54 protein-coding genes, 3 tRNA genes and 1 pseudogene (1 of these 58 running past the window's edge) are annotated in these 57,230 nt (G+C 41.3%); 29 read left to right on the plus strand and 29 right to left on the minus strand.

Features of this window, described 5'->3' with window-relative positions; genetic code table 11:
- Positions 1-164: 164 nt before the first annotated feature.
- The gene (locus V7K55_RS18065; protein ID WP_334833713.1) at positions 165-977 is read right to left on the minus strand and encodes an SDR family oxidoreductase; all 813 of its coding nucleotides are present in this window, start codon (positions 975-977) and stop codon (positions 165-167) included.
- A gap of 585 nt (positions 978-1,562) precedes the next feature.
- Here V7K55_RS18065 and V7K55_RS18070 point away from each other — a divergent pair.
- The 8 genes from V7K55_RS18070 to V7K55_RS18105 all read left to right on the plus strand — a co-directional run bounded on the left by V7K55_RS18070 (position 1,563) and on the right by V7K55_RS18105 (position 8,749).
- Positions 1,563-2,057: a DUF2231 domain-containing protein gene (locus V7K55_RS18070; protein WP_334833716.1), complete on the plus strand. Its 495-nt coding sequence runs from the start codon at positions 1,563-1,565 to the stop codon at positions 2,055-2,057.
- A complete protein-coding gene (locus V7K55_RS18075; protein WP_334833719.1) occupies positions 2,054-2,647 on the plus strand; it encodes a DUF2231 domain-containing protein in 594 nt (197 codons plus the stop codon). The genes V7K55_RS18070 and V7K55_RS18075 overlap by 4 nt, the downstream gene beginning before the upstream one ends.
- A 148-nt stretch (positions 2,648-2,795) precedes the next feature.
- Positions 2,796-3,716, plus strand: a complete 921-nt coding sequence (locus tag V7K55_RS18080) for a cytochrome c oxidase subunit II (protein ID WP_334833721.1) — start codon at positions 2,796-2,798, stop codon at positions 3,714-3,716.
- The gene (locus tag V7K55_RS18085; RefSeq protein ID WP_334833723.1) at positions 3,706-5,373 is read left to right on the plus strand and encodes a cytochrome c oxidase subunit I; all 1,668 of its coding nucleotides are present in this window, start codon (positions 3,706-3,708) and stop codon (positions 5,371-5,373) included. The genes V7K55_RS18080 and V7K55_RS18085 overlap by 11 nt, the downstream gene beginning before the upstream one ends.
- Before the next feature lie 13 nt (positions 5,374-5,386).
- A complete protein-coding gene (locus V7K55_RS18090) occupies positions 5,387-6,046 on the plus strand; it encodes a cytochrome c oxidase subunit 3 (protein WP_334833725.1) in 660 nt (219 codons plus the stop codon).
- Positions 6,047-6,084: 38 nt separating this feature from the next.
- Positions 6,085-6,330, plus strand: coding sequence for a hypothetical protein (locus V7K55_RS18095; protein ID WP_334833728.1), 246 nt, complete (start codon positions 6,085-6,087; stop codon positions 6,328-6,330).
- A gap of 53 nt (positions 6,331-6,383) precedes the next feature.
- Entirely contained in the window at positions 6,384-7,751 is a 1,368-nt protein-coding gene (locus V7K55_RS18100; RefSeq protein ID WP_334833730.1) for an NAD(P)/FAD-dependent oxidoreductase, read from the plus strand.
- Positions 7,752-7,783: 32 nt separating this feature from the next.
- Entirely contained in the window at positions 7,784-8,749 is a 966-nt protein-coding gene (locus V7K55_RS18105) for a VOC family protein (RefSeq protein ID WP_334833733.1), read from the plus strand.
- Between the two features lie 177 nt (positions 8,750-8,926).
- Here the strand turns inward: V7K55_RS18105 and V7K55_RS18110 are convergent, their stop codons facing one another.
- From V7K55_RS18110 to V7K55_RS18120, 3 genes are all read right to left on the minus strand, one after another.
- Positions 8,927-10,225, minus strand: coding sequence for a chloride channel protein (locus V7K55_RS18110; RefSeq protein WP_334833735.1), 1,299 nt, complete (start codon positions 10,223-10,225; stop codon positions 8,927-8,929).
- 178 nt (positions 10,226-10,403) lie between these two features.
- Positions 10,404-10,946, minus strand: a complete 543-nt coding sequence (locus V7K55_RS18115; protein WP_334833737.1) for a DoxX family protein — start codon at positions 10,944-10,946, stop codon at positions 10,404-10,406.
- Entirely contained in the window at positions 10,943-11,893 is a 951-nt protein-coding gene (locus V7K55_RS18120) for an SMP-30/gluconolactonase/LRE family protein (protein ID WP_334833739.1), read from the minus strand. Before V7K55_RS18120 ends, V7K55_RS18115 begins: the two co-directional genes overlap by 4 nt.
- 519 nt (positions 11,894-12,412) lie before the next feature.
- On the opposite strand from V7K55_RS18120, the gene V7K55_RS18125 reads away from it, so the two are divergent.
- The 4 genes from V7K55_RS18125 (at position 12,413) to V7K55_RS18140 (ending at position 17,154) form a co-directional block, all read left to right on the plus strand.
- Positions 12,413-13,210 (plus strand): SDR family NAD(P)-dependent oxidoreductase, encoded by a 798-nt coding sequence (locus V7K55_RS18125; protein ID WP_334833741.1) that lies wholly within the window; start codon positions 12,413-12,415, stop codon positions 13,208-13,210.
- Positions 13,211-13,444: 234 nt separating this feature from the next.
- Positions 13,445-15,028: an FAD-dependent oxidoreductase gene (locus V7K55_RS18130; protein WP_334833743.1), complete on the plus strand. Its 1,584-nt coding sequence runs from the start codon at positions 13,445-13,447 to the stop codon at positions 15,026-15,028.
- 188 nt (positions 15,029-15,216) lie between these two features.
- On the plus strand, positions 15,217-16,788 hold the full coding sequence (locus tag V7K55_RS18135) for a GMC family oxidoreductase (protein ID WP_334833745.1): 1,572 nt from the start codon (positions 15,217-15,219) through the stop codon (positions 16,786-16,788).
- Positions 16,789-16,812: 24 nt separating this feature from the next.
- The gene (locus V7K55_RS18140; protein ID WP_334833747.1) at positions 16,813-17,154 is read left to right on the plus strand and encodes a hypothetical protein; all 342 of its coding nucleotides are present in this window, start codon (positions 16,813-16,815) and stop codon (positions 17,152-17,154) included.
- Between the two features lie 109 nt (positions 17,155-17,263).
- On the opposite strand, the gene V7K55_RS18145 is transcribed toward V7K55_RS18140, so the two are convergent.
- A complete protein-coding gene (locus tag V7K55_RS18145; protein WP_334833749.1) occupies positions 17,264-18,553 on the minus strand; it encodes a hypothetical protein in 1,290 nt (429 codons plus the stop codon).
- A 206-nt stretch (positions 18,554-18,759) separates the two neighbouring features.
- Between V7K55_RS18145 and V7K55_RS18150 the strand changes: the two genes are divergently transcribed.
- Entirely contained in the window at positions 18,760-19,239 is a 480-nt protein-coding gene (locus V7K55_RS18150; RefSeq protein WP_334833750.1) for a hypothetical protein, read from the plus strand.
- Between the two features lie 90 nt (positions 19,240-19,329).
- On the opposite strand, the gene V7K55_RS18155 is transcribed toward V7K55_RS18150, so the two are convergent.
- The 8 genes from V7K55_RS18155 to murA all read right to left on the minus strand — a co-directional run bounded on the left by V7K55_RS18155 (position 19,330) and on the right by murA (position 26,003).
- A tRNA-Gln gene (locus tag V7K55_RS18155) sits at positions 19,330-19,401 on the minus strand.
- A gap of 167 nt (positions 19,402-19,568) precedes the next feature.
- On the minus strand, positions 19,569-20,366 hold the full coding sequence (locus V7K55_RS18160; RefSeq protein ID WP_334833906.1) for a WecB/TagA/CpsF family glycosyltransferase: 798 nt from the start codon (positions 20,364-20,366) through the stop codon (positions 19,569-19,571).
- 519 nt (positions 20,367-20,885) lie between these two features.
- Entirely contained in the window at positions 20,886-21,107 is a 222-nt protein-coding gene (locus V7K55_RS18165; RefSeq protein ID WP_334833752.1) for a hypothetical protein, read from the minus strand.
- A 32-nt stretch (positions 21,108-21,139) separates the two neighbouring features.
- Positions 21,140-21,223, minus strand: a tRNA-Leu gene (locus V7K55_RS18170).
- A gap of 111 nt (positions 21,224-21,334) precedes the next feature.
- A complete protein-coding gene (locus tag V7K55_RS18175) occupies positions 21,335-22,456 on the minus strand; it encodes an alpha-hydroxy acid oxidase (protein WP_334833754.1) in 1,122 nt (373 codons plus the stop codon).
- 72 nt (positions 22,457-22,528) lie between these two features.
- Entirely contained in the window at positions 22,529-23,461 is a 933-nt protein-coding gene (locus tag V7K55_RS18180; protein ID WP_334833908.1) for a Yae1 family protein, read from the minus strand.
- 97 nt (positions 23,462-23,558) lie between these two features.
- Entirely contained in the window at positions 23,559-24,437 is an 879-nt protein-coding gene (locus tag V7K55_RS18185) for a M48 family metallopeptidase (RefSeq protein ID WP_334833756.1), read from the minus strand.
- Positions 24,438-24,635: 198 nt separating this feature from the next.
- Positions 24,636-26,003, minus strand: a complete 1,368-nt coding sequence (murA, locus tag V7K55_RS18190; protein ID WP_334833910.1) for a UDP-N-acetylglucosamine 1-carboxyvinyltransferase — start codon at positions 26,001-26,003, stop codon at positions 24,636-24,638.
- A gap of 398 nt (positions 26,004-26,401) precedes the next feature.
- On the opposite strand from murA, the gene V7K55_RS18195 reads away from it, so the two are divergent.
- Both V7K55_RS18195 and V7K55_RS18200 read left to right on the plus strand, forming a co-directional pair.
- A tRNA-Leu gene (locus tag V7K55_RS18195) sits at positions 26,402-26,482 on the plus strand.
- Positions 26,483-26,546: 64 nt separating this feature from the next.
- Positions 26,547-27,329 (plus strand): TrmH family RNA methyltransferase, encoded by a 783-nt coding sequence (locus V7K55_RS18200; protein ID WP_334833758.1) that lies wholly within the window; start codon positions 26,547-26,549, stop codon positions 27,327-27,329.
- 36 nt (positions 27,330-27,365) lie between these two features.
- On the opposite strand, the gene V7K55_RS18205 is transcribed toward V7K55_RS18200, so the two are convergent.
- Positions 27,366-27,701 (minus strand): hypothetical protein, encoded by a 336-nt coding sequence (locus tag V7K55_RS18205; RefSeq protein ID WP_334833760.1) that lies wholly within the window; start codon positions 27,699-27,701, stop codon positions 27,366-27,368.
- A 99-nt stretch (positions 27,702-27,800) separates the two neighbouring features.
- Between V7K55_RS18205 and V7K55_RS18210 the strand changes: the two are divergent.
- Positions 27,801-27,908 (plus strand): annotated as a pseudogene (locus V7K55_RS18210) (CmcJ/NvfI family oxidoreductase); the annotation flags it as partial.
- Here V7K55_RS18210 and V7K55_RS18215 read toward each other — a convergent pair.
- Positions 27,896-28,039, minus strand: coding sequence for a beta-eliminating lyase-related protein (locus tag V7K55_RS18215; protein ID WP_334833912.1), 144 nt, complete (start codon positions 28,037-28,039; stop codon positions 27,896-27,898). The pseudogene V7K55_RS18210 and the gene V7K55_RS18215 sit on opposite strands and share 13 nt — an antisense overlap.
- Before the next feature lie 685 nt (positions 28,040-28,724).
- Here V7K55_RS18215 and V7K55_RS18220 point away from each other — a divergent pair.
- Positions 28,725-29,018: an S-layer protein gene (locus V7K55_RS18220; RefSeq protein ID WP_334833762.1), complete on the plus strand. Its 294-nt coding sequence runs from the start codon at positions 28,725-28,727 to the stop codon at positions 29,016-29,018.
- A gap of 265 nt (positions 29,019-29,283) precedes the next feature.
- Positions 29,284-29,805 carry an NUDIX hydrolase gene (locus tag V7K55_RS18225; protein WP_334833764.1) on the plus strand — a complete coding sequence of 174 codons (522 nt, stop codon included), beginning with the start codon at positions 29,284-29,286 and terminating at the stop codon, positions 29,803-29,805.
- Here V7K55_RS18225 and V7K55_RS18230 read toward each other — a convergent pair.
- Positions 29,791-30,369: a Uma2 family endonuclease gene (locus tag V7K55_RS18230; RefSeq protein ID WP_334833767.1), complete on the minus strand. Its 579-nt coding sequence runs from the start codon at positions 30,367-30,369 to the stop codon at positions 29,791-29,793. The genes V7K55_RS18225 and V7K55_RS18230 overlap by 15 nt on opposite strands.
- A 91-nt stretch (positions 30,370-30,460) precedes the next feature.
- Entirely contained in the window at positions 30,461-31,552 is a 1,092-nt protein-coding gene (aroB, locus tag V7K55_RS18235) for a 3-dehydroquinate synthase (RefSeq protein ID WP_334833770.1), read from the minus strand.
- 153 nt (positions 31,553-31,705) lie between these two features.
- Between aroB and petL the strand changes: the two genes are divergently transcribed.
- The gene (gene petL, locus V7K55_RS18240) at positions 31,706-31,801 is read left to right on the plus strand and encodes a cytochrome b6-f complex subunit PetL (protein WP_094332720.1); all 96 of its coding nucleotides are present in this window, start codon (positions 31,706-31,708) and stop codon (positions 31,799-31,801) included.
- 48 nt (positions 31,802-31,849) lie between these two features.
- Here the strand turns inward: petL and bioB are convergent, their stop codons facing one another.
- On the minus strand, positions 31,850-32,857 hold the full coding sequence (bioB, locus tag V7K55_RS18245) for a biotin synthase BioB (protein WP_334833773.1): 1,008 nt from the start codon (positions 32,855-32,857) through the stop codon (positions 31,850-31,852).
- A gap of 348 nt (positions 32,858-33,205) precedes the next feature.
- Between bioB and V7K55_RS18250 the strand changes: the two genes are divergently transcribed.
- Both V7K55_RS18250 and V7K55_RS18255 read left to right on the plus strand, forming a co-directional pair.
- Positions 33,206-33,781, plus strand: coding sequence for a GNAT family N-acetyltransferase (locus tag V7K55_RS18250; protein ID WP_334833775.1), 576 nt, complete (start codon positions 33,206-33,208; stop codon positions 33,779-33,781).
- Between the two features lie 246 nt (positions 33,782-34,027).
- Positions 34,028-34,570 (plus strand): hypothetical protein, encoded by a 543-nt coding sequence (locus V7K55_RS18255; protein ID WP_334833777.1) that lies wholly within the window; start codon positions 34,028-34,030, stop codon positions 34,568-34,570.
- Positions 34,571-34,595: 25 nt separating this feature from the next.
- Here the strand turns inward: V7K55_RS18255 and V7K55_RS18260 are convergent, their stop codons facing one another.
- Positions 34,596-35,264 (minus strand): SMI1/KNR4 family protein, encoded by a 669-nt coding sequence (locus V7K55_RS18260; protein WP_334833779.1) that lies wholly within the window; start codon positions 35,262-35,264, stop codon positions 34,596-34,598.
- A 122-nt stretch (positions 35,265-35,386) separates the two neighbouring features.
- Between V7K55_RS18260 and V7K55_RS18265 the strand changes: the two genes are divergently transcribed.
- Entirely contained in the window at positions 35,387-36,844 is a 1,458-nt protein-coding gene (locus V7K55_RS18265; RefSeq protein ID WP_334833781.1) for a protein adenylyltransferase SelO, read from the plus strand.
- Positions 36,845-37,020: 176 nt separating this feature from the next.
- Here the strand turns inward: V7K55_RS18265 and V7K55_RS18270 are convergent, their stop codons facing one another.
- A complete protein-coding gene (locus tag V7K55_RS18270; protein ID WP_334833783.1) occupies positions 37,021-37,659 on the minus strand; it encodes a histidine phosphatase family protein in 639 nt (212 codons plus the stop codon).
- A gap of 203 nt (positions 37,660-37,862) precedes the next feature.
- Positions 37,863-39,587, minus strand: a complete 1,725-nt coding sequence (locus tag V7K55_RS18275) for an ABC transporter ATP-binding protein (RefSeq protein ID WP_334833785.1) — start codon at positions 39,585-39,587, stop codon at positions 37,863-37,865.
- Between the two features lie 156 nt (positions 39,588-39,743).
- On the opposite strand from V7K55_RS18275, the gene V7K55_RS18280 reads away from it, so the two are divergent.
- The gene (locus tag V7K55_RS18280; RefSeq protein ID WP_334833786.1) at positions 39,744-39,983 is read left to right on the plus strand and encodes a hypothetical protein; all 240 of its coding nucleotides are present in this window, start codon (positions 39,744-39,746) and stop codon (positions 39,981-39,983) included.
- A 34-nt stretch (positions 39,984-40,017) separates the two neighbouring features.
- Positions 40,018-40,245, plus strand: coding sequence for a type II toxin-antitoxin system RelE family toxin (locus tag V7K55_RS18285; protein ID WP_334833788.1), 228 nt, complete (start codon positions 40,018-40,020; stop codon positions 40,243-40,245).
- A gap of 174 nt (positions 40,246-40,419) precedes the next feature.
- Here V7K55_RS18285 and V7K55_RS18290 read toward each other — a convergent pair whose 3' ends face one another.
- The 3 genes from V7K55_RS18290 to V7K55_RS18300 all read right to left on the minus strand — a co-directional run bounded on the left by V7K55_RS18290 (position 40,420) and on the right by V7K55_RS18300 (position 45,602).
- Complete coding sequence (locus V7K55_RS18290; RefSeq protein ID WP_334833790.1) at positions 40,420-41,415, minus strand: PRC-barrel domain-containing protein; 996 nt, start codon at positions 41,413-41,415, stop codon at positions 40,420-40,422.
- Between the two features lie 58 nt (positions 41,416-41,473).
- Positions 41,474-45,148: a chromosome segregation protein SMC gene (gene smc, locus V7K55_RS18295; protein ID WP_334833793.1), complete on the minus strand. Its 3,675-nt coding sequence runs from the start codon at positions 45,146-45,148 to the stop codon at positions 41,474-41,476.
- Positions 45,149-45,347: 199 nt separating this feature from the next.
- Positions 45,348-45,602, minus strand: coding sequence for a BRO-N domain-containing protein (locus V7K55_RS18300; RefSeq protein WP_334833795.1), 255 nt, complete (start codon positions 45,600-45,602; stop codon positions 45,348-45,350).
- A 139-nt stretch (positions 45,603-45,741) separates the two neighbouring features.
- Here V7K55_RS18300 and V7K55_RS18305 point away from each other — a divergent pair, with 139 nt between their 5' ends.
- Both V7K55_RS18305 and V7K55_RS18310 read left to right on the plus strand, forming a co-directional pair.
- On the plus strand, positions 45,742-46,089 hold the full coding sequence (locus V7K55_RS18305) for a hypothetical protein (protein WP_334833797.1): 348 nt from the start codon (positions 45,742-45,744) through the stop codon (positions 46,087-46,089).
- A 132-nt stretch (positions 46,090-46,221) separates the two neighbouring features.
- Positions 46,222-46,614 carry a hypothetical protein gene (locus V7K55_RS18310; RefSeq protein ID WP_334833799.1) on the plus strand — a complete coding sequence of 131 codons (393 nt, stop codon included), beginning with the start codon at positions 46,222-46,224 and terminating at the stop codon, positions 46,612-46,614.
- A 699-nt stretch (positions 46,615-47,313) separates the two neighbouring features.
- Here the strand turns inward: V7K55_RS18310 and V7K55_RS18315 are convergent.
- On the minus strand, positions 47,314-48,741 hold the full coding sequence (locus tag V7K55_RS18315) for a site-specific integrase (RefSeq protein ID WP_334833801.1): 1,428 nt from the start codon (positions 48,739-48,741) through the stop codon (positions 47,314-47,316).
- A gap of 674 nt (positions 48,742-49,415) precedes the next feature.
- On the opposite strand from V7K55_RS18315, the gene V7K55_RS18320 reads away from it, so the two are divergent.
- On the plus strand, positions 49,416-50,240 hold the full coding sequence (locus tag V7K55_RS18320; RefSeq protein ID WP_334833803.1) for a carbonic anhydrase: 825 nt from the start codon (positions 49,416-49,418) through the stop codon (positions 50,238-50,240).
- A 105-nt stretch (positions 50,241-50,345) separates the two neighbouring features.
- Here V7K55_RS18320 and V7K55_RS18325 read toward each other — a convergent pair whose 3' ends face one another.
- Positions 50,346-50,804: a BON domain-containing protein gene (locus V7K55_RS18325; protein ID WP_334833804.1), complete on the minus strand. Its 459-nt coding sequence runs from the start codon at positions 50,802-50,804 to the stop codon at positions 50,346-50,348.
- A 461-nt stretch (positions 50,805-51,265) separates the two neighbouring features.
- Between V7K55_RS18325 and V7K55_RS18330 the strand changes: the two genes are divergently transcribed.
- Both V7K55_RS18330 and V7K55_RS18335 read left to right on the plus strand, forming a co-directional pair.
- Positions 51,266-52,186, plus strand: a complete 921-nt coding sequence (locus tag V7K55_RS18330) for a ribonuclease D (protein ID WP_334833806.1) — start codon at positions 51,266-51,268, stop codon at positions 52,184-52,186.
- Positions 52,187-52,552: 366 nt separating this feature from the next.
- On the plus strand, positions 52,553-53,413 hold the full coding sequence (locus V7K55_RS18335; protein WP_334833809.1) for a tetratricopeptide repeat protein: 861 nt from the start codon (positions 52,553-52,555) through the stop codon (positions 53,411-53,413).
- Between the two features lie 20 nt (positions 53,414-53,433).
- Here the strand turns inward: V7K55_RS18335 and V7K55_RS18340 are convergent, their stop codons facing one another.
- The 3 genes from V7K55_RS18340 to V7K55_RS18350 form a co-directional block, all read right to left on the minus strand.
- Positions 53,434-55,002 (minus strand): sodium:solute symporter family transporter, encoded by a 1,569-nt coding sequence (locus tag V7K55_RS18340; RefSeq protein WP_334833811.1) that lies wholly within the window; start codon positions 55,000-55,002, stop codon positions 53,434-53,436.
- A gap of 53 nt (positions 55,003-55,055) precedes the next feature.
- A complete protein-coding gene (locus tag V7K55_RS18345) occupies positions 55,056-55,331 on the minus strand; it encodes a DUF485 domain-containing protein (RefSeq protein WP_334833813.1) in 276 nt (91 codons plus the stop codon).
- 509 nt (positions 55,332-55,840) lie between these two features.
- Positions 55,841-57,230 carry the 3' portion of a hypothetical protein gene (locus tag V7K55_RS18350; RefSeq protein WP_334833815.1) on the minus strand. Its footprint extends 2 nt past the window's final position, so 1,390 of the gene's 1,392 nt are visible here — the last part of the coding sequence; only part of the start codon is in view: it crosses the right edge, with 1 base visible at position 57,230; it ends in the stop codon at positions 55,841-55,843.

Genomic DNA, 57,230 nt, shown 5'->3' on the forward strand with positions numbered 1-57,230 from the left:
GCTCGTGCCAATGCCAAGCTCAAGCTTTGTTTTATCAGATTGATGCTCAAAAGACTAGCTGCTACCTAAAAAAGATATCAAATGGGTTCTATAAGACTCATCTTTGATTTTTTCAAAAATCAATCAAATCGGCTTGCTATAGTTACTAGCCTCTAGTCTTGTTTTTAACCATTTTCCGTAAATCCTGGATACAAGGTCATGCCACCATCTACAAATAGTGTCGTACCGTTAACATAATCAGATTCATCAGAAGCCAGCCAAACTGCTGCTTTAGCGATATCTTCAACATTTCCTACACGTTTTGCTGGAATCAGTTTTAGTAACTTTGCTTCTGCTTCTGGAGTATCCCAAGCTGATTTGTTAATTGGGGTTTTAATCGCACCAGGAGCAATACTATTAACGCGAATTTTGTGGGGGGCAAGTTCTTGGGCAATACTTTTCATCATCATATTAATGCCACCCTTACTAGTAGCATAATTAACGTGACCTGCCCAAGGAATTACCTCATGCACGGAACTCATGCAAATAATCTTACCCGCCGCACATGAAATATCAGGCTTCACACCTCGACGCAAGAATTCCTTTGCAGCTTCTCGCGCACACAAGAATTGTCCCGTCAGATTTATCCCAATAACTGCATTCCATTGCTCTATGGTCATATCGATAAATGCCGAGTCTTTTTGAATGCCCGAATTACTTACTAAAATATCGATAGTACCAAATTCTTGGAGCGTTTTGCTAAACATTGCCTTTACTTCGTCTTCTTTGCTGACATCGGCTTGAATGGCGAATGCTTCTCCATTATTAGCTTTGATATCATCAACAATTTTTTGGGCTTCTTCAGCTTCAGAATGGTAGTTGATGGCTACTGCTGCACCTGATGTAGCCAAATGGCGAGCTATAGCTTCACCAATGCCAGAACTACCACCTGTCACAAGTGCTTTTTGACCTTTGAGCAAACAAGGGGAATAGTTCATAATGCTTTCGATACTTTTAAAAAGTGATATTCTGGCTTTATTGGTGTAGTATTGCTTTAGCCAATATAGCCAGTTAAATCGGTAAATCTTAGATGAGAAAAACAAAACTTTTTATCATCTTAAGAGAACTATAGTATTTGCCTAATCTATCCAGAGAGAGATAAATAGGATATTGTTTTACTGACCAATATTTTGATTATTTGTCATTCCTGTGACAACAGTATGTCTTTATTTTTAAGATTTGTTAAATAAGAAATTTAAAGGTTATGTCAATTTGAACAATGATTTGTGGTATATTTGGATAAGCGTTACTTATCAGTTACCGTTAATATTAGTTTGGGTATGAAAAAATTAAAACTAGAGTTATTTTGATGACTTTTAGTTGTTGAAAAAATAGTTACTAAGAAATAGTAAATAATGATATATCTTCTATTTGATAATTTACTTTAAAAATTAAGTGAATCACAATTTTAAAAACTTTTTTGATTACTTTAGTTACGGCTTGAGCAGTAGTATTTTTGACAAGATGAATGATGCGTTAGGTGGATAGCATCTACATAACCTAGACTTATGAAGGAAAAAGCGATGCCTGCTCTGTCTCTGAATAACCAAAATTTACCATATCCTGACCCTCTACACCCCATCATCGTCCACTTCGTCATCGCAATGGTGCTTTTTTCTTTCGTGTGCGATGTTCTAGGCTATTTCACCCGCAACGTGCGTTTATTTGAGGTGAGTTTTTGGAATATGTTTGTTGCTGCGATCGCAATTTTCATGGCGATTATCTTTGGTCAATTTGAAGCAGGACTAGCACAAGTCCAGCCAGCAGCCCAGTCAACACTGAATTATCATACCGTCTTGGGTTGGTCATTGGCGGCCATTGTTGCCGCGATCGCAGCTTGGCGTTTTGTGATTCGCAACAGCAACCCCCGAAAAGTACCGCCTGTTTACCTGGGAGCGGCAACATTGTTAGTCTGCCTAGTGTTTTTGCAAGTGTATTTAGGGAGTAAACTGTTTTGGGTGTATGGGTTGCACGTCGAGCCTGTAGTTCAAGCCATGAAACAGGGAGTTTCACCATGAACTCGCAACTGATCGATCAGTTGAGATTACGGTTGGGTGCTAACGGATTACCCTACGAGATTCCTCTACATCCGCAGTTAGTACATCTAACGCTGGGTTTATTCATCATTGCCATCATTTTTGATATAGCAGGAGTGTTGTTTTCTTTAGAAAAACCAATTTTCAAATTTTTGGGATTGGCTGCCATCCGTTCTAGCTTTTTTGATGTCGGCTGGTACAATCTCATAGCAGCAGCAGCAATAACCTTTTTCACCGTTGCGGCTGGTTTTTTTGAGCTACTGTTGGCAAATCCGCCAGTGGATCAAAAGAGTGCTTGGGGGTTAAGTGCTGGTTGGACAATGCTTTTACATGGTTTAGGTGGCGTTTTGCTGTTGGCGATCGTTGTAGCCATGACTATATGGAGAGGTTTGCAACGTTATCGCTGGCGTAAGGATGCTTCCAGACAGGTGCAGTGGAGTTATTTGTTAGCAGGGATTGCGATATTAGGCATATTATTCGTTCACGGAACTTTAGGGGCGCAATTGGGAGAGGAGTTTGGGGTTCATGTTACTGCTGCTCATACCATTTCTAAAAATGTTGACAGCAAATAAGGGATTTACAGGAAATAAATTATCCAAATAAACGAACCATAGAGGCGCAGAGAACACAGAGAGAAGAGAAATAGAGAAGATTTTTATGTCAGTTTTGGAATATTTTTTTATTTGGAGTCCCTAATTAAACGAGAATTTATCGAATTTTATGTTTAGTGTTTTTGAATATGTATTGATAGCGGTTTATGTAGCAGTACTGCTCGTAGTCAGTCGGTGGATTGGACAGCAGGCGTTTTCTTGGATGCCTCCCCAAGCTACAGTAGAAGCACAACGGGTAGATGATTTGTTTAGCTTCTTAGTCTCAATTGGAGCATTTATCTTGCTTGGGCTAGTTGGCGTTATCGTGTATGCGATCGCATTCCATCGCGCCCCCCCAGAAGACTACACCGAAGGACACCCCTCTAGAGGTGATGCAAGGCTAGAAATATTGTGGACAGTAACCCCAACTTTGTTAGTAGTGTGGATTGCTTTCCAAAGCTTCAATATTTATCAGCAATTAGATATTTTAGGTCTCAAGCAAATCGTGCATTTGCATACACCTCTAGAATCTGCACCCGCCGTTGCTGCAACCGTTAGCGATGTCCCAAAACCTGCATCTGAAACTATTGATGTTTTCGTTAAGCAGTGGAATTGGTCTTTTCGTTACCCAAATAATGTTACTAGTAATCAATTACATCTGCCGATCAATCGTGCTACTCGCTTAAATCTGCAAGCCCAAGACGTGATCCACGGTTTCTACGTCCCTGAGTTTCGCTTAAAGCAGGATATTATTCCAGGGCGCAACATTGATATTGTGCTAACACCCATTCGTGCAGGTAAATATCGGCTGAAAGATTCTCAATTTAGCGGTACTTATTTTGCCTTAATGGAAACGGATGTATATGTTGAATCCCTAGATAAATATAATCAGTGGCTCACGCAAACTGCTACTAACGAACAAACTCCAGTAAATCAAGCAGTTGCCGAAAATATCCAACCACCAAAAACATTGTTTAATAGCGGCTGGTACACCGTCACACCTGCTCAACCTGAAGTTGCCAATAAAAGGAAGCTAAATAATGACACATGATTTTAGTCAAGAGATTACCGGGGATCGAGAATCGCAGAACCAGCAGGGTAATACTTGGCGGCAATATTTCAGCTTCAACACCGATCATAAGGTGATTGGAGTTCAGTACATGGTGATGACCTTCATTTTCTTCCTGATTGGCGGGTTGTTGGCAATGCTGATTCGGGCAGAGTTGCTCACCCCAGAATCGAATTTGGTCGATCGCCCGCTTTATAACGGTTTGTTCACCATGCACGGGACAATCATGATTTTCCTGTGGATTATTCCCTTCAATGCAGGTCTTTCTAACTACTTAGTACCGCTAATGATTGGGGCGCGGGATATGGCTTTTCCGTTGCTCAATGCCATCTCCTTTTGGATTTTGCCACCCGCAGGTCTTTTACTACTGTCTAGCTTCTTCCTGCCAAACGGGACTGCACAAGCTGGCTGGTGGTCTTATCCCCCAATTAGTCTGCAAATTCCAGGCGATCAGTTCATTAACGGTGAATTTATTTGGATAGTCAGCTTAGTCTTAATAGGCATCTCTTCCATCATGGGGGCTGTCAACTTTGTGACAACCATCTTTTGGATGCGGGCCCCAGGGATGACGTTTTTTCGGATGCCTGTGTTTGTTTGGTCGGTTTTCAGCGCCCAATTATTGCAACTGGTTAATTTGCCAGCCTTGACAGCTGCATTGATCCTGCTGTTGCTTGACCTCTCCTTCGGGACACAGTTTTTTAAACCGGATGGGAATGGCGATCCCATCATCTATCAGCATCTATTCTGGTTCTACTCGCACCCAGCAGTTTATATTATGGCACTACCAGCCTTCGGTATTTTTGCTGAGATACTGCCTGCATTTTCTCGCAATCCCTTATTTGGTTATCGGTCAGTTGCGATCGCCACACTAGGTATTGCTGGGATCAGCATCTTCGTCTGGGTACATCACATGTTCACCAGTGCTACCCCCGGCTGGATGCGGATGTTCTTCATGGCGACTTCAATGTTAGTTGCCATACCCACAGGTATTAAAGCCTTCGCTTGGACAGCCACCATCTGGAGGAGCAAGCTACATCTAGAAACACCAATGCTGTTTGCGATGGGAGGTGCAGCGATGTTTATTTTTGGTGGTGTTACTGGTGTAATGCTTGCTGCCACGCCGTTTGATATCCACGTTAATAACACCTACTTTGTTGTGGGACACTTCCACTACATCGTTTTTAACACGATTACAATGGCAATCTTCGCGGCAATTTACTACTGGTTTCCCAAGATCACTGGAAGAATGTATGCTGAGGGTTGGGGCAAGTTGCATTTCTGGCTAACCTTTATTCCTGCCAATATCACCTTCTTTTCTATGCACCCATTAGGTTTACAAGGGATGCTCCGCCGAGTTTCTTCTTACGATCCACAGTATCAAGGATGGAACGTCATCGCTAGCTTGGCATCATTCTTACTAGGAGCATCCACGCTGCCTTTTATTGCTAACATAGTAGGTTCTTGGCTTTACGGGCCGAGGGCAGTTGACAATCCTTGGCACGCTACTGGATTGGAATGGACAACCTCTTCACCACCTCCGCGAGATAACTTTGAGGAGATTCCAACCGTGACAAGACCTCCTTATGACTACGGCAATCCAAAATACTCAGTAATCGTAAATTCCGATAACAGTGAGTGAAGACACTAGAATTATGCAACGTCGTCATGTAGATGAAAGTCCTATCCGTTTTGATTTGTGGCGGCGACGGTTGCCAAATTGGTTACAGCGCTTCCTCCCAAGTGGTGGCGGTACTCATGAAGATCATCATGGTAAAGGAATGTTCGGATTTACCGTCTTCCTGCTATCAGAAAGCATTATCTTTTTGAGTTTTATCTTTACTTATGTTGCTCTACGACTGACTACTCATAACTGGCTACCACCTGGTATTTCTGGCCCGGAATTATCTACACTTGTGGTTATTAATACGGTAGTATTACTTTCTAGCAGCTTTGTCATTCAACCAGCAGAAAATGCCCTCAAGCGAAATCAACTTAGTAAATTTCGCTGGCTATGGCTGATAACGATCGCAATGGGAAGTTACTTCTTAGTTGGTCTGTTAGTTGAGTGGAAAAGTCTCGATTTTAAGATTACTACAGGGTTAGTTGGTTCGACATTTTACTTACTAACAGGCTTCCACGGTCTACACGTTCTGGCTGGTGTTGTGCTTCAGATAATTATGCTGATTCGCTCATTCATTCCAGGTAACTATAATCAGACTCACTTCGGGACAAGTGCGACTACTCTTTTTTGGCACTTTGTTGATGTAGTTTGGGTCTTTCTTTTCTCGCTTATCTATCTTTGGCGGGCATAAAAAAATTTAGACATCCCATTGTTTTAAGGAGTAATTTGATGAATTTATTCTTACAAGAAATCCCAGCTTCAGAACGCGCCCAAAAAACTATTCAAGAAACTCCAGTACCTGGTAGAGACCCACTAATTGCCCGTGGGTTACAAAAAGAGCAATATGTTGGCATTATTGGGCTAGCGATCGCTCTGATTGCTGCTGTAGGATTTTTTAGTCGCAGAGTTGAATACGCTATTGGATTTGCTGTGTTCCTCAGCGCTATTTTGATAGCTTTGTTTTTATTCATCTAGCAAGACTTTGATTAATTAAACATTCTAATTTCACAAGATTTACGAGGGATTTTATGAACAGCCCAGTTTATCAAACTGTGATTGTCGGCGGTGGTTTTACAGGTCTATTTACAGCCTTACACCTAGCTCACGAACATTATCCTCGTTCTGTTATCTTGATTGATAAAGACGAGCGCTTTTGCTTTAAGCCACTACTATATGAATATTTCGATGGCGAGATGGATAACTTTCAGGTAGTCCCGCGTTTTTCGGAACTACTTAAAGATAGTGGTGTCATCTTTGTGCAAGATACAGTGGAATCGATAGACTTGCATCAACGGGAAGTCAAATTAACTTCAGGGAACTCCTATAACTACAGCAACTTAGTATTAGCTTTGGGCAGTGTTACTGGCTATCATCAGGTTGAGGGTGCGAATATTAATGCCTTTCCTTTCTGGACGCAAGCAGATGCGATCGCTCTTGAGAGACATTTACATGACTGTTTACAAAAAGCAGCTAAAACTGAAGATTCAGAAGAACGCCGTAAATTATTAACAGTAGTCGTAGTTGGTGGTGGTGCGAGTGGCGTGGAAATGGCAGCCACTTTAGCTGATTTTCTCCCACATTGGTATAGCGCCTTGGGAGGAAATTTAAGTGAAATTCGCGTAATACTGCTCAATCATGGTCAAAAAATCCTTGATGGTGATATTAACGATCCGTTGCGTCCAATTGCGGAGAAAGAACTACAAAAACGCACTGTACCAGTTGAAATTCTCATGGGAGCAGAAGCCGTTACTATTCAACCCAACGCAATTAAATATAAAAGCAATAATGAAGTTAAGACATTACCAACATACACCACAATCTGGACTGCTGGCACTTCTACCCATCCATTGATTAAAGACTTACCAATTCCTCAAGAACATCGGGATCGTCACGATCGCCCCTTAGTCACTCCTACGTTGCAATTGCTCGATTTTCCAGAAGTGTTTGTCGGTGGTGATTGTGCAGCAGTTCAGGATAATTCGCTACCGCCTACGGCTCAAGTAGCTTATCAGCAAGGAGCTAATATTGCCCATAATTTGAAAGCATTAGCGTTAGGAGAAGAACTCAAACCTGTTAAGGTTAATATTCGTGGAACCCTTTTGAAATTAGGGATAAATCAGGCTGCTGCTAACCTTTTCAATGTTTTTGAAGTTTCAGGCGAAACCGCGCATTTAATCCGTCAAGGCACTTATTTAACGCTCTTGCCAACACCAATTCATGACTTCAAAGCCACAACTGAATGGGTAGATGAAGAGATTTTTCACCATCACCTCGATCCTCATGATGTCGGGAAAAAAGTGGTGCAAGCTGTGGAAATAGTCGGTGCAGGAGTTGTGGGTATTATAGCTGCGAGAAAATTACTTAAAATGTTGGGAGATGAAGATAAACGGGAGTAGGGACTAGGGATTGATAAAAGGAGCGTTGGTTGATGAATATGCCTAGTAAAACCTATGTACAGGTACAAAAAATTCGAGCTATTGGATTAACGGTGACAAGTTGCCATCACTCTGTTGATTTCTACACGCAAGCGCTGGGGTTTGAATTAGTTTCTGATATCACAGTTGAAGGACAAGATTACAGCGACTTGCAAGGAATAACTGAGGCAAAAATTCGCATTGTCACCTTACAACTAGGTGATGAACTCATCGAGTTGATGGAGTATTTCAATATTAAGGGAAAACCCATCCCCAAAGATTCTCAAAGTAATGACATCTGGTTTCAACATTTCGCAATTGTTGTGAGTGATATGGATCGCGCTTATGCACAAGTGTGTTCATTTCCGATTGAACCCATTTCAGTTGCTCCGCAGACAATCCTATCCAATAATGAAACATCTGGGGGTGTCCGCGCCTTTAAGTTTAAAGACCCCGATGGACATGATTTAGAGTTAATTTGGTTTCCTACCGATAAAGGACAAGACAAGTGGCATCAGAACACGAATCGCTTGTTTTTGGGAATCGATCATAGTGCGATCGCAGTTTCCAACACTGAACAGAGTCTACACTTTTACCGCGACCTTTTGGGGATGCAAGTCGATAGTCGCAATCTTAACTGGCGTGCAACCCAAGCAAGCTTAGATAATTTAGCAGGAGCCGAAGTCCGAATTACATCACTGCGACCTGCTCAAGGCGGCTTAGGGATTGAATTGCTAGACTATCTCGTGCCTGGAAAAGGTCGTCCTATACCGAGTGACTGGAAAAGTTGCGATATTGCACATATCCAAATCGAGCTAGTTGTTAATGACATTGAGCAGTTAGTGGATAAGTTACAGCAAAATGGAGTTGAGTTTGTCTCATCGCGGATTGTGCAGTTTACTGATAGTGGAAGTCCTTATCGCAAGGGTTGTTTAGTTAAAGACCCTGACGGACATACAATTTTGCTAATTGATTACTAATCGTGAGAGAATATTAGGTATATTTTCAGCAATCTCGATAAAAGGTTTTTGTAGCAAACCTTTTAAATTTAATGACTACAGTCCTATTTAACTTTTCGTTAGATAGTTATCATTTTTTCTGCCAACTTACTTGAGCGGTTTCAAAACTAATACTAATTAAAATAATATTTGCGACATTTATATTTCCTCAAGAGACTGCTGTGATTTAAGTTGAGAAACTATTAAGGGAACTTTTGGTGCGAGAAAAAACCCAATCAGACTAGCAAAAAGGATTGGAGTAAAAGGGCTAAAATTAGTCAGTTTTGATAACAACAAAGTTGTACTTATAGGTGTACGCGTTACTGCTGCATTAATAGCTGCCATTGTACAGATCATAGCTAGTGTAGGATTTACCTCCGGAATTAAAATTGCAATGGCTTTGCCAATACAAGCACCAGTAAAAAATAAGGGAATAATAAAACCACCACGCCACCCACCGGTGACTGTCATACTGATAGATGCCATCTTACCCAAGGCTAAAATTAAGAGAAAAACAACTGAAAAATTAGTAGTTAAGACTGACTCTAATTCTTCATGTCCGAAATAGCGGGTTAGGGGTAAGAAGGCTGCTAAAGTACCTAAGCCCAATCCTGCTAATGTGGTGCGAACATAAATAGGAATGGGAAGTATCGCCAACAGTCTGTCACAGCCTTGAAAAATAGCCATAAAAATCCAGCCTGCAACAGCGCCAATGATTCCGAATAGGATAGCCCAAGCAAAATCATTAATGTTCTGTAAATTATATTCGGGAAAATGCCACGTGGGGGCAATTCCCAAATGGGTGATGAAGGCAAATACTAAATAACTAGCGCAACTGGAAACAATAGCTGGCATTAAAGCTTCGTAGTATTCGATGATATGTTGATGGTGAAGAATTTCTAGCGCAAACATTGCCCCACCTAATGGTGCGCCAAATAAGGCGGTAAAGCCAGCCGCCATTGCTGCTAAACTCATGGTTCTCAGGTCTTCCTCCTGGAGACGGAGACGATCGCCTACCCATGTACCAAAAGAACCTGTAATCTGTACTAATGGCGCTTCTGGCCCTGCACTACCCCCAGCAGCGATACTCACCAAAGAAGCAAGAATCATTGCCGGATTTTTTCGTATATCCAAACGTCCACCACGAAAATGGATATTATCGACAATGACAGCAATTTCCCCAGGATTGCCTAAAAAATGAATTACCAAGCCAACAATTAATCCAGCTATTGGCATAACAATTAGCAGACTCACGCCCTCTAACTTTTCTAGTTGGTGAGTCATCAGTTCCAAAATATTCCAGTACAAACTAGCAAATAGACCACAAACAGTCCCCACCACTACCCAGCATAAAAACCTCTGTGAAACTAGCATAGGATTGTGTTTTACCAGTCCAAAAAGTTGTAAAAATTTCCAGCGTTGAGTTGGGTTTGTGGGAGTACGCTTATTTGGTAGCACTGCTGATTTCCTAAGTTAATGAATCAAATATCATAGATTATTGACATTTATTATACTAATGTAGGGGGTATGACGAAATACGTGCAAAATTACCGATGGATGTAGTAAAATTTTGTAATGCAGAATCTCAAAGCTTGAGTCAAGCTATTCGTATACTCTTCCCTAGCCACTCACTACTTTACTGTCCAAAAATGAGAGTATCTAGGGAATAAGCACCAGGGCCTAAAACCGCGATCGCAATTAGCATGACGCAGTACATAAAAGCTTTTTCCCAACTTGGCGGTTCGCCTTTGCCTAAAGGGCCTTTATACTGGTCTTCTGGAATTAAGTATGGATCTTGGGCTACAAAAGGTTTACTTCCAGAAATGTCTAAATATATAGCAAAAATCATTGAGCAGAGAATGGGTAAGGTGTCTAAAAGTGTCAGGAATCCAATAATTAGAAAAATTCCGCCACCTACCATCGATGCAGCTGATAAAAAGCAAAGAACGACAGGCGTTTTTAGAGACTCAGCCCACTGGCGAAGATGCGTTATTTTCGGATAGCCATGTAATATAAACAACCAGCCAAGGCTAACTCTGAGAAGTAAAAGCGCCAATCCTGGAAATCCATCAGGATAACCGGGAGAGAGTGAACTTAACAACTGTGGACTTAGTTGTGGGAAATTAAATGAACCGAGAAAAAAGGCGATCGCTACACCAGTCGCAAATTTATAAATCATTGCTGTACACCACGGGTATTAAGGTCGATAGCATATAAGGAATGACCGGCTGTGATAAAAAGGCGTTCACGTTCGCGTAGCGTGTCCGCAGGACTCAGTGTCCCTGAAACGGAATCGCCTTCGTTACCACCAAAAGTTAGATTAGTAGATATCTCCGGTACAAGAATTTTTCCCAACTGAGTCCCATCGGGGGCGTATATCTGCACGCTATCTTTAGAACTAGTAAAAACATTACCGTACTTATCCACCCGAAATCCATCGGGTTGTCCTGGCTCAATGACTGCGAATACACGCCCATTTTTTGCCAAACCATCCACAACCTCATACACACGAATATGATGAGGCCCCCCAGGTATATTAAACGCAGCTGTATCTGAAACATACAGTAGACTTTCGTCTGGACTAAAAGCCAACCCGTTAGGACGCACCATGTCTATTACTACTGGATAAATCTCACCTATTTCCGGGTCGAAGCGATACACGTAACTTCCGGTTTGTTCCTGTTCGCCGCCGTAACCTTGATTTGGTTCAGTGATACCATAAGGCGGATCGGTGAACCAAATTGTGCGATCGCTTTTCACTACCAAATCATTGGGACTATTAAGGCGTTTGCCTTGGTAGCGATCGACTAAAACCTTCCACTCACCATTGTGTTCGCGGCGGATGATGGCACGCAAACCAGATGAACACGCAACTAGGCGACCCTCCAAGTCGCGGTAATTACCGCTTTGATAATCAGATGGGTCACGTAGGACACTCACATTGTCAGTAGGACTCCAACGTAACAGGCGGTTGCCGTGAGCATCACTCCACACAACACTGTTGTCTTCGTGAAAGTAAACAGGCCCCTCACTATGAACTGCACCGCTGGCTAGCTTTTGGAGTGAAACATCTGGAGATACAATAGCACGTAAGCGATCGTCGTAAATCTCAATGGTTTTAGCCATAAGAATCTCTGCTTATTTAACTTGGTTACTGTCGATAGATAGCAGGTTAAAGTAAATACAAAATTGCTCTAAAAGTACACATCAATTGAATTATTTGCTTAAGAATAATGAATTAGAAGATTTTACCTATTTTTTACATATCAAAATATGCACTGAGTTACATTATGTGTAAACAAAAATCAAATCGAAATGAAATATTAGTCTATCTTTAGGCATAAATAAAAATTAAGCCATTAGGTAGAATCTAAAATTTTATATTCAGAATGTCTTTGTCACACTGGGTTATGCCAAAGTTTTCCCACTTTCTAATTAAAAATCTCAGTTAAAACAATTGTTTTCCAAGTTTACCTATGTCCAAAGGCTGAATTTATCATTTGGGATGTATACCATTGATGAGTTGAAAATCCAAAATTTGTGACATAAAGTAATTAAAGCGTGCGAGCAAAAATTATCTGAATATTTCTCAATTAATCGGCTTTGTATAAATTGTTCCAAGTTTAAAAAATAGAGAAATAGCTTATGGATCTTGGTCTTAAAGGTAAAGTCGCTGTAGTTACTGGAGGTGATTCCGGCATTGGTAAAGCGACAGCTAAACTGCTAGCTCTTGAGGGTGCAAAGGTTGCTATTGTCGATAAGACTTCAGAAAATCTTCAGCAGGCGGCTGAGGAACTGAGAAAGTTTGGAGAAATATTTCCGGTTCAAGCAGACCTCACTCAGCCTAAAGAAATTGAATCTGCCAAAGAGCAAATTCTTAAGCGCTTCGGAACAGTTCACATTCTCGTTCATGCAGCAGGAATTACAGGTGCGACAGGAGATTTCTTGGAACTGAGTGATGAGGAATGGTATAAGACAATTGACGTTGACTTGATGGCGACAGTACGCACCTGTCGCGCTTTTATCGGGGCGATGCGTAAGGCTGGTTGGGGAAGAGTCATTCTCATCAGTTCGGAAGATGCACTACAACCCTACCCAGAAGAGATACCTTACTGCGCTTGCAAAGCGGCTGTACTGAATCTTGCTAAAAACTTATCTAAAGCTTATGCAAAAGATGGCGTACTGGTAAATGCAGTTTCTCCTGCCTATATCGCCACCTCAATGACTGACGCAATGATGGAAAAGCGCTCAAAAGAATTGGGTGTCAGCTTTGATGAGGCAGTTGATAGTTTTCTTGATGAACAGCGCCCTCACATTGAACTCAAACGACGTGGTAAACCGGAAGAAGTAGCGGCTGTGATTGCATTCCTTTGCTCTGAGCAATCAAGCTTTGTGGTTGGTTCTAATTATCGGGTAGATGGTGGCTCGGTTGCTAGTTTGTGATCGAGTTGTCTTGAGGTACTAGTCGTTGCTGATTTAAAGTGCGGATTTGATTTTGTCATGCTGAATGTTGACAATTCATACTCTGATAGCACTTACGCAAAAAAGCTCTCAAACTCTTATTACTCCGTGTCCTCTGCGTCCTCTGTGGTTCGATTTTGCATTACTTCTGCGTAAGTCCTGTCTGATTTAGCAATGCCTAGCTACTAGCTCTTATTCTTATTTAAGAAATTGGTTATGAAACAAATAGAAGCAGTTGTTGCTAATGTCAATGACCTGAATGATGGTGAAATGCGACAGGTTTCTGTCGGTGAGACAGAAATTTTACTGAGTCGTATAGATGGAAAGTTTTATGCTGTTGGCGCACACTGCACTCATTATGGCGCACCACTGGCAGATGGGGTGCTGAATGGGCATCATGTTGTTTGCCCTTGGCACAATGCCTGTTTTGACGTGACGACTGGCGATCAACAAGAGCCACCTGGCTTGGATTCTTTAGCTAGCTATGAGGTACGGATTGAAAGTGAAAACGTCATTGTTAGCGTACCAGAGAAAACTACGGGATTGCAATCGCCCACAATGGCGCAATTCAACCCCAACGTTGATGGGCGAACATTTGTCATTTTAGGCGCAGGTACAGCAGGAATTCATGCCGCCCAAGCGTTGCGAGTAGCTGGATATCAAGGGCGAATCGTCATGATTACCCAAGAAGATAAGCTCCCCTACGATCGCACCAAACTAAGTAAAGGTTATTTAACTGGCAAGGCATCCTCGGAGGAAATGCCCCTGAGATCGCCCGATTTCTTCAAAGAACACGCCATTGAAGTGCTTTTGAATAAACAAGTCGAACAGGTACAAACAACGGCAAAAGCGATCGCCTTTACTGATGGTGATTCATTAACCTATGATGCCTTACTACTAGTAACTGGAGGAAAACCACGCCAGCTAGATATTCCAGGTGCAGATTTACAAAATATTCTCACATTACGCAGTTTTGCTGATGCCGATCGCATTTTGACAAGCATCAAGCAAAAAGGACAAGCGGTAGTCATCGGCTCCAGTTTTATCGGTATGGAAACGGCAGCTGGGCTGAGTCAACAAGGCTTACAAGTAACCGTTATTTCACCAGATTCTGTACCTTTTAAGAAAACCCTGGGCGAGAAAATTGGCAAAATCTTTCAGCAAGTCCATGAGGAGAACGGCGTTTCCTTTAAGTTTGGTAGGAAAGCGGTACAGTTTGAGGGTAGTGACAAAGTAGAAGCCGTAATTTTAGATAATGGCGATCGCTTGAAGGCAGATATAGTAATTGTCGGAATTGGCGTACAGCCTGCAACAGACTTTCTTAAGGGGATTGATTTGTATCCCAAAGATGGCAGTATTGTTGTTGATGAATACTTGCGTGCAGCTGATGGCATCTATGCCGCAGGTGATATTGCCCGTTATCCCGATTGGCGCACAAGCGAATCGATTCGCGTTGAACATTGGCGAGTTGCAGCCCAGCAGGGGCGAATTGCAGCCCAGAATATGGCAGGGAAAGCAGTCAAATTTAGAGGGCTGCCCTTTTTCTGGACGATGCAATTCAAATTTTCGTTGCGCTATGCTGGACACGCCGAAAGTTGGGATGAAATAGTTGTGGATGGAGATTTGCAAAAACAAGAATTCATTGCTTTCTACATCAAAAACAATCAAGTCTTGGCAGTTGCAACCAGCCATCGCGATCGAGAAACAGCAGCTATCTCAGAATTGATGCGCTTGAACCAGAAGCCAACTGTTGATGAATTACGGCGTGGTACAGTTGATTTGATTCAGCGATCGCCTTAAGTTAGTAGCAAGCGCTAAGTTAGGGCTTGCCCTTTCAAGGTGGGTAAAATTTTTGGACAATAATTCCTCTTTTCTCTGTGTTCTCTGCGCCTCTGTGGTTAAATAAATATTTTTTAAACCGCAGAGGCACGGAGAACACTGAGAATAAAGGAGAGATAAAAATAATTTGCAACCTCCTGTATATATTAATGAACATTACAGAACACTACGACATCATCATCATCGGTACGGGAGCCGGTGGAGGTACACTAGCTCACCGCCTCGCACCCACAGGTAAAAAAATTCTAGTACTAGAACGAGGCGACTTTTTGCCCAGAGAGAAAGCTAACTGGAGTCCACAGGAGGTCTATCAAAAGCATCGTTATCACACAGATGAGGAATGGTATAACAAAGAAGGTATTGCCTTTCAGCCACAGACAGGCTACTGGGTTGGCGGCAATACCAAACTCTACGGCGCAGCCTTAATTCGATTACGGGAGCGAGATTTTGAAAGGGTAATTCACAAAGGAGGAATTTCTCCAGAATGGCCTTTGAAATATCAAGACTTTGAGCCATACTACACGCAAGCAGAAAAGCTGTATGACGTGCATGGTAAAGAAGGGGAAGACCCCACCGAACCACCTCGTAGCGAACCATATCCCTATCCGCCAGTCAGTCATGAGCCGGATATGCAGTCTCTTGCTGACGGCATCCGCGAACTGGGTTATTACCCATTTCATCTACCATTAGGATTAAAACTCAATGAAAGCGATCGCACCAAAAGCCCCTGCATTCGCTGCGATACCTTTGATGGATATCCCTGTCTTGTAGATGCAAAAGCCGATGCGGATGTCAATGCCATTCGTCCCACCCGCGAAATGTATGCTAATTTAAGTCTCTTAACTAATGCCAAAGTCTTGCGGTTACATACCAGCGAATCGGGACGAGAGATTACAAGCGTAGAAACTGAAATTGCTGGGGAGCGGCATTGGTTTGCAGGTGATATTGTAGTTGTTGCCTGTGGTTCTGTCAACTCAGCTGCTTTGTTATTAAAGTCTGCTAACGATAAGCATCCCAATGGATTAGCAAACAGTTCCGATCAAGTGGGGCGGAATTTCATGAAACAGTTGGAAACCGCGATCGTTTCCATCCATCTAGAAGTGAATCGCGCCAACTTTCAAAAAACGATCGCAGTTAATGATTTTTATTGGGGAGAGCCGGATTTTCCTTATCCGATGGGGATGGTGCAGAATACCGGCAATGTCCTTGCAGATATGATTCCCGCAGAAGCGCCGCCGCTAATGGCTCCGTTTGTAAAATTAATTCCTCAGTTTGAGCGCCATTTGCTTGCTGAACGTTCGGTTGGTTGGTGGTTACAGACAGAAGATTTACCAGATCCAAATAATCGGGTTCATGTAGTGGGTGATAAGATTCACGTTGAATATACACTGAATAATACCGAAGCGAGCGATCGCTTAATCCATCGTTGGACATCTGTATTAAAATCAATTCCTCACTCCGCTAAACACGCCCTACCATTTAGCCTTTATCCCCGCACCCAGTTACCAGAAGCAGCAGTTGGTCATCAATGCGGTACTTGTCGATTTGGCAACGATCCTAAAACCTCAGTCCTTGATATCAATTGCCGTACTCATGATGTTAATAATCTCTACGTAGTAGATAGTAGTTTCTTTCCGTCAAATTCAGGTGCTAACCCGACATTAACGATTATGGCGAATGCGTTGCGCGTTGGCGACCTGCTTGCAGCAGCGCATCGCTGAACGCTTGAAATCACAAGGAGGAACATGATGACAAACGATGAACAGCAGATTGAATCTCAACAAATCGCCTCAGATGCAACAGATTCTCATCCCGTAGCTACAAGTTTAGGCGCTGTGGGAGGTGGCGTAGCAGGAGCCGCACTCGGTCACTCTATTGGTGGTAAAGTTGGGGCTGCGATCGCTGGGATTGCAGGAGCGATCGTCGGTGGCGTTGCAGGTAATCAGCTAGCGGGGTACACTGAGGAATTCATTGAAGAACTCCAGCCAACAATTGGATTGAGATTAGGAGCCAATGATAAACCAATTGAACTACCCCGTCACTACACTTGGGAAGAATTACAAGTACTATCAAAACCTCAAGGTTGAGAAATCAGGGGAAACGCATCCTAATCTAACAACAGGACTTACACAAAAAGGCAGTGAAAGCCTTGATTTACCGTAGGAGCAATTGATGAATTGCCCCTACATTTCGTACTTATGACTCGTCTAACCGCCGTTGCCATTCAGCATCAATCTGTGCAGAACGCTCAACTTCCTGGTCGAGTAAGTCAGTTTCGCTAGAATACACTAAATCTTCTTTACTAATGACTTTTTCTGTGGCAAATTGTTGGGCATAGTCGATTTTTTGTTGCAAAGGTGCATCAGGATCAGCCAATAGCCGCGATCGGGAAAGGCGATCGCGGTTGCGATCGGCAATTTTGGGATTACGCCACCGAATCCAGAAATAACGCAATAACGGTATACCTAAAAAACCTGCTCCGTAAGCCAATAGCAGCCAATAAATTCCTTGCACAAAAGCTACTAGTCCACCCAATTGGACGGCAACAGTGCCATCTCTCAACAAACTTCCCAATACTAAAGCACCAACAAAATTTAGTCCACCCAACCCCGCACTCAACATAATTTGCCCTGAACTTGCAGCACTAAAACGCCAAGGCAATTCCTCTAAGTAAGGTGAGATTGAATGACGGCGCTTTTTAACTGCACTCACCTGTAACTCTGGGAAGTAATAAACAATTTGCCCTTCGGGACTTACTGCTGGTTGCCCATTAAATCGCGTCAGAACGGGCAGCATGTAATCTTCGTACTCTCTTGTATATCCTTCGCCAATGTCATCCAAGTATGGGGCAATTTGTTCTGCTACCACTGCACCACGATTACTCTGAATCACCGCAGCAATTTCTTGCCAGCGACGTTCGTCTAAGTTGGCGTTAGGATTCCCATCGCCAAACAAAAACGAAAATACAGCTTCAAAGAAATTCAGATTGCTTTCTTCTCGGCTTCCACGTCGTCGTTCCTCGTAGTGAGTCTCATAATTTGGGCTAAGATACCAGAATAAATTTGGAAAATAGAAGAAACCCCCACCGCCGGAATTACTGCTCCGACTATTACCATTACGGTCTGAATTGGTAGAGTTAATGATAATGTAGATGGTAATAATTATCAGAGCGATGGAAACAGTTAAGAAAATTCCAAAAGAAATGCGAATCAGATAAAACAGTACATTCCAGACCTTTTTCCACCATTCCTGCAATTGTAACTGGAAGTATTTATTACGTAAAATTGCTCGAAAGTTTTCTGGAAAAAGGTAAACTATATCACCTGAATCCGCTACTTGCAAATGTCCGCCAGCATCAGATGCCAGGGCCAACAAGCTTTGATTAGCTTCAGCGACGTTCAATCCTGCCTGAGTTGCCACATCACCAACGGTGACACGGTAGCCCAGTTTTTCCACAGCCTGCATGATGGTGGGATTGGGAGCCATTGCTCTCCCCTCCTGTTGAAATTTATTACCCTATTCTTAAGTATAAAGTTTTATTTTGATCGACTTAGCACAGGTAGGAATGAAGCATGAAATTACATCAATTTGGCAACCCGTCATCGAAACAGATAAACCAACAAATGACCTGACACGCAACATGTTATAATTTTTCCCTCAGCTTGGTTAACCAGCAAATTTTCTGCTCAAATATGGTTCAATATACTCTCGCTCAAAGTCCAGAAATTATCCTTACTGTTTCTGGAAAAGATTCAGCCAAAGCCCGTGATAAAGCAATGGATCAACTGATGGAACTGATGGATGCAGGTAAGCTACCCACGGAACTAGAAGAAGGATTTGGCCCTCAACAATTAATTGAGGTTAAAGAGTCACCTATTGATACTGCTAGCGGTGAGGATACGATTACACAAGCTGTCCAGGTTTTAAGTAACCTAGCCACACTCAAGCTGAAAGTTCAAGAATCACGATCTGAAGCGTTAGAAATTCGCAAAGCGGTTGACGTTCTGTTCACTGACGATTCGGTTACGGAAGAGGAAATTACTCGACTTAAGGAAGGTTTTAAAGTCCTCAAAAACTTCGCCCAAGCTAACTTGCGTTATCAAGATGCCCGATCTAAAGCAGAACAGGCTCGGCAAACTCTCGATCAAGCTCTCAAGTCACCTGATAAGTAACATTTATAGAATTAGATGCATTGAGACGCATCTAAAATATGTAATTAAAAAATCTAGAAGACAGGCTTTTATACTTGTCTTCTAGATTTACTGGGGCGCTAGGATTCGAACCCAGGGATGGCGAGACCAAAACCCGCTGCCTTACCACTTGGCGACGCCCCAACGAGCTTACTCTAGTTAATATAACACTTAGTCCTAGGTTAATGTCAAGTACTTTAATGGTTTATTTCAGATAATGGATTTTTACTATAAAATTTAAGTTCAAAAAGCTGCCCCTAGCTTTGATATTCAAAGCTAGGGGCAACTAGATTATTTCTTTTCACTTTTTCTTAATCCCCAGTCTCGTGAAGGAAGACTGCTGCAATCCGACTTGATGATAGTAGTTGCTTCGTAGCCAGCCATATAAATAGTGGAATGGTCTTAGCATAGCGGCTGCAAAGTCGGCGCGGTTCTTGAATCCATCGATACAGCCATTCAAGTCCTAAGTCTCGAATTATGCGGGGCGCACGCTTGTGAATTCCTGCATAAACTGGAAAAACTCCACCCAGTCCAATCATTACAGCTTGTATCTTACCCTTATGTTGAGCTATCCAATTTTCTTGCTTAGGACATCCCAGCGATACCAAGACGGCACTAGCACCACTAGAATTAATCTTTTTAACCAAAGCTTCGTCTTCAGTTTCAGTTAGGGGACGAAAGGGTAAAGGCTCCATCGCCGCAATCTTCATCTGTGGAAATTCCTGCTCTAACCTTTTTTGCATCCTAGAGAGAATTTCCGTTTGGGAACCGACAAAGAAAATACTAAGATTTTGTGTTTGAGTTCGCTGACACAATGCTAGAAAGATATCCATCCCGGCTACACGGTCTTGCTGAGACGCGCCCATTTTTCGCATCATCCATACAAGAGGCATACCATCAGGAGTAACTATATCTGCATTTCGTAATACGGCAGCAAACTCTGGATTCCAATGAGCTTCAATAAGCATGTGTACGTTGGCTACATACACACTTTTACTTTCACGCCTACTTGCCCACTTCAGTATTGTTTGTATCTGAAGGTCAAAGCGTAAAGCAGTAATAGGAAAATCAAGCACTTTTTTAGTAGGTAGAGGCACTCTTGCCACCATCAATAACTCCTGTGTCCAAGAAAAAAATCCATAGATTACATAGACCATTCCAAATATTGAATAATTCGGATTGGATGACTCCTGACTTTTTGTAGGCTTGTCTCATCATTGGAAGTTAACACGTGGAGGTGCAATTGCGTTCTTAGTATACTTTTAGCTTAAGTCAGTAATACTAGATTTACTTGCTGTTGTGTCCTAGCTTACTGTTTTAAGCTAAGGATTTAAGAGGTTGGTTGACAAAATTCATCCTTTCTTCATAATTAATTTTTGATTAGTTTATGTAAGCATTACAATTGCGATAAATTCCTATAAAACTTTTGTCACTGAGTAACATATTTTACGTAACTTTTGCTTGAAAAAGTTAAGATATCAGCCACTCAGTTTGCTGATTTTGATACGTAAGTATAGGCTTAAGAGGTTTAATTTCAGTTAGGATATTTTAAGTAATTGCTAATAAATTTTTGTCGTAATCTTTCAAGGTTACAACAGATTCAATTCTGTCTATGTATTGAAAAATACTTAAGCTTGATTTTTTCTGAAATAAAAATCAAAAAATAAGGGGAAGATAAATTTATCTTCCCCTGCTCTATTATTTTTGTTATTCTCTGGTTTGTTAGCTTCTTTGAGCCTTTGCAGTAACATTTGCCTTTGCTTTTTGAGTTGTCTCTTCCTAGCAGAACCACCTCTGCCTTTGTCATTTCTGCCTTCTTTACGGGGAGATTCCCATCTTTTGAGGCGCATAATTTATAACCTCTTTAGTACTTACTTGATAGTGGGCAGGAGGAGAATCGAACTCCTATGACCGTAAGGCCGCCACATTTTGAGTGTGGTGCGTCTACCAATTCCGCCACCCGCCCATTAGATCCAACTTAACTATCATACTCTAGTTAAAGGATTTTGTCACAAATTTGAAAGTTAATTCTCAAAGTTTTTTTGGAATCATAGCTCTAATAACCATCATAGAAGGCTTAAAGGCGTGGTAAGGTCAAAAAACTAGGGTTAATATCCTGTAGTTTTGCACAGCCGCTAAGTGCCATCCCTACATTCAACTCATCTTGTAGCAGTGAGATGACATGAGATACACCGACTTGTCCTGCAACTGCTAGTCCCCATAAAATAGGTCGTCCGATTAGCACTGCTTTTGCTCCTAATGCCAGAGCTTTGATAATGTCTGTGCCTCTGCGAATGCCTCCATCCAGCAGCACTTCTACTTTACCATTCACTGCTGCTACTATTTCAACTAGGGCATCTAGAGAAGCGATCGCACCATCGAGTTGTCTGCCACCATGATTGGAAACAACAATTGCTTTAGCGCCATATTCTACAGCCCGCACAGCATCATCTCCCCGTAAAACTCCTTTGATAACTAAAGGTAGTGGAGACAAAGATTGCAACCATTCCAAATCGTCCCAAGTTACTGCTGGGTTTAGCTGTTGGGCAAAATAGGTAAATAACCCAGATTCGCCTTTTTCATGGGAAATATCTAGCCCTGATATGGCTGCGAGATTAGCCAGATGTAAGTCTGTAGGTAAAGCAAACTCGTTACGTCTATCTCTTTCGCGTTGTCCGAGAACAGGCGCATCTACTGTTAGACAAAGTGCTTTGTAACCAGCTTTATAGGCTTTTTCTACCAAAGCACGAGTTAATCCTCGGTCTTTATGGATGTAAAGCTGGAACCATCGCAGAGAATCTGGAAATTTATCACACGCAGTCGCTACTTCTTCAATGCTCTTTGTGGCCATTGTACTTAATACCATGCCTACACCTGCTGATGCGCCGGCTAGAGCCGTGGCTACTTCTCCGTCTGGATGGGCTAGACATTGAAAGGCCATTGGTGCAATTAACAAAGGTAGTTGCAGGGGTTGTCCTAAAATGGAGGTAGTTAGATTGCGATCGCTAACATCGACTAATATCCGAGGTCTTAACTTAATTCGCTCAAAGGCAGCACGATTATCTCGTAATGTGATTTCGTCCCAAGCACCACTGCTATAGTAATCAAGGGTCATTTGAGACAGATGCTCTTTTGCTAGCTTTTCGTACTCAAAAAGATTTATGGGTTGAAAGCGATGGTCGTTGGGTACAACTGTCATGGTAAAGGCTGTGGGTTAAGCAATGGCATGTTTTTTAATCCAATTGTCCGATTTATTGGTAACTTAGTTATTTTAAATGAACCTATCTAATAATTCTTCTCTAGATAGTTGCAGCAATAAAGGAGTAAATTCTTCTGGTGATAATGTCAATAAAGCTTCACTAATTACTCTTAGTTCTGAATCTAACGAACCAAAGCGAACTCGTAACAAATTCTCTATAACATTACGACGTTCTACTTGGATTCCTTCTTGAATTCCTTCTTGAATTCCTTCTTGAATTCCTTCTTGGATTCCTTCTTGTTTAACTTCTGCTAATTTCTGCTCGTAAATAGGTGATAAGCGCATAATTAAATCTCTATCCTCTTCGTCTATATTCTGATTGAATTCTAAGGTAGTCTTTAAATTCAATAATAAATCAATTGCTTTGGAACGTAAGGGATTATTTTGGGGAAGTGCTTCTAGTTCGTCTATTGCTTGTTGCTGGACTCTTCCCTTACCTAAAATTCTCAACCATAGTGTTTCTTCTGAACGCGGTAACTGGTGAATTACTACAATTGCTGTTCTAAAGTAATCGCCTAAAAAATGTACTCCTATTCCCCAATTATCTGGATCTAGATTAGTTCTAAAACCATCTAGTATAGATTCAGAAGCTGTGGGTGACAAAATCCACAAACGTGGTAATTCTGATTCTGCAAGCCGAGTTTTATCACCTTTAGCTTGGCGTTTTACTTCAGCAAAGATATCAAATAACTTATTCATACAACTGCGGATTTCCGCAATTGTCGCGGCATTTCTAAATGGTTCAACTAATGCAGGTTCAGCCGCAAATTTTCCTAACAGCCCTAATTCTATTGTATTCTTTACCGATTGCGGTGCAGGTACAAAATAAACATCGATTTCTCGGATTTGGGCTGGAACTTTCCGACTGGTTTCCACTTCTCCTAATGGTTGTAACAATTCTTTAAGATAGTCTTTGGCGAACTGGTCGTAAGGAAACCTGGTCATTAGCTGAATTATTGGGCTGAACCAGTATTTTACATCACAGTGTAATCGCCCAGAGCTTGCCTGAATAAATTTAGTAATTGCGATCGCATTAGTAACTCTACCAGTTTCGCCAGCCACCTTTGGGTGCAACTTCATTACTTGTAGACTTCAATCCATGACTTTGAATTAAAGATTGATATTCTGTGCTGCTTGCCCAACGGTCAATTTCTCGCGCCCGTAGGACTGGCACTGGATGGGTTAATTGGGCTGTGCGGGCGGTTTTGACCATTTCGCCTAATTCGGTCTTGCTAATGTCATCATAAGCGCGGGCTTGGGCAACAAAGGCATCGAGATTTAGCTGTGGCGCTAAGGTTGGGGAACCACCCGCGAGCTTCATTAACACTGACATGACAACTTTCGGGTCTTGGGTTGCTAGTAATGCGGCGCGATCGCAGGTAAACTCAGCACAACGTACCCATTCTAAAAGTTGCGCTTGTATCGCTTGAGCAACGAAGGTTCCGACATTGGGCACAATCGCCGCAGCTAATATAAGTAGATTTACAGGGGTCAAATAAACGCTATGGTCACACTTGAGATGCCCCAACTCGTGGGCAATTACTGCCTGAATTTCCTCTGGGGTGAGGATATCAATTAGGGATGTGTGTATCACCACAAAGGGCTGCTTACCCCGCACAGCAAAAGTATAGGCGTTGGGAGCCGGATGTTGGCGGACGTACAACTGGGGAGGTTCTATATCCAGAATTTCACAAGCGTCTAACAACAGCTTGTATAAATCAGGTAGTTGTTTTTCACCCACCAGAATGCTGGAAGCAATATTTTCTACATAGAAAACCTGCTCTGCCATTGGGCCAAGCCAATTTCGCACCAACATATCTATGCCTGGTATTTGCTTGAGCGTTTTAGTAGCTTCCAGGTCTAATGGATGACGAAATGAGTCAGCTTTTAAACCAATCAGAGGGGTTTTGAAGAAAGACATAGTGCAACAAGCTATAAAAAACACAACTATGGAATCTGGCTGGTTAAATAAACAGCCACCCACAGTTAGTATAACGATTTAACCAGGGTGGGCAGGGGGAGAAATTTTTACCTTGTCTCCCCGAAATTTTGAGCGCCGGAAGTTGGCGTTTAGATTTCTCTCTTCCCTTGTTTCCCCGTTAATCTCAACCTATCAATTTCAACTTGAAAGGCTAGTGATGCTGGCAGCGATTTCGGCATCTGCTGATGTTTCGCCCACACGAAGGATTTTAGCTCCCAATTGCTGCAACTTCATATCGAGTCGATCGTAGCCGCGATCGAGGTGCTGTAATCCCTGAATTGTGGTTTGTCCTTCTGCCGCTAACCCAGCGATAACTAGCGCGGCTGATGCTCGTAAGTCTGTGCCTAATACTGGTGCGCCAGATAATTTCGGCACTCCCCGAACGAAAGCAGCGTTGCCTTTGACACGAATATCTGCCCCCAAGCGATTCAACTCTGAGGCATGACGCAAGCGATTTTCAAAGACGGATTCGTTAATCACGCTGTCGCCTTCGGCCAATGTCAGCAAAGACATGAATGGCGCTTGCATATCTGTAGGAAAACCCGGATGATATTGAGTTTCAATATCCGTAGCCTTCAGGGTTTCTGCTGGCAGAATGTGTAAGTGGTCAGGCTTTTCTTCAATTATTGTCACCCCAATATCCCGCAGCTTGGCAATCACTGGGATAAGATGTTCTGGAGCTACCGGCGAGAGAATAAGTTCGGAACGGGTAATTGCTGCTGCCAGTAAAAATGTCCCGGCCTCAATGCGATCGGGAATGATACTGTAATCAACAGAATGCAATTTGGGGACTCCTTCAACAATAATTCTGCTAGTCCCAGCCCCCTTGATTTTCGCTCCCATCGCGTTACAGAAGTTAGCTAAATCAACTACTTCCGGTTCTCTGGCAGCATTTTCGATGATGGTTTCGCCCTCTGCCAGGGTAGCAGCCATCATCAAGTTTTCCGTCGCGCCAACGCTGGCGATATCTAAGTAAATCTTCGCACCTTTTAATCTCCGGCTGCTGCCAGGGACGTAGGCGTTACAAATGCCATGCTCAATCTGCACCTCAGCCCCCATTGCTTGCAGTCCGCGCACATGCAAGTCAACTGGTCTTGCCCCAATAGCACAACCGCCTGGTAAGGGCATCTGCGCTACTCCCAATCTGGCAAGAATGGCTCCAATGGCGAAGAAACTCGCCCTCAGTTGGGTAACTAGTTCGTAGGGAGCTTTTGATGTTTTAATTTCGCTGGCGTTGATGTCTAAAATATCGCCTTGCCGGGTTAAACTTACACCCAAAGCCAATAACACCTGACCCATCCGCTCTACGTCGGCTAATAAGGGGACATTGCGGATACGACAATCGCCCGGACACAGCAAGGCTCCAGCCATGATTACCAATGCTGCATTTTTTGCCCCGCTAATTTTCACATGACCTCGCAAAGGATGCCCGCCCCAAATTTGCAAGACTGAGGAGTCTGCTTCGGGAGCAATTTTTGCATCTGGTAAGCTGGTAGAAGGATTGATAAGCCTACCTCCAAAAGTAATACGTATTTTATATGTTTGAAGTTGGTTTTGATTCTACAGTAAAGATTCAAATTGTCCACGTTTTGAGGCAACATCTTCCATCAAAAAATTGCTTTTCGATGAAAAATAAAGGCTGCAAATTAGTGATAGCAAGCTTTTTGAGATTTTAAAAAAATTAACAAAAAAGAACGAATAAGTAGTACTTTTAAGCAAAATTAAATACTCAGTAGAATAACTTAAGTGTTCTCTAAAAATCAATGCTGTACAGTTCAGTTAATATTTTGATTCGACCTAATCCGCAGAAAGAATCTGAAAAATTTCAGATTCTTTCTATTTTCACTTGACAAAGATAAACTTTTACGTCAGAATCATAAAATTGTCGATAAAGACGAGTGCCAGCGGAACTGGCGGAATGGCAGACGCGCTAGATTCAGGTTCTAGTGCCGCAAGGCTTCCGGGTTCAAGTCCCGGGTTCCGCATATAATCAATTTTGGATTTTAGATTGCCAATTTTAGATTAATCCAAAATCCAAAATATAAAATAGTGTTGACCAGTTTACAAAATTCCCTAGTTAAGCAAATCCGCAAACTCCACTCCACCAAGGAGCGGCATAAGCAGCAGTTATTTTTGCTGGAAGGGACGCACCTGTTAGAAGAAGCTTGTGCGGTTAATTACCCACTAGAAACAGTATGTTGTACTCCAGATTGGCAAGCAGCCCACTTGTCACTCTGGGAAGAAGCTTGTGGTAAAAGCGATCGCACCGAGATTGTCAGCGAGGAAGTATTAAATGCGATCGCTACTACAGTCCAACCAGATGGTGTGGTGGCAACGGCAAAACGAAGAGATAGCCAAACTCAACTACCATTCACTGGTTTAGTCCTAGCTTTAGAAACAGTACAAGATCCGGGAAACTTAGGGACGATGATTCGCACTGCGGCGGCGGTGGGAGCATCAGGTTTGTGGGTAAGTGGAGATAGTGTAGATTTAGACAGTCCGAAAGTTCTCCGGGCTTCAGCAGGGCAATGGTTTCGCCTAGCAACAGCCGTAACCGAAGATTTAAAAGCTATAGTTCAACAAAGTCAGCAAGCAGGAATGCAGGTAGTGGCAACCTTACCTAGTGCGAGTTTGACTTATTGGGATGTGGACTGGCGCAAACCCAGTCTGATTTTACTGGGAAATGAAGGTGCTGGATTGTCGGCAGATTTAGCAGCGATCGCAGATAAACAAGTCAGAATCCCTTTGAATCCTGGGGTAGAATCTTTGAATGTAGCGATCGCAGCTGCTTTAATGTTGTACGAAGCTCGGCGGCAAATGAGTCAAGAATAGAGACGCGCTTAATCGCGCCTGTGCAGGAATTAAAACTCATGACTTTTCTTGGATTTTTGTCTTTTCTTCAAGATATTGTTCAATATCAGCAACTGCGTCCTCAAGGGCCGCTAAATCAATAGCGATCGAGTCTTGAGCGAGTTCTACTTCACTCAGACTAGTAGTATGCAGTTGGGAGAGTGGTGAGATTTCTTCTTCCTCAGTTGAAATTTCTTGTAAGATATCCTCCAACTGATCGAGGGATTCTTGAAACACTTGATCGGCGACGCGGCGCTGTTGTGGCTGAATTGGCTCCATAATATTGACTTGAAAATCCTGATTTACTGACCTAATTTTGATTGCAGTTTCAACAGATTTAAATTTTGCACTCATAACATCATAGTTGTGTGCTGTATCAACTTTAGCAGTGGTTATCAAGAATATCGATACTTGGCTTTGCTCACTTTTGCCAAGCCGTCTCCAAAGACTATGGAATCTCCATTAGTGGTGTGTAATGCCCAAAGTATTGCACCGAATGATGACCTCGTGGCTACCGATCTTTTATATCGCCATCGCGTTGGCGAAACCTACGCAGTCACGAACAAAATGTTTTCTGCACCACGCCCTTGATGAGTGGGTACAATATGGCGATAACCATAATACTTTTGGATACTTGCTTCTAAATTGTAGAAATTTTTGCTACTGGCGTAAGCTTCATCACCTAGCATCATCCCTTGCCCACTGATAATCACTCATGGCTGAAGTGCCGCTATCAGTGAGCAAATCAATGTAGACTTAAAGTCTGCATAAATCGCGAGTGAAAGTGAAATAGAGTCAGTATTTAAGTAGTTTTTGATTTAAAAAATACTAAGTTTTATACGTGGTTAAGACAACGTTAAGAATTCTCTCAAAATCGCAAAATTTCGGAGTGTAAACAGTTACCTATGGGAGAATCAAGTTAAGCATCAACAAATATCTTTTTTGTAAACTTTTGTTCTTTAGATCGGTAATGCGTTAAGACATACGCATTATCGTAAACATCACTGCATTAATTAATTTAAATTTCCGTTGGTTAGTCTCTGGTAATTAGCAAATAAAGGCTGATACTCCCAAAGATAAACTTCTCTTTACTCAATGTAAGCTTAATGCCTTGAGTCAGTTCAAATTTAATAAAAATTGGAGCTTATAAAATGGCAATTCGGAATAACTTAGTTACCAGTTTCTGGGAAAGAGTACAAAAAGATTCAGTTAGTTGGGGATCGTTAGCTCTTTGGATTAGCGCATTAGTTGTTCTATTAGTAATGCTCACCATGTTTTCTAACGCTTAGGTTATTCTAGTTCCTGGGCAGCAGCCTGGGAACTAAATATATGGCAGAGTTTCATCCCTAGAAAACTCAAATTATGAACTGTAAACTTATGATAACAGTTGTAATACTAGCTACTACTAGCTTTGTTACTCCGGTTAAATCTCAAGAACTTACTACCGACACTCCAGCAAAATCGAATCAAGTTTTGAATGCTTGTATCCAAAATCAAGCAGAAACTTTACCGAATCCCTTTAGTGATGTGCCAACAGACCATTGGGCTTTTAAAGCAGTTATGACCATGCACTACTGCGGTGCATTCCGTAAAGCTACGCCACCAGCTTTATTTCAGAAACTGCAACCAACAAATAGCCAGCAGCAACCGCAAAAAGAACCGCAGTTTTAAAAAGAGGGTGTTGCTGATTAAAGATATGAAAATCTCAGGTAGATAGAAGTTTGAGTAGCAAAAGCGGCAGCTTTAAATTCCGGTGGACGTTGAGAGGAAGAGAGGCAGACAAAAGCGCCTTCATCGTGTAGTTTAAATAAAAAAAAGCTGCTGTAAATAGCTCAAATTAGAATTTATCTCGGCAATTTGGCTAGAGAGGTTGAAGTTGTAATATAGCAACTAGAATATTACGAGATAACTATATTAAATAGCAGAAATTAAGCCAATGAGTCAGAAGGATTGCAGAAAGACTGTCATCCAAACAGGGCAAAAAGTCAATTTTGTAGATATTGGCAGTTCATGTTTACCTGCCTTTGAAAAGATAACGAGTGTTCTAGTCGTACCTTTTACCAAGGATGGTTTAATTGTATGCGCTCTCCTTGACCGTGGTATTGACCTTCCTGGGGGACATGTGCAGATAGGCGAAATGAACTGTGAGGAAACTGCAAAACGTGAGGTTATTGAGGAAGTAGGAGTAACTCTGGGAGAATTAAAACTTGTGAAAGTTATCCAGTCTGATTATTACGGTAGTCAACCTGAACAACTTACATACCTTGTTGTTATGACCGGATTTGTTGAAGATATAATTCCTAACGATGTCTACAATGAGCTATGCTTACGCACGCATGAAAGTACGGGAAGAAGCATTATAGATATTAATGAATTCATTTCTCAATATCAAGCAGGCGATAAAAATGATATGCGTCAAATTGTGCTAGATGCAAAAAGTATGCTATTCGGCATCTAATGGTATTTTCGCCTTTTGAAACACCTGCTCAACAGTAAATTCCAGTCCCTCAAATAGCGAATCTGTGAGTAATTCGTCTCCCATATAAGTTTGTGGTGCTGCATCTGGATAAAAAACAGTAATACTTCTGGCTTTACTATCTACCACCCACACCCGTAGAACTTTAGCATCCAAATAGTTTTTGGCTTTAGCTGCCATTTGTCCAAAGGTTTGTCCGGGCGAAATAATCTCAATCACCAAATCAGGAGGAACAGAACATACTCCTTCTTGATCCCAGTCAGGGGGTAAACGTTTATTAGAAATATATAAAATATCCGGTATTGGTGCCCAATCTCGCCCTCGCCGGGTTAATGCGACGGCTAATTCTGGGTAAACTTCTCCTTTTCCCTCACAGCATTGCTCAATCAAATTGAGAATTGCGCGAGTAAGTTTAGAGTGAAATTTTTTTGGTGACATTTTAGGAATTGCTTGACCATCAACAAGTTCATAAGTTATATCTCCTTCATCTAGTGGAAGATTTAGGAACTCTTGCAAAGTTAATTGATTTTTGGCTTGGAGTATCATGGCTAAATAATTCGTAATTCGTAATTCGTAATTCGTAATTGAAGAACAAAGCAACTAATTTGAATCCTGGCTCCTGAATTATTCAAATTGTTCACATTGCCCGCAACACTTGCCGAATGATATCTGATGGCACTTCATCGGTAACTGTAACTACACCAATCTCTGTTGGTAAAACAAATCGCACTTTTCCCGCTTTGACTTTCTTATCTAACTGCAACGCCTCAATAATTGCTTCAATATCCACCCCAGATGGTAACTGAGTCGGTAAACCCGTTTTTTGAATTAAAGCATTTTGACGTTCAGTGTCTTCTTTTTGCCACATTCCCAATTCCACGGCAATTTGACCGGCTGCTACCATACCAATAGCCACGGCTTCACCGTGATTTACTAAACGATAACCAGTCAAGCTTTCCACTGCATGACCGATAGTATGTCCATAGTTAAGAATCGCCCGTAATCCGCCCTCTTTCTCATCTTTGCCAACAACGTCAGCTTTAGCTTGACAAGAGCGCGTTAATATAGTGTTTATTAATTCAGGTTTTACATAGCGAAGTTGGTCGAGCCGTTTACTTGCTTCCAACTGGGCAAACAATTCAGCATCCCAAATTACACCATACTTAATAACTTCTGCCATTCCTGCCCGAAATTCGCGCATAGGAAGAGTTTTCAAAAGATCTGGGTCAATCAAAACCAAGCGCGGCTGATGGAATGCCCCAATCAAGTTTTTACCGTGGGGATGATTTACGCCAGTTTTGCCACCAATTGCCGAATCTACCATTGCCAAGAGAGTTGTAGGTACTTGGACAACGTTAATGCCGCGCAGCCAAGTTGCGGCAGCAAAGCCAGTCATATCGCCAATTACACCTCCACCCAAAGCCACCATCGTAGCAGAACGTTCTAGGCGGTTTTCTAAGGCTACATCGTAGAGTTTTTGGATGGAATTAAGGGTTTTGTAGCGTTCACCAGGTGGTAGAGTGCAGCTAGCAACTTCAAATCCAGCAGATTTCAGGGATGTAATTGCTCTTTCGCCATAATGCTTAAAAATCGTTGGATTAGAAACTAGCAATATCTTCTTGCCTAGCTTCAGACTGGCCATCTGTTGACCCAGTTGCTCTAAACTCGAAGATGCGATCGCAATCTCATAAGACTGCTCTGGTAAATTTACATTAATTACAGAAGTCATTCCTCAACCCCAAACAAGCGCCCGTGGGCAGTATTCTATCGCAATCTGGGCGATTGGAGTCTAGGGACTGGGTACTGGGGAAGAGTTTTCCAATGCCTAATGCCCAACAACTAATGATTCAATATATTTAGGAAGTATTGTGGAGAAAAATAAATGTTTGCAATTGCAGCTTACATCGGCTTTTTAGCTTTGTTCTTTGGTTTGTCTGTCGGTCTGTTGTTTGGTCTGCGGACTGCCAAGATAATTTAGTCAAGACTTTTGTGGGACGGGTGAAACGCCCATCCCACAAGAATATATTTATCCAACAACAGCCGGACTTGCTACCTTTTCCTGTCTTTGAGAAGGTGGACGCATCCCCAAACCAAGTAAATTCAGCATTTCTCGGTCAGTATCGTAGTCTGGACAGGGGGTTGTCACCGTCAACATTTTGTTGTCGTCGCTGGAAAATATAGAATTAGCTCCCGCCATAAAGCAGAAAGCTTGTTCAACCTGAGAAAGTCTAGCCCTACCAGCACTCAGACGCACATCAGAAGCTGGCATTAAAATTCTGGCTGTAGCAATCATTCGCACAATATCCCAAATGGGGACATCAGGCTGATTTTCTAAGGGTGTACCTGGTACTTGTGAAAGAATATTAATTGGTACTGACTCTGGATGCGGATGTAAGTTTGCCAGAGTCTGTAACATTCCAACGCGGTCATCAACGGTTTCGCCCAACCCAAGAATACCGCCGGAACATACGGTAACATTAGTCTGACGGACATTCTCAATTGTGTTCAAGCGATCGCTATAAGTTCTCGTGGTAATAATTGTGTTGTAATATTCCTGCGAGGTATCTAAGTTATGGTTATAGGCGTAAAGTCCCGCTTCTTCAAGTTTCCTAGCTTGATTTGCCGTCAACATTCCCAGAGTGCAGCACACTTCTAAACCCATTGCAGTTACATCCTTGACCATTTCCAGAACTTCCTCAAATTGTGAGTTATCCCGGACTTCCCGCCAAGCAGCACCCATGCAGATGCGACTAACACCAGTTTCTTTGGCTTTCTGGGCGATGTTAATTACCGTTTCCTTCTCTAGGAGTGCTTCTGCTTTTACCTCTGTTTTATAGCGCGAAGATTGGGCGCAGTAGCTACAATCTTCTGGACAACCCCCCGTTTTAATGGATATAAGCTTACAAACTTGTATTTTTGTTGGGTCATGATATTGGCGATGCACGCTAGCAGCTTGATAAATAAGCTCTAGCAATGGCATATTGTATATCGCCCGAATCTCTAATTCCTGCCAATCGTAGCGTATTGCCACCACATCACTATCCTTCTTGTAGACTGGGTTGAATCTTGAGCTTTCTTTTGGTTGAATTTCCTGCGGTACAGCGTTTGGGCAAAGCGATTTTATCGAAGTTACGCCCCGCACTGTGCTTTATCACCCATTGGCTCTCAATCCTTGCGCTCTAGATATTAGACATCAGCTTATCAAGATTTTGGTGGAATGGCAGATTAGCAGTAAAAATACTTACGCTGTCTGCGGTAAAGGGCATTGGGCAAAACAGTTCTGAGTTAAAGAAGTGAGATTCCCTTTTAACTGCTACTAAACCGTAGGTATGAGAGAATTTATAAAATCTAGAGAATGTGCTGGGAATAGATCCCGTCGATTATGATATCAGAACTGCCACTAATTACTAGCGATCGCCTATTATTACGAGCGGCGATTCATGAAGATATACCCCAAATTCTCAAATACTTCATTTATAACAAAACTTATCTCACTCCATTTTACCCTCTATGGGCTGATGGTTTTTTCACTGAAGAATATTGGCAATATCAGATAGAGAATAGTTTTTTAGAATTTCTTAATGGGCAATCATTAAAGCTATTTATTTTTACAAAAAAAAATCCTAATGTAATTATTGGAACGGTCAATTTTAGCAATTTTGTCCGAGGAGCCGCTCATTTTTGCTACGTGGGATATAGCCTTGCTGAAAGTAAACAAGGTAAAGGATATATGACAGAAGGGCTAAAAGTCGCAACGGAACATCTCTTTCAAGAGTTAAATTTTCACCGAGTTATGGCTAATTATATGCCTCACAATCGGCGGAGTGGCAATGTCTTAAAAAGACTCGGATTTGTTATTGAAGGATACGCTAGAGACTATTTGTTAATTAATGGACAATGGGAAGATCATATTATGACAAGTCTTACAAATCCTAGCTGGCAAGCACCAAAATTTTAAGCATCTTTTTTCTAATATTGTATAGATACCGGATTTATTTGAGAAATTAAGTATCTGTGTATTATGTTTATTTATACACAGCTAATTAACAAATTTGATACATGAGTTTGCAACATCTATAAATTCATATTAAATCCATAATAAATACACAACAACTCCACAAGCAAATGCGAGAGTAATATTTGTTCACTCTCTGGCTAATGAGCCAATGTGTGCATTTTTCAGATGATTGAGGAGTTTTTCAAAATGTCTATTAATTCTATAAAGCGCTTATCTGTTTTTTCTACTATCTTCGCTTTTGCTACTATATTACACGGAGTTGTCTTGGCAGCACCAGTTCCAATTTCCCCAGCTACACAACCAGCCTTAAAAACTCAGAATAGTCCTCCAGCACACCAAAAAATCAATATCACAAAGCAACAGCGTCTACAAATCCAGTTAGCCCGCCAGCAAAGAGATAAGGATATTGAGGCTCTATTAAATCCGTCCCAAGATACTAAATTTAAGGCAGCACTGCAATCCCGTCAGAGAATCAGAATAGTGTTAAAATCTTTTAATTTGAATCAAAATCAACAAAAACAGGTTCAATCAATTTTACAAACTTATAACCAGCAAGTAAAACAAATTCTATCTTCACAGGCATCACAACCAACATCAAACTCAGTAGGCATTACTCAACCACCATCACAACCAACATCAAACTCAGAAGGTATTACTCAACCACCATCACAACCAACATCAAACTCAGAAGGTATTACTAAACCGCCATCACAACCAATTAAAAAGTAAAAAACTCAGTTTGATTTAATTAAGGTTAAGTTTCCGAAGACTGGCGAATTTGATGCAAACTTCGATTAAGCCAGTCTTCATACCAATCATAAAAACTCAAAGGCTGCTCCTCATCATTATCTGGATACAAATCATCAGGGTCAGTGTCATGGAAAGCATGACAAAAACTTAAAGATGCAGGATATATCCCATTATGATTAGTCCGGTCATCTATCCAAATTTTTCCTGACTGCTCTCCAGCAATAACTAATATCCCATAAATTCCACAACCATAATTTGTAATGGTGAGAGTTCCTTGAATAAACTTATCATCGAAATAAGCATCATTATTGGTAACAAAATCCGTATTATTCTTGACAATCAAGTCTAAATCATTCCACGCTTCTGTTAAAGGAAATGGTTTGGAGAGAATTTCGTAGTTCTCTTGGTATAGTTTTTCTGGGATAATATTTTCATATTCAATCCCCGATAATCCGTATCCTGGCCCCGCACTACCATTACCAATTTCTAACAGAAAGTTTTTATATTCACTTGGTAGCGTAATATTGTATCTGGATTCAAAAACTTGAATATCTTTATTACTCAAACAAGGTTTTAATTGATATTGGTGTGATTCTGAACCAAAAACCTCAAATGTAGCGTCTAAAATAGCTAATTGAGTTAATTTTTTCTTTAATTGCAAAACTTTATTCATTATTCGCTCTAAGTTTTGATGGTAGCGCTGCCATATTTTAGATATCGGTCGCTTTTTGCGTCTATGCTGATGCTGAAGCCAGAGGTAGTATTAAGAGAAGAATGAATTAAGCTTTGCTCGTAATGACTCTGGCTGAAACCCCAAACTACAAAAATTCTAGCAATCCTTTTCTCTCCCTCAACTACGAAAGCGCCTTGGAATCTCTAGGCGATGACTACTACGACGAGGTTGGAGCAGAGGAATTTCCCCAACACCACTTGCGCTGGCGTAACGATGCACTATTACCTCTTTTGGGTCTAGACCCCCAAGTAGTCAAAGACGAAGATTTCATCACAGCTTTTGGCCAGTTTCAGGGGCGCAAACCCTTGTTAGCACTACGTTACCACGGCTATCAATTTGGTGAATATAACAGACAGTTAGGTGATGGTAGAGGCTTTCTCTACGGTCAAGTCCGCGCCACTGATGGCGAATTGTACGATTTTGGCACAAAAGGCTCTGGGAGAACGCCCTACTCCCGTGGAGGCGATGGGATGCTCACGCTCAAAGGTGGGGTGCGGGAAGTTCTGGCTGCGGAAGCATTACACCACTTGGGTGTACGTACCTCGCGCTGTTTGACCATGATTGAAACAGGTTTACCCCTTTGGCGGGGCGATGAACCTTCACCTACCCGCTCATGTGTGATGATTAGAATGAGCAGTTCTCATATTCGGTTTGGAACTTTTGAGCGACTGCATTATTTCCAGCGTCCAGATTTAACTAAGAAGTTGTTAGACCACGTAATTGAGCAGTATTATCGACACTTAAGTAGTGAAGAAGATAAATATGTTCTGTTTTACGCCGAATTAGTTAAACGGGTTGCCGAACTAGTAGCACAGTGGATGGCGGCGGGCTTTTGTCATGCAGTTTTGAATACTGACAATATGTCGATTACTGGAGAGAGTTTTGACTATGGCCCTTATGCGTTTATCCCGACTTATAACCCATCCTTTATAGCTGCATATTTTGACTATTATGGACGCTATTGTTACGGGAATCAACCAAGTATTTGCCACTTGAATTTACAAATGCTCCAGGAACCTTTAAAGGCGATTATTGATAAAGGTGAAATGGAAGCTGCATTAGAAAGGTTTGATGAGTATTATGAAGCTGAATACAGTTCTTTGATGTTGAAAAAGTTAGGTTTTGAGGATTTACCGTATCCAGAAACAGTGGAATTGTTGAATCTAACGATTGAGTTTTTGAAGGAGAGCCAGGTTGGTTATCACCAGTTTTTTTATGAGATGGCTCGGACTTTTTCATCTAAATGGCGAGATGAGCCAGGTTTTGTGATGAATAATTCTGATATTGTGCCAGTACCGGGTGCATTAGGAGTTTTTGATGATTGGTGCATATTATACCATAAAATTTTGAATGATTTTGGTAGTAATAGCCCCGATGTAATTGCTCAAACTCTAGCTGTTCATAATCCAAAAACAGCATTATTAAGACCTGTGATCGAGTCTATTTGGGAAGCAATTGCTCAAGAAGATAATTGGCAACCTTTTTATGAGTTAATCCAGGCAATTCAGTCTAGGAAATAGTGAAATTACAACTATTTTCTTTTTGCTGTTGACACTAGGAATAATCTAACAAGAGACGTTGCATTACAACGTCTCTAGCACTTCCGGTTATAAGCTTTTTGAAAGGCTGTTATCCTTTGTTTGCAAGTTATGTAAAACCGGTCTTGCATCCCACTCATAACAAAACTTTTTGCTAATTATGTTCCCGGACGAGAGCGAATACCATCGGGTATATGATGACGATCGCCTAATATTTCTAATAAAGGGCCATTAACGTCAAATTTAACCATACTTACCGACGCGACCAAAATATTCACCCGATAGCGATAGCGTCCTAAATCAATTCCCAGTAAACTGCAAAGCATAATCCGAATCGTGGCTTTATGGGAAACTACTAAAACATTACCTTGGGGATATTTTTCTTGAATTTCAGCAATTACAGGCATAGAACGGTTAGCAATATCTACCGCAGTTTCTCCACCTAGTGGTGCATTCCAAGCGGGTTCTGTCAACCATTTTAGATAGTTTTCTGCGTAATTCTCTTGAGCAAAGGATTTACTCTTAGTTTCCCATTCGCCGTAACTACCTTCTCTAAGTCCATCACGCAACTGCATATCCATACCGATAGCATCACAAAATGGCTTGGCAGTTGCAATTGTGCGCTTCATTGGGCTAACATAAACTGCTGACCACTTCAATTTTTGATAAACATCGGCAAAACCGGATGCCATCTGCATCCCTTCAGAAGTCAACTCTGCATCCGTTTCACCGCAGAAATTACCGCTTTGACTAAAAGTAGTTTCTCCGTGTCGCAGTAAATATAAATTGAGTGTCATAGCTTGGATTGCGGTTGGGATAAAGGAGTTTGTTCAAACATAAAGTATCATCAATCTCGTAATCGATTATGTGACACTAGGACAAAGTAATCAACGAAAAAAGTCAATCAAATACAAACTTTTGAAATCGAAGATAAAAGTAGCGGTTTCAGCTAGTACTAGGATGGTGCGTTAGCCTCCGGCATAACACACCCTACGAACAATTAACTAAATTGCTGGGCATAAAACCGCGCGTAGCGATGCTCTAGGGCTAATAATTCTTCATGGGTTCCTGATTCAACAATTTGTCCCTGTTCGAGAACTAAAATACGATCGCACCGTCTCACGGTTGATAAGCGGTGAGCAATAATAAACACTGTACGTTTTTGCATCAATCTTTCCAGCGCTTCCTGTACTAGCGCTTCTGATTCAGAGTCTAATGCTGATGTCGCCTCATCAAGAATCAAGATTTGGGGATTGAGCAGAACAGCACGAGCGATCGCAATTCTTTGTCTTTGTCCCCCTGATAAGTTTACCCCACGTTCGCCCACCCAGGTCTGATAACCTTCTGGCAGTTGGCTAATAAACTGATGAGCATTAGCAATTTTCGCCGCCTCTTTGACTGCTTCCATCTTAAAAGCTTTCTGTCCAAAGGCGATATTTTGGGCAATTGTCCCCGAAAACATAATGGTTTCTTGAGGAACAATCCCAATTTGTCGCCGCAGACTATGCAGTTTCACATCCCGAATATCAACATCGTCAATGAAGATTTGCCCAACTTCGGGGTCATAAAAACGGGGGAGAAGATTGACAAAGGTGGTTTTACCAGCACCAGAAGCACCCACAAGAGCGATCGCTTCACCTGGCGCTACCAATAAGCTGATATCTTTTAATACGGGTTCACCTGGCTTATAGGCAAAGGAAATATGACGATATTCTATTTTGCCCTTGACTGGAGGAAGAGCGATCGCATTGATCTTCTCAATCACCGTTGGCTGAATTGCCATCAATTCAAAAATGCGATCAACTGATGCTTCACCCTGCTTAAATTCGTTGTAATTGTTAGTAGTATGACCAATGGGATCGATTAACAGCGCCGCCGCCGCCAGATAACTGAAAAAATTTGCCACTGTCAAGTTATTTTGGGAAATTTGCCACGCTCCCACAATCAGTAACGATAACGCACTTAAGGCTTCCAAAAACCCGATGATGGGAATCTGAATTGCTTTGAGGCGTTCGGCTGAGTATTTTGCTTTGAGGCTGCGTTCTGCTTCATGGCCAAAGCGAGCAATTTCGTAATTTTCGGCAGCAAAAGCCTGTACCAAACGAATCCCGTTGAAAACTTCCGCGAGGATTGCTGATAAACCCGACACGCGATTTTGACTTTTTAAGGAATACTTGCGTAACCGTTCGCCAAACCAACCAACTAAAATACCCATCAGGGGCGCAACTATGACTGTTGCTAGTGTCAGTTGCCAATTTAGGTAAATCATGTAAATCGGAATTGCCAACAACTGCAAAATGCAGGGGATAAAGTCGTGAAATCCTTTATTTACAACTTCGCCAACCCGGTCAACATCTTCGGTGAGGCGGTAAGATAAATCACCAGCTTTTGCGGTTTCAAAATAACTGAGATTTAGCTTTTGCAGATGGGCATAGACTTGCTGGCGGAGATGAAAAGCAACTCTTAAAGAAACTTTCGCCATGTACATATCTTGTATAGACTGAAACAAGCCTCTGACAAGAAAGACTAAAGCACAACTACCAGTTATTTGAGCGATCGCAACTACATTACCCTGTGCAAAGGGAATTGCCAATTTACCGGCGAGATTGATCAACACTAATGTCGCCAGTACGTATCCCAAGATACCCATAAGTCCCTTGGCGATGGTTCTCCACTGGAGGCGGATATAAGGCAGTAGTTGCCAGTAATTAGAACGGGTTTTCAAGCTCGAAAGTCCACAACGATATTTATCCTTTGTTTGACGCTAGCAGTTTTTGGTGAGTTTCTGAACAGTTAACTAATTAATTACAAACTGTTTTAGCGTTCATCGTGGAGTTTCTTGATATTCTTCTATGATTGAAGTGGAATATTCATCTTAATTATGAAAACCGAACACGAACGCGAACAATTAATCAAAGCTATCAACGTACTGCTAAACCAAGCTTACGACAGTACCCTAGATGAAATTTATGCACTACTTCAAAAAATCGAAGATGAAGAGGACGAAAACGATTTAAAAGCCTATCATGCTGCTAAAAGTGATGTAGAAAATAATAGTCTTATCGCCTGGGACGACATTAAAAAGGAAATCGCTAATGAAAGAAAAAAGGGCGTAGCGTGACTTACGAAATTAAATTTACCAAAGGTGCTAGAAAATGTTTAAAAAATTATCTCAAGAATTACAATATCGTATACAACCCAAAATAGATGAGTTGGCTATAGAACCACGTCCCAATGGAGTTAAAAAGTTACAGGGTGAAGAAAACACATATCGCATTAGAGTAGGCGATTATCGAGTTATATACGATATTTTCGATGATGTTTTATTGGTAAATCTTATAGATATCGGGCATCGTAGCAAGGTTTATAAAAATGAAAGTTGACAAAAAAAATATTAGAGCTATCGCTTACAGTGTCTTCGCTATAAGTACTTAAACAAAATTAATTACACACAATTTAGGCATGAAACCCTTATCCAGACTAAAAATTAGCCCTCTCCTTATTTATAAGGAAAGAGCTAAACTAATCTTCAAATTTAATTACGAATTACGAATTACTTAATATCCGCCTTCTTCTTCGTATTCTGGCTGCCTTTCCTTAACTTTCTTAGGAATATTCACAGGCTTCGGCTCATCTTCCCAAGCATCGCCGTCTACGTCGTCATAATCATCGTATTCATCAACATAAGGCTTGCTGTAAGGCTTGGCTTCATACTTTAGCGGCTGCGGTTGTTGATATCTGTCGCTAGCTGTTGCTTCACTCCAGTTATCTTCTTCCTCGTCTTCTTCGTATTGAATAGACTCATACTGTCGCGCCTTCATTACCTGACGCTGTGGCCTTTCTTCTTCCACATAGTCTTCTGTCCATTCCTCTTCCCGCGCTACGGGTTCGGGGGCGCGAACTCTTTGTTTTGGTGGCTGCAATGGCACTCCACTAGGTAGTTGATTGGGTGCTGCAATTGTCCGGGGTGGAGTATAGCCGTATTCTTCTTCTGCATCCCTTTCCCACGGCGCTTTGCCAATACCCAAACGCTCTAGTAAACCAGTTGTCAACTGGTTCACCCGTTCTTCGGCTCCTTCAAATACAATCAACCGATTGGGGCCAGTACTGACGATTTCATCAACTGAGAACTCGTAAGTACTCAAAAATTGGTCGGGAATTTGGGGGATTCCTAAAGAAGCAATGACTATAGAGTTAAGTTTCCCGGTTTCGCCGTTGAATTTGAAGCCCCGGACTTTGCCTAAGACTTCACCTGTTTCTGTAATTACTTCCCAGCTAATCAGATTGCTGAGAGATTCAACTTCAATATCTTCAATTACATCTTCGTTATCAACTAAGATGACATCACCAATCTGGCTGATGTTGTTGAGGTACATGTAGCGCGGTATGCCCGAAATGGAGATCAGGCTGTCTCGCAAACCAACAGCCACAACCTCTCGTTGATCTATATCAACCCAGACTTGACTGATGATGCCTAGCCGCTTGCCGTTGTCGCGGGTAATCACCTGAGTGTTTAATATATCGGAACGTCTAATTATCTGTTCGGAGGTCATTCTATACCGAGTCCTGATCTCGAATCCGGTTTGTCTATACACTATTATTAACAAAAACTCAAGCAGATGTATTGGATGATTGTAATTTAATCCCCAAAACTTGAGTGTAAGCTCCCCGTGCTTGAGTAACGCCAATTGTGCGTTCGGCTGATTCTATCATCGGACGACGCAAACTCACAACTATAAATTGCGCTTGTTGTGATTGTTGCTTAATCATTCTAGCTAATCGTTCTACGTTTGCTCCATCTAAGAACATATCCACTTCATCAAAGGCGTAAAAGGGCGATGGGCGGTAGCGTTGGAGAGCAAAGATAAAGCTCAAGGCTGTAAGTGATTTTTCTCCCCCAGACATGGAAGCTAGGCGCTGTACGGGTTTGCCTTTGGGGTGTGCGACTAAATTTAGTCCACTGCTAAAGGGATCTTCGGGATTTTCGAGTTGCAAATAGCCGTCGCCGTCTGAAAGAATGGCAAAAATTGATTGAAAGTTTTCGTTGACGGCATCGAACGCTTCTTTAAAGGCAAGTTGCCGCAATGTGGTAAAGTTTTCAATCCGCAAAAGTAATTCGGTACGTTCCCCTTGTAATGTCTCTAATTTTTGCGTCAGTTCTTGGAGACGGTTTTGAGTGCGTTCGTATTCTTCCAACGCCAGCATATTCACAGGTTCCATCGCCTGCAAACGTTTGGTAAGCGATCGCAATTCTTTCTGCAATTCTTCCAAATCTACTTTATCTGGAACCTCTGGTAAAGGATTTGGTAATTCTGCTCCCATATCCCGCAACTGGTTTTGCAGTGCAATTAGTTCCTCCCGCCGCTTCTCTTGGGTTTCTTTGAGTTTTTCGATTTCCCATTGCAATTGTTGTTGGCGCAAAAGGTGCGATCGCACTTCCAATTCTGTTGCGTCGCGTTTGTGTTTCTCTTCTCCCAAATTTTGCTCCATTTGACTCAACGATAAACGGGTTTGGGTGATTTGCTCGTCTATCGTTGTGATTTGGCTCAAGACGCGATTCATCGCGTCTCTACAAGAGGTTTTTTGGGTTTCGTATTCTGCGATGCGTGTCTCTGCTTCTTGAATTTTTTCTTGCGATCGCACTTGCTGATTTTCCAAATTTTTTAATCTTTGTTCAGCTTCGCGTAATGTTGTCTCGCGTTGTTGTAATTGTTGCTCTTGAATTTTAATTGTCGCCTGAATTTGTTGCCATTCGCTGGGGGTTTGGGATGCTTCCAACTCTGCTAAATCGTGTCGCAATTGTTGCAGATTAGTTTCTTGTCCTGGTAATTCCCGATCTAAAATTTCTAATCGGGATTGAGCAGTGGCTAACTTTTCGCTATTTTGGGCGAGTTGCGATCGCGTCCCCTCTAATTGCGCTGTTAAATTTTTAATATCTTTCTGCAACTGTTCCAATTGCAACTGCTGTTCGCGTCGCGCCTGACGCGCTTCTGCGAGTTCTTGGGTGAGTTTTTTGCTTCTGGCTGATAAAGTTGCGATCGCTTCAGTACAACGCTCTAAAACTCGCTCAATATCCACCAAACGATTTCTTAAGGCGATCGCTTCATCAGATTCCGCCGCTTCTGCATTGTTAAACCGCAAGGCTGAACGATTGCTGTTACTACCACCAGTCATTGCACCACTAGTTTCTAGCAATTCCCCGTCTAAGGTGACGATGCGATATAAACCTAAGTTTTTCCGCGCCGCTTCAAGGCTGGCAAATACTACTGTGTTACCGAAAACATAACTAAATACATCTTTGTAACGGCGATCGCAATCGACTAAGTTCACAGCATAATTAACGAAGCCACTAGCGAAACGCAACGTTGCATCTTGAGTAAATTTAGAAGCGTGAATTTTATTCAGTGGTAAAAAAGTCGCTCTCCCGGCACGTTTCTGTTTGAGCAATTCAATCCCGGCGGCGGCGACACCATCATCTTCCACCACAATATGTCCCAATCGTCCACCGGCAGCCATTTCTAAAGCTAGCTGATGGCGGGGTTCCACTTTTCCTAACTGCACAACTAAGCCACAAAGTCCAGGCATTCCCGATTGTAAAATAACTTTACTCGCTTGGGTTCCTTGGACTTCCTGCTGTGCTTGCGTTTGCGCCTCGATTTTATCCAACTGGCGTTGTTTTTCGCGTTGTTCAAAAAGTAACCGCTTTTGAGTTTCCTGTTGGATTTGTAGTTCTTGTTCTGTGGCTGAGAGATTTTGGGCTAAATTTTGGATGGGTTCGCTAGAGGCGTTAAATTCCGTTTCAATTTGACTACAGTCGGTTTGTTTTTGGGCTAATAGCGGTTCGTCACGTTCAATTAACTGGGTTTGCTCGGAAATTAATTGCTGTAACTGATTATTCCGTTCTGTAAGTTGTGCTTTTTCTGTGCGTTGGGGTTCGAGAGTTTGCAGCAGAGTTTCAATTTGACGGTTGAATGCCGTTTGTTGCTGCACCCACGCTTCCGAAGCCGAGGCGATTTCGGCGGCGGCTTCGCGGGATGTTTCTAAGGCTTGGTGGGCTTCGTTTCTTTGTTGTTGTGAAGACGCGATGAATTGCGTCTCTACAATTTGTGTTTTGGCAATTTCTTCTAGGGAAAGACGGTGTTTTTGAATCTCTTGCTGAGTTTGAGTCAGACGTTTAGCAGTTTCTTGGGAAGCTGTTTCTAATTCCGTTAGTTGACGCTGGAGTTGTTTACGTTCGGCTTCTTGGGTGGCGAGGGTAGATTGTACCGCTAAAAGTTCATCTTCACCCAATGCTTTAACATGGGCATTGAGTTGTTCGAGTTCAGCAGTTTTTTGGACGATTTCGGAATTTAGATTTGTGAGTTGGGTTGAGAGTTCACCAGAATTGCGATCGCCTGTTTGAATTTCATGAACTAACTTTTCTTGTTGTGCTTGTAGCGATCGCCATGATAATACAGCTTCCCAGGATTGTTTCGCCAGAAATTCGGTGCGGAGTTTTTGATATCTCTCAGCTTTCGCCCGATCTTGAGAAAGGCGATCGCGTTGTGCAGTTAATTCTGTTTCAATAATCCGACAGCTATCTTCCTTTTCTTTAACCTCATCTAAAGTTGACTTGGCTTGAATAATCTTGCGATCGAACGCCGCCACGCCCGCTAATTCATCAATAATTTCCCGACGTTCCCGCGTATTCATCGAGATAATGCTAGTGACATCCCCTTGCAGTACTACGTTGTAGCCTTCAGGATAAACCCGCAGGTTACTTAGTTGCTGATGCAACTCTGTCAACGTGCAAGCTTCACCATTGATATAGTAATTCGAGGTGTAACTTCCTTGGTGAGTGACTCGCAGCCTTCTAGTAACACTCCACTCTGCCGATTTTGGACTTCGGCTCCTTTCGGCTTCGCTCAGTCGAACGATTTCGGATTTTGGTTCTTCCTCCGCTTCCTCCGCTTCCCCTGCCTCCCCTGCCTCTTCTACTTCCTCCCTTTGCGCCTTTGTGTCTTTGTGTGAGATTTCATCTGACAAATCAAACGTTACAGTGACGCTAGCTTCAATAGAAGCCCGTCCTTTGGACGTTTGGGTGTTATTTACCAAATCTGGCAAGCGTTCGGCTCGCATTCCCTTAGAACTGGAGAGTCCGAGACAAAATAGCAGTGCATCTAAAATATTAGATTTACCTGAACCATTTGGCCCAGATATGACAGTACACCCCGGCAGCAAAGGGACAGAGGTAGTACCGCCGAAGGATTTGAAGTTGGTAAGTTCCACGCGCTTGATATGAACCATGCAGCTAATGACGTAATAGCAATACTTTCAGGCTTTACTCCCTTGAAATGCTCATAGGATGCTCAATTACCCTACTTTCAGCACTTGAACATAAATAAATAGTATAAATCCATACTCAGCAATCATGCTCAACTAATGCTCAAGCTTCTAGGGAAGAATTTAACTTTATCTTATATATGAAAGTTGTTGGACTAAAGCTTCAAGAACTCTTGCGACTGGTGAGAACGAGAGAGTATAAGCCAGATTCGTTGACGCAGTTCACAGCCTTGCCTCTGCCGATACCCTCAATTGAAATGAGGGTAATCTCGTCAGGGTCAAGCCTCTTAAGCGTTTCACTGGGGTTTATAAAATCCAGTATCTTGCAAATATCGACCGCTACCCACCAAGGACTATCAGTAGTACCAACAAAACGTATTTCTTGTGACTCAAAATTGAAAACAGATAAGTTAGACATTGTGATTATCCTATATATATATAGTGTGTTGTCAGCAGTTTAGCGACGTACTGAGGTCGTGTAATGAAATATTGCAGTGTGATGTGATTTGAGTACTTGCCGGGAATCCTATGCACTGTTTAGCACAGGAGAAAACAGTATGGGTGCAATGCCTGACTTAACGCTTAACCAAATAAGTGCAAAATGCACAAATAAAGAAGTAGCCAAATATATTGCTTCTATGCCACCTCTTCCAGAGGGTATTAGTGTTTGTAAGTTTTTAGCAATCTTGTTATATTCTGCTAGGAAAGCACAGTTTAAACTTAACAAGGAACTTGTGAAAGAAGGTGATGATAGGCAATTAGAAACTTACAACTTGGCAGAGAGAAGACATAAATTGATTGATAGGGATAAAAATATTCTTTATCAAGTTATTGTCTATAAGCTAGAAGTTGCAGTGAGTGAAGATAGAGAACATATACTACCTGTCTTCACTGAAAGTATTTAGCATTATTCCTTGTAATTACTAGGCGTTTTCAGTCGGCGCTTTTTTATTGAGCAGCGTCACCGAATGAGGTTGCAACTCAGACGATGACGACTTCTGCCCACGTACCATCAATACGAAAGGATATCAACTATTATGACCGCTAATCAAATCACAGTCCATCCATCAACCGTATCAATTCCTACGCCTCTTTACAAGTTGGGTCAACGAGTTAAATGGCAGGTAAAGGAAAACGATAAACCTGCCTCAAATGAATCGTTTTTCGGAATAGTTACCGAACAGGCTTACCGCATCGATTGTGAGTCTAGTAACTGGCAATATACTATGGCGATAACGGTTGCAAAGGTGGACAGTAATGATGCACATTGGTACGCCGGAGAGTACTGTTTTGACTTAGATGAACATCATCTCACTGCTTGCGAGAACTATGAGTACTACCGCAAGGGAGGCATAGATGAACGTATTCATAGAGCGCTAAAGGATGCACATAAAGAAAAAGATAAACGCAGGGCATTCACCGCCGCTTAATAGAATATCCCCTTGGCGATTGCTGTCACCAAGGGGATACAAATTTGATTAATACTCGTGCCTAGCATATCCCTGCTGGGCTTTTTTAGTAGCTTGGTAAGGGCAAGGCAACAGAAAGAAATATTCAGACAGGTTAACCAGTCAGAAAAACATTATCTTCTAGAGTGACTTTAAAGCGTGCCTCGTAATCCGCCTTGAACTCACCTAATTTTAGAATCTTGCGGTTGTTTAAAGGGAAGTTGTCTTCCTATGCCTTCCTGTTTATCGTAGGTGTCACTGAGTACAGTTAACCCTAGTTTCAATCGAGGGTATGTGTACTGTAAGACCTTTTACGGCTTCCCCTGTAAAGCATCACCAAAGTACTTTCCACCTCAACAGGGAAAACTTCTTAATCTAAGGATTAAAAGCTTGCTAGTCCTGCTTTTAAGGGAATTGCCTTAAAAGCGTTGACGACGGTCTAAGTTCAACTTAGGTCGTTACGCACCCACCTAATAGAAGCGGGTGTACCCTTCTGGAAAAGTGACAAAAATAATGACATAAATTATGTCACTTAAAATGACAGCGAAAGTGACACTTTAAAATACAAGGGTATACCCTTGTATAACAAAAAAAGCCTAGCGATAAAATGCTAGGCATAAAGTATTGGAGTATTGGTACAAAAACTATGAGTAGGGTAGGGTCTAATACGTCTTGATTTCGTTACGATTTCAAGTTATCCCTATCCTGTAGCAGTTTTTCAATCATCTCTTGTTGTTGTCTCAACTGTTCCTTAAGTAGGTCTAATTCTGACTGTTGCTGTACTTGTTGATTGCTGGCAACTGACTCCCCGTAACCTGGGACAACCCTGGTATCAGTTTGTCTATAGCATTGCTTGCTTACCCTTTCGCTGTGTTCGCACCAATCATTAACAATGTGTTGGGCAATCCCTACATCATTAATTTGATGGTTAATGAACGTGTGTCGTGTATTGTATGGAGGCAAATATTTAGACAATTTACCTTGTCTTATTAATTCAGTAATAATACCTTTCTGTGATTTTTCTCTACCCAACCATGTGGTTTGAAAAACATGGGATGAGATTTTTTTACCTGATTTACTTTTAAAAACTGTATCATTCGGTTCACCTTGTGGAATTGATTTTAAAAGATTCCACAAGCCACCATCTTTAGGCATTGGGAATATCCTAGCGCTCTCATTCTTTGTCGGCTTGTGAATACCTAATCGATAATCATAGCTTCTATCAAATACAATACATTCGTTTTCCCACTTCACATCTACCCACCACAAGCCGGCTGCTTCACCTGGTCTACATCCAGTTAAAAACTTGAATTTTAAATAAGAATACCAACAACTAATTCTAGGAGAATTAGCTACATATTGTAAGATTAATTCAACCTCATCCCAGGTATATGCTTTTGTTCTATCCAACGCATCTGAATCATTATTAACGTCATCTAGTTGATTAATTACCTTGGGCTTTCGCTTAACTTGTATATCTTCTGACATACCTTCGTATGGGTCAAATGAAACTAGCTTTTGCTTCATTGCTAGTCGATAAGCTTTGGATAATTGCGATAAAACCTCTTTTACCGTTTTAGAATTCCTATTCTTAAGCAGCCAATTGTGGATGTCTATCGAGTTGTTTTCCCCTACTGAATCCACGGCTTGCTTAATTGCCCTATAATAAATGCCCCTAAATTCTTGGTGATATGTTGTTATCGCCAAATCATGTTTCCTATACTCACAGTACATATCCCAGATTTCAAGGATAGATAACTCAGGTTTGGGTGGTAACTGACCGCCTGACGTTCCAGCACTCTCTACCAACTTTAGGTTTGGTCTGAGTTTTTGGTCAACAAGAATTTCGCGGTACTTGTTTTCGTTGAATGTCCCGTCTGGATTTGTGAGCTTCCAGTCTTCCATCTCGATTTGTAATCTCTGCCGTAATTTCTCTGCTTTAGCTTCCCATCCAGTCATGTCAGAGATGCCTGTTGCTCTCTTCACTTGATTTTTTTCTCCAGGGAAGGGTTCTCGGGGAAAGCAAGCTTTGATTACTTTTGAATCGAGACGGATTGCAATCTGTCCCTTTTTAGCCTTCCCAGTTGGTGTTTTACTGCTGTTTACCATAATGCTCAGTTAATGCTCAAAATAGGTTATTCAGTTTTTATATAACTGATATATAAGCATTATAGTAGTTTACGCGCTTGATATAAACCATAGGCGCTGGTTAGCTGGGCTAATGAAGAACAACTGTATCAACTAATTAAAAATTCGCAAGAGGGTAAGGGGAGAATTAGAAATTATAGTATACGCGTTGCAGTGAGTCTGCAAGCTTCACTCAAAAGGCTTACCACAGGCGATCGCTAAGTTTACAGCGAAGATTTTGATGCCGCAAACTGAACATCAAATTTTCCCAGAGCAGATAATATCATGTCCGACTAATTACTTCTAATTCAAAAATTTGAAATAGGATCGAGGCATTCTCACACAGTAATGTGAGTTGCTAAGTAACAGGGGTGAGAAAGTGAAAAAAGCAACTCACCCCAATGGTAGAGGGTATTAAAAGCACTAAATGAATTTATAATATAGTGGCGTGACAAGCTTAAAATAAGGCATTAGCGACAAAGCAAAAAATATTGATTTATCTCAATTTTCTCTAAAATCTATTGCAACATTTTAGCCTTGCCGCGCCAATAGTAATCTTTACAATTGGAAAAACGTAGAAAGAAAGCCCCTCTTTACTACCTCAATCTGATGTATGTGATTTGTTTCTGAACCCCAAAAATTTCTAGAACTTAGTAATGAAGAGATTAATTAAAGGTCTGCGAGAATTTAAATCTAGCTATTTTTCGACACATCAACAATTGTTTGAGCAACTTTCACATGGTCAAAAGCCCAGGGTATTGTTTATTACCTGTTCTGATTCGCGTCTCGATCCAAATCTAATTACACAAGCCCAAGTCGGTGAATTATTTGTCATTCGCAATGCAGGTAACATTATTCCACCGTATGGGGCAAGTAATGGTGGTGAAGGTGCAACAGTTGAATATGCTGTTCAAGCTTTAGATATTCGCCAAATTATTATTTGTGGTCACTCTCATTGCGGTGCAATGAAAGGACTAATGAAGTTACACAATCTCAGCGACGAAATGCCGCTTGTACATGATTGGCTTAAATATGCAGAGGCGACTCGAAGGTTAGTTATAGACCACTACAGTGACTATGACGGAGAAGAACTGCTAGAGATTATGATTGCTGAAAATGTTCTTACTCAAATTGAGAATTTGCGGACATATCCAGTGATTCACTCTAAGCTTTATCAGGGGGAACTGAGCATTTATGCTTGGATTTATCACATTGAAACAGGAGAAGTTTTTGCATACGATCCCCAGAAGCACGCTTATGTTTTACCTCAAACTCAGCTTCCAGAATCAGAAATAGATGAGTCGTTCAGAGGTCAGTATACAAATACAAATGTAGCATTGCATTCCCCTCAAAACCAGCAAAATGATGTTCAACCTTATGAAAAAGTGTCTGTTTCTCCATTTGAGTGGTTTCCAATGAAACGCCTTTCTCCAGAGCAGATGGAGCGAATTTATCGAGGTTCAAATAATAATGGAAGTTGAAAAATGAGAGTTTTGATTTAAGCAAGTAAAAAACAGAGGTTTACATCTGTGTAAATCTCTGTTTGGCTTTTATGCCGATACTAACTGAAAGCTTCAGTTATTCTTTTATGGCTTTTTTGCAGCTTCAACTTTTGCTTCTACCTTCACCGTCTTTACACCTTGAACTTCCTTAGCCAAAGTTTCAGCTTTCTTAAGTTCTTCAGCAGAAGTCGCTGTGCCTTTGAGGATAATTTCACCCTCTTTGTTTTCAACTTGCAACTTATTGCCTGGTAAGCCTTTATTCAACTTTGCGCTAACTTCAGTTTTTAAGTCACCTTTAACTTTTGTTGCGGCTGTTTTTTCCGAACCGATTTTAACTTTAGTATCTGTGCTAGCTGCTAAAGGAGTCGCTGCTGTTGCTGGAACTTTAGTAGTTTCATTTGTTGCAGAAGCTGGTTTTGCTGGTACTTGAGCAGCCTCATTAGTAGTACTAGGAGTTTCTGAACCAGTTTTAGGAGCCTCTTGGCAGCCAAAAGTACCAACTACCAAAATGCTACTAACTAGTAATAGAATTAGCTTTTTCATTATCTATCTCCGAATTGATTACTGGAAGCAATTAATTTGTGTGTCATGGTGAGGAGCAGATGTTAAAAAGCAATTAAATGTGAAGTAGCAAAAGTGTCCAAGTAATTACTCAGGTTACTGTAAACTGAAACTTGGACGATTTCTTAAGGCTAAGATTTTGCAGCCATTTTTGAGAAGCGCCAATTCAATTTTATTGACGGTTGCTAACTAATATGGTTCCGTATACGGTCTATAGCTTTCTATGAATTTAATGTAGATGCGCTCTTTGAATGATAAGCTATGCCGCCTTACAGTAGTGACTCGATGTTATCAGATTTCAGTCAGTTTGGCGATGTTGAAACCTATTCAACTCAAAACTCCAGTATTTTTGCAATCCTATGACACCAAAATTACCAACAGAATGTTACTTTAGAAAACTATGGCTTACTTAAAATACCCTAAATATCAGGAAATATTAGCCAATGCCCTACCTTACTTCCGCCCGCGAAATTAGTGCCATTGTTGCTAAATATACCAAAGCTAAAACGTTGTGGATAGATACAGAAGTAGCTGACTATAAAAGTCGTAATCCCCGATTATCACTGATTCAGGTGTTAGATAATCCTCAAGATATGAGTGGCGATCGCGTCTACCTTTTAGATGTGTTAGATCAGCCTAATATTGTAGCTGAATTTATTGAAAAGATTATGATAAATTCTGCCATTGAAAAAGTTTTTCACAACGCTAGTTACGATCTAAAACTTCTCGGTAATAAGAAAGCTAAAAATATTACTTGCACTTTGGAAATGGCAAAAAAAATTCCCTACTATCTTTTGCCATTACCTAATTACCAACTCAAAACCATAGCTACGGCACTTTGTAGCTTTAACAATATTGATAAACAAGAACAAACAAGCGATTGGGCAAAACGCCCCCTAACTGAAGAACAGATAGAGTATGCTTACCTAGACTGTATTTATCTTGCTCAAATCCACTTAAATTTGTTAGGTTTACAAGCCCAAGCCAGCCACGAACCCGCAACGGAAGATTTAATATCACTAAGTACTAGATACTCACAAATTGAGCAACAATACAAGTTGTTGAATTCAGAATTTGAGCATTTGCAAGAACGTATGAAAAAAGCCATGCAAGCTCAGAATATATCTGAAACTTCTTATCATAAGCTGACAAGTTACGATCGCACTACAATCAAAGCTAGTTTTACAGAATTATTCAGGCTAGTACAAACCCAAGATATTGATTTAGATTTTCCTGTCACACTAACTCAGAAACTCCAAAAAGATTTAGGGACAAATCTGGAACAACTGTCTGTAGATATTGAAAAAACTACTTCTTGGCGGCTAACTTCTAAAACTCAAGAGAGTGAAACAGAAGATGGGTAAATTGTCTATAAGGCTACAAATGTCAGAATTTATGGAGTGATTATTTAAAACAAATCTTAATATTTCAAATATATTTTTTCAAAAAGTATCCTAAAAAACATGAGTAACAGTAGTTTTCTGTTCAGAAATCTATTGTCAAAAAGTAGAGAGATGACAATAACCAAAAGTAGGATTGACAATTTTTATACTTTATAATTCAGATTTTTCATTTAATATAACTATGAAAGAAATATATTGAATATCAGGCAAATTTGTTAATTTACTTTAAACGTCTATCAAAAGTTAGAATGACAATTGAGTTAAAGAATTAAAATCTAGATTTTTGTACTAAGTGTGTTCAGGTGTTATGGCAGTTTATATTAAATTATGAGACGGCGTTTATTTAGTCAAAAGCGAACAAGGGTAAATCAAATATTTACCATAGCTATTTTTACTACATTGACAGCAATTAGCAGTGTTTCTTGTAGCAAGAATGACAATGTTTTGGTGACAGAAATAGGAGTTAGTACACCTAACCGTCGTTCAGCTACAGCTTCCAGAGGTGGAGAATTCTATCTTCAGGGAAAGAATCAGCATTTAAACGGCGATTTACAAGCTGCGATCGCATCTTATGGTAAAGCAATTAGTCAAAACTCTCAATATGGCGCTGCCTACAACGGACGGGGATTAGCCTATTTTGATTTGGGAGACAAAGAAAAAGCGATCGCAGATTACAATCAAGCCCTCCGCATCAATCCTAACGACGCTGAAGCTTACAATAACCTGGGAAATGCCCGCGCTTCACTAGAAGGTAACAGAGAAGCAGTAAAAGATTACAGTGAAGCGATTCGCCTTAATCCCAACTACGCCGAAGCCTACAACAACCGGGGAAATGCCCGCGCCGCCAATGGAGACAAAAAAGGGGCAATAGACGATCTCGATCAAGCGATTCTCCTCAACCCCAAATATGCGATCGCTTATAATAACCGAGGAAATGCTCGTGCTGCCAATGGAGATCCAAAGGGTGCGATCGCAGATTACAATCAAGCCATTCGCCTCAACCCTAACTTTGCCCCTGCCTACAATAACCGAGGAAACGCCCGCGCCACCAATGGAGACAAACAAGGCGCACTCAAGGATTTACAACAAGCAGCAAGCATCTTTCAAAGTCAAGGTAGCAACGACTTATATGAACAAGTGATGAAAAACATCAAAGAGCTTGGACAGAGTAGGCAAGCAGGGCAGTAGGGCAATGACAAATGATAAAATCACATCTCAGAACCAATGTGGATGCGATCCTCAACTTCGGCAAATTTTTCCTGTGCTTGCTGTTCAGTAGTCAATAATGAAACGACAATCGCCACAATAAACGCTAAGGGAATAGTAACTAATCCCGGATTTTTCAGTGGGAAAGGTGCAGAAGCGTGCTTGAGAATTGTCACCTGAATAGTAGGTGATAAATAAATCAGCAGTAACGAGGAGAAAGTACCGACTAACATACTCGCAACCGCCCCGCTAGTGGTGAAGCGTCGCCAAAGCATTGATAGCAGCAACGCTGGGAAGTTGGCACTAGCTGCGATCGCAAATGCTAAACCTACCATATAAGCGACGTTTTGTCCTTTAAACAAAATACCCAGAAATATCGCCACTAACCCCAAAACCATTGTCGCGCCACGAGCTACCTTCAGTTGTTCTGACTCGTCGGCATGACCAGAACGCACCACGTTCACCCACAAATCATGAGAAAGTGCAGCCGCTCCTGAAAGTGTCAAACCCGCCACAACTGCCAAAATTGTCGCAAAGGAAACAGCAGAAATAAAGCCTAAGAAAGCATCACCACCAAGGAATTCTGCCAACATCGGTGCAGCCATGTTACCACCAGTCCCAATTTGCTTGATAGCATCTTGCCCTACTAGCGCCATTGCTCCAAAGCCCAGGATGAAGGTAAGGAGATAAAAAACGCCAATAATAGCTGTAGCATAAGTAACAGAGAGGCGTGCTGCTTTAGCGTCTGGTACTGTGTAGAAACGCATCAAGATGTGGGGTAATCCAGCAGTACCGAACATCAACGACATCCCCAACGAGATAGCATCAAATGGGTCAGAAACCTGTTTACCTGGAGCTAATACACCCGGATACTTGTCTGCGGCTGCGGCAAAAAGAGCGAGTGGGTTAAAACCAAATCGTGCCAGTACCAAGATAGCTAGCAAGATAGTTCCGCCGAGCAACAGAACTGCTTTAATAATTTGTACCCAAGTGGTGGCAATCATCCCACCAAAAATCACATAGGCCATCATCACACAACCGACGATGACCACGGCTAGTTCATAATCAAAGCCAAATAACAGTTTAATTAGCTCCCCAGCCCCTACCATTTGGGCAATTAAGTAAAAGCTAATTACTGCCAGCGTTCCAATGGCAGATGCGATGCGGACTGGTTTTTGTTGTAAACGATAAGCCACTACATCGGCAAAGGTGTATTTGCCTAAGTTACGTAATGGTTCCGCAATCAAAAACATCACAATCGGCCAGCCCACCAGGAAACCAATAGAATAAATTAAGCCGTCAAAGCCGTTGAGTGCCACCAGCCCAGTGATACCTAAAAAGCTAGCTGCACTCATAAAGTCTCCTGCTAGGGCTAGCCCATTTTGGAAACCACTGATATTACCGCCAGCTGTATAGAAGTGGGCAGTATTTTTGGTCAGCTTTGCCGCCCAAAAGGTAATACCTAGAGAACTGACAACAAACAGAAGAAAGAAGGCGATCGCTAACGGGTTAAAGTGACCAAGACTGGTAATATCCGCCGCTAGTGGCAGATCCAACCACACACTATTCATGCTTTTTTGGTTTAGTATTTTGGATTTTGGACTAGAAATTGCTAATAGCTAATTTACTTGCGTGTCAGTCTGGCGATTTGGTCGTCGTAACTGCTATTTGCCCAACGCACATAGATAAAAATTAATACCCATGCTGAGATAATTACCAGCGCCCCTAGTAAAATTCCCAGGCTGAGGCCAGGAACTACCAATGACCCCAACAGGGGCTTATTGAATGCGATTAGCAAGATAAAGCCAAAGTAAATAAACATCATGGCTCCACTGAGAATCAGGGATACCCGCCAACGTTCAGCTGCGAGAGCCTGGAGAGCCTTTGTGCGATCGTTCATGTCTTCCTTTAGGTTGAGAAGATTAGGTCAGATTGTCTCATTGAAGTTGATTTATGCACAATTTTCTTAAAGATTATTAGTAAATCTATTGCTATTTCAGGTAATAAAATTAACCTTGCAAAGTGATGTAACAAAATAACAAGACAATAGCGGCTCTGTTTTGAGGCAGAGACACATAAAACTATAGATGCAGTTAGACACAAATAAAGCCGATCTATCTGTAATTTATGATTTTCTATTATGTAGTTTATTATACTGATTAATTTTCTACATAGCTAAGTATATAATCTTTGCGTACTAAAAAATACAATATATACGTAGTTTCCACCAGGTTTTAAAATCCTTCAAGTGTTATGAAATATTTTTTTAAGCTATCAAATCAACTGAGATTAATAAAAGTAGTAAACTTTGATTTCTAAAATATACCAGAAATCACAGTAGCAGATTAAGTAAATATTCTAATAACACGAAACAACCCCGACTTTTTAGTACATCGGGGTTCTTGTTGTTTATGAAAGATTTAGGATAGGCACATTTTTACTGTAATATTCAGTTTTGGCATAGATGCTGATGATACTATCACCAACTGCAAAAAAACTGCCCTCTTGCTCATTTTTAGAAAATTGCAAATTTGGGTATTTAGCAGCAACTTCTTCAGCAGTCATAGGTTTTACTTCTATTTGATCTGGCAATAGTCCAGTACAACCAATGTAAAATACCAAAGGAGAAATTTTATCTTGGTAGATATTTTCTATATATTTCTCTAGCTTGTTATTTGCTGCCGTCAAAGCTGCGATCATTTCCTCTTTGCTGATTTGTTTACCAGTTTGTTTATCCTGAAATAACTGCGCCAAACTATCAGCACCAACTTTCTTAAGAATACCTACAACTATGCCATTTTGCTCAAGCCCAAGAAAATCATCAAAGATTGGTTTCATCAACTCGTCAACTTTCGTAATCTTGGTACGTGATGAAAGTAACCTATGTCTAACAGCGAGATTTTCATTAAATGCCATCTCAAAACTTGGCTTAATGATAATTTCTCCAGTTTCCTTGTCATAAAGACGATACATTTTATTCAGAAACTTGTTGGCAGAATGTAACTTACTTAGGTTTAGAATATCTTGACTGCCAACATCAATCTTATAGCTTAATCTTGAGTCAAGAGTACCATTAAACAGAGCTTCATCAATGTCTATATATTCATTGGTTGTCGGAAAGTTGATGTAAGTATTCTTGGATAAATAGTGCTTTTGAAGCTCATCTAACTGTGGTGCTATAAATACATCTGACTCCTTTTTCAAGTTAGCAGAAATAATACTAGTAAGTACTTTAATTTCTGCCAGTTGATTGAATAGTCCATCAATACTACTGTAACGACTATCAGAAGCTACAAGCGGTAAGTTATCTAGATGGATAGAATATTCAGTATGGAAGTCAAATTTTTCTGCATCTAAAACACCTTTTTCTTTGAGCAAATCAAAAGCTTTTTTACTACTAATTTTTACTTGCAAGGATTTTATGTTGATTTTGCCATCACTTACAATTGTGTAGTTATTAAAACTATTGAGGTTATTTACCAGTAAACCTGCTACTTCAAGAGTGGGGGTTTGATCTTCAGATTTGGCAAGTCTGACTTTCCGTTTGATAAGCATATTGATAGTAGCAGTATTGCGGTTAAACTGAAACTCGCCCATGCCAACATATTCAGCATTATCTATATATTCAGTTTGCAACCAAGGTTGTAAAAGTTCCCCATTTTCGTTTCTCACACCTTTAACCCGTTTGATGCCTGTCCTTTGATAATGTTCTTGCAGATGCTTGATGTTGACGATAATATTGTTACGATATTCTGCAAAAATTTTGATGAGTTCTAGCAGACAAATTTGATTATTTGTC

The sequence above is a fragment of the Nostoc sp. genome, from assembly GCF_036919895.1.
Classification (GTDB): domain Bacteria; phylum Cyanobacteriota; class Cyanobacteriia; order Cyanobacteriales; family Nostocaceae; genus Nostoc.

What these genes read in the sequence shown, in the direction of transcription:
- V7K55_RS18290 (WP_334833790.1), bottom strand. Translation starts at nt 41,415, where the DNA reads ATGACCTCCGAACAGATAATTAGACGTTCCGATATATTAAACACTCAG.
- V7K55_RS18225 (WP_334833764.1), top strand. Translation starts at nt 29,284, where the DNA reads ATGAGTCAGAAGGATTGCAGAAAGACTGTCATCCAAACAGGGCAAAAA.
- V7K55_RS18255 (WP_334833777.1), top strand. Translation starts at nt 34,028, where the DNA reads ATGTCTATTAATTCTATAAAGCGCTTATCTGTTTTTTCTACTATCTTC.
- V7K55_RS18250 (WP_334833775.1), top strand. Translation starts at nt 33,206, where the DNA reads ATGATATCAGAACTGCCACTAATTACTAGCGATCGCCTATTATTACGA.
- V7K55_RS18335 (WP_334833809.1), top strand. Translation starts at nt 52,553, where the DNA reads ATGAGACGGCGTTTATTTAGTCAAAAGCGAACAAGGGTAAATCAAATA.
- V7K55_RS18305 (WP_334833797.1), top strand. Translation starts at nt 45,742, where the DNA reads ATGGGTGCAATGCCTGACTTAACGCTTAACCAAATAAGTGCAAAATGC.
- V7K55_RS18300 (WP_334833795.1), bottom strand. Translation starts at nt 45,602, where the DNA reads ATGTCTAACTTATCTGTTTTCAATTTTGAGTCACAAGAAATACGTTTT.
- V7K55_RS18320 (WP_334833803.1), top strand. Translation starts at nt 49,416, where the DNA reads ATGAAGAGATTAATTAAAGGTCTGCGAGAATTTAAATCTAGCTATTTT.
- V7K55_RS18185 (WP_334833756.1), bottom strand. Translation starts at nt 24,437, where the DNA reads ATGTCTTTCTTCAAAACCCCTCTGATTGGTTTAAAAGCTGACTCATTT.
- V7K55_RS18325 (WP_334833804.1), bottom strand. Translation starts at nt 50,804, where the DNA reads ATGAAAAAGCTAATTCTATTACTAGTTAGTAGCATTTTGGTAGTTGGT.
- V7K55_RS18330 (WP_334833806.1), top strand. Translation starts at nt 51,266, where the DNA reads ATGCCCTACCTTACTTCCGCCCGCGAAATTAGTGCCATTGTTGCTAAA.
- V7K55_RS18090 (WP_334833725.1), top strand. Translation starts at nt 5,387, where the DNA reads ATGCAACGTCGTCATGTAGATGAAAGTCCTATCCGTTTTGATTTGTGG.
- V7K55_RS18125 (WP_334833741.1), top strand. Translation starts at nt 12,413, where the DNA reads ATGGATCTTGGTCTTAAAGGTAAAGTCGCTGTAGTTACTGGAGGTGAT.
- V7K55_RS18165 (WP_334833752.1), bottom strand. Translation starts at nt 21,107, where the DNA reads ATGCGCCTCAAAAGATGGGAATCTCCCCGTAAAGAAGGCAGAAATGAC.
- V7K55_RS18180 (WP_334833908.1), bottom strand. Translation starts at nt 23,461, where the DNA reads ATGACCAGGTTTCCTTACGACCAGTTCGCCAAAGACTATCTTAAAGAA.
- V7K55_RS18265 (WP_334833781.1), top strand. Translation starts at nt 35,387, where the DNA reads ATGACTCTGGCTGAAACCCCAAACTACAAAAATTCTAGCAATCCTTTT.
- V7K55_RS18070 (WP_334833716.1), top strand. Translation starts at nt 1,563, where the DNA reads ATGCCTGCTCTGTCTCTGAATAACCAAAATTTACCATATCCTGACCCT.
- V7K55_RS18175 (WP_334833754.1), bottom strand. Translation starts at nt 22,456, where the DNA reads ATGACAGTTGTACCCAACGACCATCGCTTTCAACCCATAAATCTTTTT.
- V7K55_RS18260 (WP_334833779.1), bottom strand. Translation starts at nt 35,264, where the DNA reads ATGAATAAAGTTTTGCAATTAAAGAAAAAATTAACTCAATTAGCTATT.
- V7K55_RS18065 (WP_334833713.1), bottom strand. Translation starts at nt 977, where the DNA reads ATGAACTATTCCCCTTGTTTGCTCAAAGGTCAAAAAGCACTTGTGACA.
- V7K55_RS18150 (WP_334833750.1), top strand. Translation starts at nt 18,760, where the DNA reads ATGGTTCAATATACTCTCGCTCAAAGTCCAGAAATTATCCTTACTGTT.
- V7K55_RS18095 (WP_334833728.1), top strand. Translation starts at nt 6,085, where the DNA reads ATGAATTTATTCTTACAAGAAATCCCAGCTTCAGAACGCGCCCAAAAA.
- V7K55_RS18135 (WP_334833745.1), top strand. Translation starts at nt 15,217, where the DNA reads ATGAACATTACAGAACACTACGACATCATCATCATCGGTACGGGAGCC.
- V7K55_RS18310 (WP_334833799.1), top strand. Translation starts at nt 46,222, where the DNA reads ATGACCGCTAATCAAATCACAGTCCATCCATCAACCGTATCAATTCCT.
- V7K55_RS18075 (WP_334833719.1), top strand. Translation starts at nt 2,054, where the DNA reads ATGAACTCGCAACTGATCGATCAGTTGAGATTACGGTTGGGTGCTAAC.
- V7K55_RS18340 (WP_334833811.1), bottom strand. Translation starts at nt 55,002, where the DNA reads ATGAATAGTGTGTGGTTGGATCTGCCACTAGCGGCGGATATTACCAGT.
- V7K55_RS18105 (WP_334833733.1), top strand. Translation starts at nt 7,784, where the DNA reads ATGAATATGCCTAGTAAAACCTATGTACAGGTACAAAAAATTCGAGCT.
- V7K55_RS18160 (WP_334833906.1), bottom strand. Translation starts at nt 20,366, where the DNA reads ATGGTGGCAAGAGTGCCTCTACCTACTAAAAAAGTGCTTGATTTTCCT.
- V7K55_RS18080 (WP_334833721.1), top strand. Translation starts at nt 2,796, where the DNA reads ATGTTTAGTGTTTTTGAATATGTATTGATAGCGGTTTATGTAGCAGTA.
- V7K55_RS18130 (WP_334833743.1), top strand. Translation starts at nt 13,445, where the DNA reads ATGAAACAAATAGAAGCAGTTGTTGCTAATGTCAATGACCTGAATGAT.
- V7K55_RS18215 (WP_334833912.1), bottom strand. Translation starts at nt 28,039, where the DNA reads ATGATGCTAGGTGATGAAGCTTACGCCAGTAGCAAAAATTTCTACAAT.
- V7K55_RS18100 (WP_334833730.1), top strand. Translation starts at nt 6,384, where the DNA reads ATGAACAGCCCAGTTTATCAAACTGTGATTGTCGGCGGTGGTTTTACA.
- V7K55_RS18120 (WP_334833739.1), bottom strand. Translation starts at nt 11,893, where the DNA reads ATGGCTAAAACCATTGAGATTTACGACGATCGCTTACGTGCTATTGTA.
- V7K55_RS18115 (WP_334833737.1), bottom strand. Translation starts at nt 10,946, where the DNA reads ATGATTTATAAATTTGCGACTGGTGTAGCGATCGCCTTTTTTCTCGGT.
- smc (WP_334833793.1), bottom strand. Translation starts at nt 45,148, where the DNA reads ATGGTTCATATCAAGCGCGTGGAACTTACCAACTTCAAATCCTTCGGC.
- V7K55_RS18205 (WP_334833760.1), bottom strand. Translation starts at nt 27,701, where the DNA reads ATGAGTGCAAAATTTAAATCTGTTGAAACTGCAATCAAAATTAGGTCA.
- V7K55_RS18280 (WP_334833786.1), top strand. Translation starts at nt 39,744, where the DNA reads ATGAAAACCGAACACGAACGCGAACAATTAATCAAAGCTATCAACGTA.
- V7K55_RS18345 (WP_334833813.1), bottom strand. Translation starts at nt 55,331, where the DNA reads ATGAACGATCGCACAAAGGCTCTCCAGGCTCTCGCAGCTGAACGTTGG.
- V7K55_RS18315 (WP_334833801.1), bottom strand. Translation starts at nt 48,741, where the DNA reads ATGGTAAACAGCAGTAAAACACCAACTGGGAAGGCTAAAAAGGGACAG.
- aroB (WP_334833770.1), bottom strand. Translation starts at nt 31,552, where the DNA reads ATGACTTCTGTAATTAATGTAAATTTACCAGAGCAGTCTTATGAGATT.
- V7K55_RS18270 (WP_334833783.1), bottom strand. Translation starts at nt 37,659, where the DNA reads ATGACACTCAATTTATATTTACTGCGACACGGAGAAACTACTTTTAGT.
- V7K55_RS18145 (WP_334833749.1), bottom strand. Translation starts at nt 18,553, where the DNA reads ATGGCTCCCAATCCCACCATCATGCAGGCTGTGGAAAAACTGGGCTAC.
- V7K55_RS18285 (WP_334833788.1), top strand. Translation starts at nt 40,018, where the DNA reads ATGTTTAAAAAATTATCTCAAGAATTACAATATCGTATACAACCCAAA.
- V7K55_RS18140 (WP_334833747.1), top strand. Translation starts at nt 16,813, where the DNA reads ATGATGACAAACGATGAACAGCAGATTGAATCTCAACAAATCGCCTCA.
- V7K55_RS18230 (WP_334833767.1), bottom strand. Translation starts at nt 30,369, where the DNA reads ATGATACTCCAAGCCAAAAATCAATTAACTTTGCAAGAGTTCCTAAAT.
- petL (WP_094332720.1), top strand. Translation starts at nt 31,706, where the DNA reads ATGTTTGCAATTGCAGCTTACATCGGCTTTTTAGCTTTGTTCTTTGGT.
- V7K55_RS18085 (WP_334833723.1), top strand. Translation starts at nt 3,706, where the DNA reads ATGACACATGATTTTAGTCAAGAGATTACCGGGGATCGAGAATCGCAG.
- V7K55_RS18220 (WP_334833762.1), top strand. Translation starts at nt 28,725, where the DNA reads ATGATAACAGTTGTAATACTAGCTACTACTAGCTTTGTTACTCCGGTT.